Annotated in this window: 41 protein-coding genes, 1 tRNA gene and 1 rRNA gene (1 of these 43 running past the window's edge); 33 read left to right on the top strand and 10 right to left on the bottom strand. The window is 61.4% G+C overall.

Annotated features, from left to right (window positions below; genetic code table 11):
- The 5 genes from F8O05_RS14160 to wecC all read left to right on the top strand — a co-directional run.
- On the top strand, positions 1-263 hold the final stretch of the coding sequence (locus F8O05_RS14160; protein ID WP_158053402.1) for a DUF3180 domain-containing protein. The gene continues 301 nt to the left of window position 1, outside the view; 263 of the gene's 564 nt are visible here — the last part of the coding sequence; the start codon falls outside the window, past its left edge; its stop codon occupies positions 261-263.
- Positions 264-410: 147 nt separating this feature from the next.
- The gene (locus tag F8O05_RS14155) at positions 411-899 is read left to right on the top strand and encodes a MurR/RpiR family transcriptional regulator (RefSeq protein ID WP_158053401.1); all 489 of its coding nucleotides are present in this window, start codon (positions 411-413) and stop codon (positions 897-899) included.
- Positions 900-914: 15 nt separating this feature from the next.
- On the top strand, positions 915-1,250 hold the full coding sequence (locus F8O05_RS14150; RefSeq protein WP_225735933.1) for an SIS domain-containing protein: 336 nt from the start codon (positions 915-917) through the stop codon (positions 1,248-1,250).
- A 265-nt stretch (positions 1,251-1,515) separates the two neighbouring features.
- Positions 1,516-2,757 carry a glycosyltransferase family 4 protein gene (locus tag F8O05_RS14145; RefSeq protein WP_158053399.1) on the top strand — a complete coding sequence of 414 codons (1,242 nt, stop codon included), beginning with the start codon at positions 1,516-1,518 and terminating at the stop codon, positions 2,755-2,757.
- A 94-nt stretch (positions 2,758-2,851) separates the two neighbouring features.
- Complete coding sequence (gene wecC, locus F8O05_RS14140) at positions 2,852-4,117, top strand: UDP-N-acetyl-D-mannosamine dehydrogenase (RefSeq protein WP_158053398.1); 1,266 nt, start codon at positions 2,852-2,854, stop codon at positions 4,115-4,117.
- A gap of 6 nt (positions 4,118-4,123) precedes the next feature.
- On the opposite strand, the gene F8O05_RS14135 is transcribed toward wecC, so the two are convergent.
- Together F8O05_RS14135 and F8O05_RS14130 are read right to left on the bottom strand one after the other, a co-directional pair.
- Entirely contained in the window at positions 4,124-5,656 is a 1,533-nt protein-coding gene (locus tag F8O05_RS14135) for a glycosyltransferase family 4 protein (protein ID WP_158053397.1), read from the bottom strand.
- Positions 5,657-6,019: 363 nt separating this feature from the next.
- Positions 6,020-7,687: a heparinase II/III domain-containing protein gene (locus F8O05_RS14130; protein ID WP_158053396.1), complete on the bottom strand. Its 1,668-nt coding sequence runs from the start codon at positions 7,685-7,687 to the stop codon at positions 6,020-6,022.
- Between the two features lie 208 nt (positions 7,688-7,895).
- Between F8O05_RS14130 and F8O05_RS14125 the strand changes: the two genes are divergently transcribed.
- The 11 genes from F8O05_RS14125 to wecB all read left to right on the top strand — a co-directional run bounded on the left by F8O05_RS14125 (position 7,896) and on the right by wecB (position 23,874).
- Positions 7,896-9,674, top strand: coding sequence for a glycosyltransferase family 4 protein (locus F8O05_RS14125; protein ID WP_158053395.1), 1,779 nt, complete (start codon positions 7,896-7,898; stop codon positions 9,672-9,674).
- A 60-nt stretch (positions 9,675-9,734) separates the two neighbouring features.
- On the top strand, positions 9,735-10,496 hold the full coding sequence (locus tag F8O05_RS14120) for a hypothetical protein (RefSeq protein ID WP_158053394.1): 762 nt from the start codon (positions 9,735-9,737) through the stop codon (positions 10,494-10,496).
- On the top strand, positions 10,493-12,709 hold the full coding sequence (locus F8O05_RS14115) for a glycosyltransferase (protein ID WP_158053393.1): 2,217 nt from the start codon (positions 10,493-10,495) through the stop codon (positions 12,707-12,709). The genes F8O05_RS14120 and F8O05_RS14115 overlap by 4 nt, the downstream gene beginning before the upstream one ends.
- Before the next feature lie 121 nt (positions 12,710-12,830).
- Positions 12,831-14,138, top strand: coding sequence for a nucleotide sugar dehydrogenase (locus F8O05_RS14110; RefSeq protein ID WP_158053392.1), 1,308 nt, complete (start codon positions 12,831-12,833; stop codon positions 14,136-14,138).
- The gene (locus tag F8O05_RS14105) at positions 14,138-14,740 is read left to right on the top strand and encodes an N-acetyltransferase (RefSeq protein WP_158053391.1); all 603 of its coding nucleotides are present in this window, start codon (positions 14,138-14,140) and stop codon (positions 14,738-14,740) included. Before F8O05_RS14110 ends, F8O05_RS14105 begins: the two co-directional genes overlap by 1 nt.
- 13 nt (positions 14,741-14,753) lie before the next feature.
- The gene (locus F8O05_RS14100) at positions 14,754-15,851 is read left to right on the top strand and encodes a DegT/DnrJ/EryC1/StrS family aminotransferase (RefSeq protein ID WP_158053390.1); all 1,098 of its coding nucleotides are present in this window, start codon (positions 14,754-14,756) and stop codon (positions 15,849-15,851) included.
- Between the two features lie 3 nt (positions 15,852-15,854).
- Positions 15,855-16,838 (top strand): Gfo/Idh/MocA family protein, encoded by a 984-nt coding sequence (locus F8O05_RS14095; protein WP_225735932.1) that lies wholly within the window; start codon positions 15,855-15,857, stop codon positions 16,836-16,838.
- Between the two features lie 34 nt (positions 16,839-16,872).
- Positions 16,873-18,450 carry a glycosyltransferase family 4 protein gene (locus F8O05_RS14090; protein ID WP_158053389.1) on the top strand — a complete coding sequence of 526 codons (1,578 nt, stop codon included), beginning with the start codon at positions 16,873-16,875 and terminating at the stop codon, positions 18,448-18,450.
- A gap of 121 nt (positions 18,451-18,571) precedes the next feature.
- Positions 18,572-20,602: a hypothetical protein gene (locus F8O05_RS14085; protein WP_158053388.1), complete on the top strand. Its 2,031-nt coding sequence runs from the start codon at positions 18,572-18,574 to the stop codon at positions 20,600-20,602.
- A 201-nt stretch (positions 20,603-20,803) separates the two neighbouring features.
- On the top strand, positions 20,804-22,516 hold the full coding sequence (locus F8O05_RS14080) for an asparagine synthetase B family protein (protein WP_158053387.1): 1,713 nt from the start codon (positions 20,804-20,806) through the stop codon (positions 22,514-22,516).
- A gap of 191 nt (positions 22,517-22,707) precedes the next feature.
- On the top strand, positions 22,708-23,874 hold the full coding sequence (gene wecB, locus F8O05_RS14075; RefSeq protein ID WP_158053386.1) for a non-hydrolyzing UDP-N-acetylglucosamine 2-epimerase: 1,167 nt from the start codon (positions 22,708-22,710) through the stop codon (positions 23,872-23,874).
- Positions 23,875-23,942: 68 nt separating this feature from the next.
- Here the strand turns inward: wecB and F8O05_RS14070 are convergent, their stop codons facing one another.
- Both F8O05_RS14070 and F8O05_RS14065 read right to left on the bottom strand, forming a co-directional pair.
- Positions 23,943-24,851: an ABC transporter ATP-binding protein gene (locus tag F8O05_RS14070; RefSeq protein WP_225735931.1), complete on the bottom strand. Its 909-nt coding sequence runs from the start codon at positions 24,849-24,851 to the stop codon at positions 23,943-23,945.
- Positions 24,835-25,827: an ABC transporter permease gene (locus F8O05_RS14065; RefSeq protein WP_158053385.1), complete on the bottom strand. Its 993-nt coding sequence runs from the start codon at positions 25,825-25,827 to the stop codon at positions 24,835-24,837. Before F8O05_RS14065 ends, F8O05_RS14070 begins: the two co-directional genes overlap by 17 nt.
- Before the next feature lie 341 nt (positions 25,828-26,168).
- Here F8O05_RS14065 and F8O05_RS14060 point away from each other — a divergent pair, with 341 nt between their 5' ends.
- From F8O05_RS14060 to F8O05_RS14025, 8 genes are all read left to right on the top strand, one after another.
- Entirely contained in the window at positions 26,169-26,651 is a 483-nt protein-coding gene (locus F8O05_RS14060; RefSeq protein ID WP_158053384.1) for a PH domain-containing protein, read from the top strand.
- Positions 26,651-29,020 (top strand): PH domain-containing protein, encoded by a 2,370-nt coding sequence (locus tag F8O05_RS14055; RefSeq protein ID WP_158053383.1) that lies wholly within the window; start codon positions 26,651-26,653, stop codon positions 29,018-29,020. The genes F8O05_RS14060 and F8O05_RS14055 overlap by 1 nt, the downstream gene beginning before the upstream one ends.
- Positions 29,017-29,730 carry a Rossmann-like and DUF2520 domain-containing protein gene (locus F8O05_RS14050; RefSeq protein WP_158053382.1) on the top strand — a complete coding sequence of 238 codons (714 nt, stop codon included), beginning with the start codon at positions 29,017-29,019 and terminating at the stop codon, positions 29,728-29,730. Before F8O05_RS14055 ends, F8O05_RS14050 begins: the two co-directional genes overlap by 4 nt.
- Positions 29,731-29,832: 102 nt before the next feature.
- A complete protein-coding gene (gene panC, locus F8O05_RS14045) occupies positions 29,833-30,723 on the top strand; it encodes a pantoate--beta-alanine ligase (RefSeq protein WP_225735930.1) in 891 nt (296 codons plus the stop codon).
- 52 nt (positions 30,724-30,775) lie between these two features.
- The gene (lysS, locus tag F8O05_RS14040; RefSeq protein WP_158053381.1) at positions 30,776-32,281 is read left to right on the top strand and encodes a lysine--tRNA ligase; all 1,506 of its coding nucleotides are present in this window, start codon (positions 30,776-30,778) and stop codon (positions 32,279-32,281) included.
- 63 nt (positions 32,282-32,344) lie between these two features.
- On the top strand, positions 32,345-32,545 hold the full coding sequence (locus F8O05_RS14035; protein WP_158053380.1) for a hypothetical protein: 201 nt from the start codon (positions 32,345-32,347) through the stop codon (positions 32,543-32,545).
- 234 nt (positions 32,546-32,779) lie between these two features.
- On the top strand, positions 32,780-33,949 hold the full coding sequence (locus F8O05_RS14030) for a hypothetical protein (protein ID WP_158053379.1): 1,170 nt from the start codon (positions 32,780-32,782) through the stop codon (positions 33,947-33,949).
- A 152-nt stretch (positions 33,950-34,101) separates the two neighbouring features.
- Entirely contained in the window at positions 34,102-36,669 is a 2,568-nt protein-coding gene (locus F8O05_RS14025; RefSeq protein WP_225735929.1) for an ATP-dependent Clp protease ATP-binding subunit, read from the top strand.
- 442 nt (positions 36,670-37,111) lie between these two features.
- On the opposite strand, the gene F8O05_RS14020 is transcribed toward F8O05_RS14025, so the two are convergent.
- Complete coding sequence (locus F8O05_RS14020) at positions 37,112-38,119, bottom strand: hypothetical protein (RefSeq protein WP_158053378.1); 1,008 nt, start codon at positions 38,117-38,119, stop codon at positions 37,112-37,114.
- Positions 38,120-38,455: 336 nt separating this feature from the next.
- Between F8O05_RS14020 and F8O05_RS14015 the strand changes: the two genes are divergently transcribed.
- Together F8O05_RS14015 and F8O05_RS14010 are read left to right on the top strand one after the other, a co-directional pair.
- On the top strand, positions 38,456-39,715 hold the full coding sequence (locus tag F8O05_RS14015) for an MFS transporter (protein ID WP_158053377.1): 1,260 nt from the start codon (positions 38,456-38,458) through the stop codon (positions 39,713-39,715).
- Positions 39,716-39,824: 109 nt separating this feature from the next.
- Positions 39,825-40,553, top strand: coding sequence for an SDR family NAD(P)-dependent oxidoreductase (locus F8O05_RS14010; protein WP_158053376.1), 729 nt, complete (start codon positions 39,825-39,827; stop codon positions 40,551-40,553).
- A gap of 252 nt (positions 40,554-40,805) precedes the next feature.
- Here the strand turns inward: F8O05_RS14010 and F8O05_RS14005 are convergent, their stop codons facing one another.
- The 3 genes from F8O05_RS14005 to F8O05_RS13995 are packed head-to-tail and all read right to left on the bottom strand — an operon-like array spanning position 40,806 to position 44,544.
- Positions 40,806-41,834 carry an alpha/beta hydrolase gene (locus F8O05_RS14005; protein WP_158053375.1) on the bottom strand — a complete coding sequence of 343 codons (1,029 nt, stop codon included), beginning with the start codon at positions 41,832-41,834 and terminating at the stop codon, positions 40,806-40,808.
- A complete protein-coding gene (locus F8O05_RS14000; RefSeq protein WP_158053374.1) occupies positions 41,834-43,318 on the bottom strand; it encodes a flavin-containing monooxygenase in 1,485 nt (494 codons plus the stop codon). Before F8O05_RS14000 ends, F8O05_RS14005 begins: the two co-directional genes overlap by 1 nt.
- A gap of 20 nt (positions 43,319-43,338) precedes the next feature.
- The gene (locus tag F8O05_RS13995) at positions 43,339-44,544 is read right to left on the bottom strand and encodes an alcohol dehydrogenase catalytic domain-containing protein (protein ID WP_158053373.1); all 1,206 of its coding nucleotides are present in this window, start codon (positions 44,542-44,544) and stop codon (positions 43,339-43,341) included.
- Positions 44,545-44,724: 180 nt separating this feature from the next.
- On the opposite strand from F8O05_RS13995, the gene F8O05_RS13990 reads away from it, so the two are divergent.
- Positions 44,725-46,503, top strand: coding sequence for a helix-turn-helix domain-containing protein (locus tag F8O05_RS13990; protein ID WP_158053372.1), 1,779 nt, complete (start codon positions 44,725-44,727; stop codon positions 46,501-46,503).
- Positions 46,504-46,509: 6 nt separating this feature from the next.
- Here the strand turns inward: F8O05_RS13990 and F8O05_RS13985 are convergent, their stop codons facing one another.
- Positions 46,510-47,448 carry a Ppx/GppA phosphatase family protein gene (locus tag F8O05_RS13985; protein WP_158053371.1) on the bottom strand — a complete coding sequence of 313 codons (939 nt, stop codon included), beginning with the start codon at positions 47,446-47,448 and terminating at the stop codon, positions 46,510-46,512.
- Positions 47,449-47,483: 35 nt separating this feature from the next.
- Between F8O05_RS13985 and F8O05_RS13980 the strand changes: the two genes are divergently transcribed.
- The 4 genes from F8O05_RS13980 (at position 47,484) to F8O05_RS13965 (ending at position 55,113) form a co-directional block, all read left to right on the top strand.
- Entirely contained in the window at positions 47,484-47,987 is a 504-nt protein-coding gene (locus tag F8O05_RS13980; RefSeq protein ID WP_158053370.1) for an amino-acid N-acetyltransferase, read from the top strand.
- A 155-nt stretch (positions 47,988-48,142) separates the two neighbouring features.
- A complete protein-coding gene (locus tag F8O05_RS13975) occupies positions 48,143-51,331 on the top strand; it encodes an ExeM/NucH family extracellular endonuclease (RefSeq protein ID WP_158053369.1) in 3,189 nt (1,062 codons plus the stop codon).
- Positions 51,332-51,546: 215 nt separating this feature from the next.
- Complete coding sequence (locus F8O05_RS13970) at positions 51,547-54,204, top strand: bifunctional metallophosphatase/5'-nucleotidase (protein WP_192497206.1); 2,658 nt, start codon at positions 51,547-51,549, stop codon at positions 54,202-54,204.
- A gap of 243 nt (positions 54,205-54,447) precedes the next feature.
- The gene (locus F8O05_RS13965; protein WP_158053367.1) at positions 54,448-55,113 is read left to right on the top strand and encodes a hypothetical protein; all 666 of its coding nucleotides are present in this window, start codon (positions 54,448-54,450) and stop codon (positions 55,111-55,113) included.
- An 85-nt stretch (positions 55,114-55,198) separates the two neighbouring features.
- On the opposite strand, the gene radA is transcribed toward F8O05_RS13965, so the two are convergent.
- A complete protein-coding gene (radA, locus tag F8O05_RS13960) occupies positions 55,199-56,551 on the bottom strand; it encodes a DNA repair protein RadA (protein WP_158053366.1) in 1,353 nt (450 codons plus the stop codon).
- A 119-nt stretch (positions 56,552-56,670) separates the two neighbouring features.
- Here radA and F8O05_RS13955 point away from each other — a divergent pair.
- Positions 56,671-56,760, top strand: a tRNA-Ser gene (locus tag F8O05_RS13955).
- Between the two features lie 839 nt (positions 56,761-57,599).
- A 16S ribosomal RNA gene (locus F8O05_RS13950) occupies positions 57,600-57,671 on the top strand; the annotation flags it as partial.

The following is a 57,671-nucleotide window of genomic DNA, read 5'->3' as shown; positions in this document are numbered from 1 at the left end:
AGTTACGGGTGGATCCGTTCCGCGCGACGTTCGCGGTAGCGCTCGCGAAGGCCGCGAGCCTTGCGGGCAGCGTCTTCTTGGGCGGTTCTGCGGCGGTGATTGTGTGGCTTACGTCGCGGACTGTCATGGGCTCGGGCGTCACCGAAGCTGTGATTGCGGCGGTCGCCTCGGCCCTACTCGTGATCGCCGGCCTCATCGCCGAGTCATGGTGCTCGCTCCCGCCGAGCCGCGGCGAAAGTGACACCGCCTCCGCCGCCAGTTAACTGTCACTTACCGAGGATTTTGCCGGTCACCGAGTAGCCCGTAGGGCGTATCGAGGTGCGAGTAATCCAGTAAATTCAATGCTCGCGCTAGACATACAAATACACATTCAAAATATCGACACTTTGTATGACTGGGGGAAATTTTGAATATTTAAACCCCGCATTCGGGCGCTCCTGCAATCCCTGGCCCCTTCCTTGGTGCCGAGTGAGCAGCGTGTCGCGCAGGTGTGTATCGACCGTGCCGACAAGATCCCCGAGATGTCTGCCGCCGAGCTCGCGACCGCCGCGGACGTGTCACCGGCCACCGTCATCCGCGCTTGCCAGCGGATGAGCTTTGCCGGGTTCCAAGAACTCCGCGAGCTGCTGCGTCGCGACCAGAGTGCCCCGGCCGGGCCCGCGCTCGACGTGGCCCAGCATCCCGTCGAGCAGTTGTTTCTGCGGGCCGTCTCGGGCATCCAAAATGCCCTAGGCGCGCTCGATTTCGAGGCGATGGATGCGGCGGCCGAGAAGATCCGCGATTGCAACCGGTTACTGATCGTCGGGAACGGCTCGTCGCTCCCGGCGGCGCAGTCTGCCGCGATTTACTTCCGTGCCTCGGGGAAGCTGTGCGAAAGCCCGTCCGACATCATGTCGTAGCACATCACCGCACGCGTGCTGCGGCCGGGGGATGTGTGCCTCGCGGTGAGCGACAGCGGTACGAACCAGTTCACGATGCGGTCGGTACGCAACGCGCTGCAAGCGGGCGCGACGGTCATCGGCCTCACGAGCTACGGCCGCTCGGAACTCGTAAACACCGCCGACTACGCGCTGATCGCTGGTGCGGAATTCCACACCTGGAAGGAATACGGCATCACCGCCGACATCGTGCAGATGCTGCTGCTGTCGGCGCTGAACACCGCGGCGCTCGCGGTAGACCCCGCGACCGAGTTGGTGCGTGAGGATGCGCTCGAGGAGGTGCGGGCGGCGATCTTTCCGCAGGGGGAGTGAATGGGTGGACTGCTTGCCGATGTTCGCCCATAGGCTTCCGACCGCAACGATGGCCACTACGGTCAGCATGATCAAAACACCGAAGACGATCATGGGGCCGCGACTTCTTCGTCCTGCGACGACCATCATGCTGCGATCATCCCATTCGATTGCGCAGCAGACGTTGCCGAGGCTGCAGCGGAGGGGAAGAAGTTGAAAGCACTTATAAGCCACCTCGTCGTATGCTTGACCGAGTTTTGCGCCGTTTCTCCACGAAAGGCACCGGTTGCGCGTCCTCTTACTCACTCACTACTTCATGCCGGAGACCGGTGCCCCACAACGGCGTTGGGACTCGTTGATCCGTGAGTTCGTCGCAGCAGGCCACGAGGTTGCTGTGATGTGCCCGCCACCGCATCACCCCACTGGGCAGGTGTCCGACCGGTATAAGCAGTATTACCGTCGCGGTAGCGCCGAACGTGCCGAGAACGGAGCGTTGGTCTTTCGCGTCGGTTACTTGCCGCACCGCGGTGACCTCATCACTCGAACGGTCGATCACCTTGCGTCGTCCCTCACCTCAATTTCGCGCGCGTCAAAGCTGATCCGCCGAAAGAAGTTCGTCCCAGATGTAATCATCGCGACGGCTCCGGCAATCCCGACACTGATCGCGGGCAAGGCTTTATCGAAGCGATTCAAGATTCCGCTCATCGTTGAAATGCGGGATGCTTGGCCTGATTTGGTAACGCATGTGTCCGGCCTCAGCGGGAGCAGCCCGATCGGGTTCGCCAAAAAACTGATCCACCGGTATGTTACGAGCCTGCAGCGGGCAGCGACGAAGGTAGTTACGACCACCGAACGCTTTGGCAGCATCCTCGAGAACCGTGGCATGGGCGAAGTCGCGGTAGTACGAAATGGCGCGAACCTCAGTCGTTTCACGAAGCTTCCACCAATTGATAGCGACCACCAAGAACTCCGCGCCGTATATCTCGGCACGATGGGCCGCAGCCAAGGCCTTGACGTAGTCATCCGCGCAACGAAACAACTGAAGGATGAAGGTGTGCCGGTGCAGGTTCGGATGATCGGCTCGGGTCATGACCGGCCCGCATTAATCGCGCTTAACGAAGAATTGGGTTCGCCCGTAGAGATTCTTCCGGCGGTGTCACCGGATCAGGTCGCTTCTCACTACGCGTGGGCAGATACCACGCTCGTTACGTTGCGTGATTGGAAGCCCTTTGAATGGACGATCCCCTCGAAACTCTACGAGGTGCTTTCGTCTGGACGGCATGTGACCGGTATTCTTGCGGGCGAAGGGGCTGAGATCCTTTCGAACGCACATGGCGGAGCAGTAGTATCGCCCGGTGATGTCGAAGGGCTCGTGGCCTTTTGGCGTGACTTGGCCGCAAACCGCGACCAACTCAACGTTGGCACGTCCGGTCGGGCCTGGGTACAGGCAAACGTCACGTATGACCGGCTTGCTTCGCAATACTTTGAAATTCTCGAAGAAGTCGCGAATACCTCGGCAACGAGGTGACAGACTCGCATCCAATCCGACGGTGTTCGTACACGGTTCAGGATTGAATGCTCTGGGGCTTAGCCCCGGTGGAATCGATGGAAGGTAAAAAAACATGACGACATCCGCACAGCCCAAGGCGGTATTCGAGACGGTCTCCGTCATCGGTCTTGGCTACATCGGATTGCCGACCGCCGCATTCATTGCTGCGCACGGTTCGAAGGTCATTGGTGTCGACCTCAACGAATCTTTCGTCGAGCGCATCAACGCTGGCAAGGTTCCGTTCTACGAACCTGACTTTGGCGAACTACTGTCGGGGGTCGTCGCGAACGGTCAGCTTATTGCGCAGACCGCGACGCCACACGCGGATGCCTACATCGTTGCGGTGCCGACACCGTTTAAAGACAACTACGAGGTCGACACCAAGTACATCCAGGCCGCGGGCTCGAAGATCGCCGAGCAGCTCAAAGGCGGCGAACTCATCGTCCTCGAGTCGACTTCCCCTCCTGGGACGACCGAGAAGCTTGCGGAACTCATCCTCGCCGAGCGGCCTGACCTTACTCTCGACGAGGGCAAGGGAAACACGGTACATTTCGCACATTGCCCTGAGCGGGTACTCCCAGGCCGGATCATGGCCGAAATGTCGGAGAACGACCGAGTTATCGGTGGTGTCACACCTCGCGCTGCGGAACTCGCCCGTGACCTCTACGCAACCTTCTGCAACGGTGAACTCCTGCTGACGGATGCGAAGACCGCCGAAATGGCGAAGCTCACGGAGAACTCCTTCCGCGACGTCAACATCGCATTCGCGAACGAACTCTCGATCATTGCCGAACGCCTCGGCATTGACGTTTGGGAGCTCATTGAGCTGGCGAACCACCACCCACGTGTGAACATCCTGCAGCCGGGCCCCGGCGTGGGTGGTCACTGCATCGCGGTCGACCCGTGGTTCATTGTGAGCGCGGCACCCGACGAGGCGCGACTCATCCGCACTGCCCGCGAGGTCAACGACGGCAAGCCCGTCCACGTCCTCGACAAAGTGGAGGCACTCGCGCAGCGCTTTAAGGCTCCGGTCGTCGCGGCACTCGGTATCGCCTTCAAAGCGAACATTGACGACCTCCGCGAATCACCATCGCTCAACATCGTTGACCAGCTCGCCGATCACGTGAAGGACGTCGACGTGCGCGTCGTCGAACCCAACGTGGAAGCCCTTCCGGAGCAGCTGACTCGTCACGCCAACATCACGAAGCAGGACCTGGAGGGCGCGATTCGCGAGGCCGACATCGTGTTGCTGCTCGTCGACCACGACCAGTTCAAGAACATTGACCGTGATCTGCTGAATGAGAAGGTCATTGTCGACACCAAGGGTGTGTGGCGCTAGCCAGAATCACTCTGTTCTGCCGAGGATCGTGTTCGTGAGGCTCCGAACAACGCGATCCTCGGCATAATTTTCCGCGATGAATTCGCGAGCCGCGACGGCGCGCTGTCGCCAGACGTGGGCATCCGCTGTCGCTTTGAGTATTGCCGCGGCCATGTGCTCAACATTCGGGTGGAGCCATGAGGCGGGGTAGAGGAGGTCTGCGCCGGCCCAGTTGAGCAGCATCGGGAGAGCCCCGTTGACAGCGCCATCGGGAGCAGTGAAGTGGAACGACTCGAACTCACTCGTTGACAGCACGACACCGACCCCGGCATACCACTCGGCCATGTCTGGACCGAACGGTGAGAACTCGACGGCTCCGCGAAGTCGTGGGTCTGTCTCGATTCGCTCGAGCTGTGTGGCGAAGTACTTTGATTCCTCACCACGTTCGGCCATCCATGGGTATTCCTCTGGCCGCTTGCCACGGAGCGATAGCGTATACCGATCGTCGATGCTTCTGAGTGCGACAAGGAGGTCGAGCGCCTCGCGAAGTCCCTTGCGGGCCGGGACCATTCCGACGAGCCCGAGGCGGAAGCGTGCGACGTCGTGTCGCTGGGGCAGCGCATCCGGCACATGCACCATATTGGGGATCACCACCGTGCGGTCCTCGGGCGCATTCGTGTCGCGCAAGAGCTGACGGCGCACGTGGTCGGCGATGGCGATCGTGGCATCCACCTTTTCCCACCGGACCGTCGAAGGGAAGGCCGTCGAGAGCTCCTGCAGGTGCAGGCGCGTCACGAGCCGCGTCAAACTGTCCACGTTGCGCGAGTACCAAGCGACATTGCCAAGCGCCCACTCGCACCAGACGACATCGCCCCAGCGAAGCAACTCCCGGCTACGGGCCTCATCATGGCGCGCGTGCCCCGACCATTCGTCGAACCGGACCTCGTGGCCTTGCGCGCGCAGTTCGGCAACCGCTGGGTGCGCGAATTTCATGTCGTGGCCCGCGACGACGATTTTTTGAGGGCGGTTCGGTTCGGCGAGCGGTTTGCCGATTGTGGCGCGCGGCTCAGTCCACACGGTGGGCTGGTAGGTGTCGACCTCGACGATTGCCGAAAGCGCTTCGTAGCGCGCAGCCTGGCTGGCAACGCGCAGAGATATGAGGCGTTGAGCCGGAGCGCCTGACGGCAGGATGCTGTGCCGTGGGGCCTTCACCGGTGAGGCCGCGTCGAGCGGATCGCGGGGGAGCGGGACATCGGGGCGCCATTCGGCGATCGGCACACCGGATGCGCGCGCCCGGAAGATCGTCGAGGTAACGTCGCTGATCTTGCGGATGGGATCAGCGGTCGTGGAAGCAGGGATGACCATCGCTGCCGCAAGACTAAACAGCGCGTTCAAGCGAGTAGGGCTCGGCATCGCAAACACCGAAACGCCCGAGCGAATCTGCGCTGCCGCGAGCATTCCTTTCGCCGCCATTGCTGCCTCGTCAGAACCAATGATGATCGTGTGCAGCGGCTGTGTCAGGGCCTTACGGCTCTCAAGTAACTGAGGCAGCGTGTTCACCGAAAACGACTCAGCAGTGGTTTCGGTGTCGACGCGTACGAGGAGACAGTTCAGTGTGCGTGCCCCGGCATCGTTCGAGCGGGTCGAACTCCCAAAGAACCACTCCGTAAGCCCGGGGGCTGGGGGGAGTGGGAGGAAGGAACGAAGCGGGTCACTTGGGGGCGCAGCTTCGAACTCGCGCGGCCAATATCGCTCAGGAACACGCGAGTTCAGGTCGCCGCGCTGCATCGCACGATAGATAGCGCGCTGAGTACCGGCTTGTGCTTTTCGCGTGTATCGCTGAACTCTGGTCTTTACCCCGCGAATGAGCCGCGGGAGATAGGGGATCTGCAACTCGCCTCCGAAACTGATTGAGTGTCAGCGCTATTTCGCTGAGCGGGGCACCAACCCAGTATTACCGTCCAGATCGAGGAATGAGGCCTGCCGCACACCGACTAGGTGCCTCGACGCGGCCGCGAGACCCGTGCGTCGTGACGTGAATCGCACGTTCGGCTCTTCTGTCCCGAACTCAAACACCGTGAGGAACTCACCGGTGAGACCGGTTTGCTTGTGCTGGATCAGTCCGTTTCGCGTGAGCTCAATGAGTGTCTCTGTAGCGCCGAGCGGAGCATCCGTCTCGTTGGCGTTGATCACGCCACTGCTCTGTCCTCGGAATGGCACGCGCAGGTGCTGCGTCGCAACGAATGGCGTTGGGCCTATGCCAGTGACGGCATCGCGACGCTGGGTGAGCCGGAACTCGGGGTTGATGATCCAACGCTGTTCGAAGGGCGTACGTGAACGGCTGCGCAGGCGATCCCATACCACCACGATGTCCGGGTCAAATTCGATGTAGATCGAGCGCGTGACGTAGGTGTGCTCGAAAGGGTTCGCATTGATCGTGAATGACTGCCACTGCGGTTCGATGCGTGAGAACGTCAACTCGCTTGGCTTCGTTGTGGACTTCTTGCGGCCGCGGCTCGCAATGATCGTGCTGTGCGCGGCCTGGGAGCGTAGAAAGGCGCGGTTCTCATCGTCGGTGTAGCCGTGGAAGCCGCCGTCCTTGATGATCTCTATGCCTCGCGAAACGAATCGCAGCGAAAGGTTGTCGGCGTGGCCGTGGATGAGCCTGCCCGGCCCAAACCGGATTGAGTAGGCCGACTCTTCGGCAAACTCGCGCGACTCACCCCATCCGGAACGACCGAAAATGTACCCAGCCGAGAAGGTCCTCACCGTCTCGTCGGGGCGTGGTCCGTTCGCCCCCTGTGTAGCTGCGTATTCTGCGATCGTCCCTGGAATCGAACCGGCCGGTTCGATCGGGGTGTCACCGATTTCGAACCACGTGCCGTCCGGTCGGGTTGCGTGGGCGAGGAAGTCGGGCATTTTCTGCATCCGCTCGCGCAATCTTGCAATCGTGTTCTCTGCCCCGGGATGGCCGTCGAGATAGGAAATGCACTTATCGAGCTGCTGGTAGTTGAAATAGTCGTAGTGCACGGCCTGTTCGATCGTGACGCCCTCGTCGTCCACGATGCTGAGCATCGCGCCTTCGAGTCGTGTGAGCCCGATCTGTTGGGCAGATGCATCCTTCAGCCGCTCGGCGACGTTGATGAGTGACTTGGCCTGGTCGACGCCGTGGTTCCAATTGCCTTGGAAGTTGTCTTCGAGTGCGAGGAAGGCCTTGTGCTCTTCGAGTAACTCATCGAGCCACGTGCTGTTCGACACGCGTTCGGCAATATCAATAAGCGAGTCGGTACGGTAGGCAACGGCATGAGCGTCCCAGGCCCGCGAGATTGCGGGCGAGGTCTGCGGGTTATGCGCAAACCAGTCACTGATGATTGCTAGACAGACTTCCTCATCGTCTTCGCTGAGCTGGTCAGCATTCGCAAACACCCGCAGGAACCCGAGACAGGATAGCCACCACTTGAATGATTCTGAACCCTTGTTGAGTTCCTCGTAGTCGAGCCCGTCCCGCCACGCGATAGGCGCAACCTGATACTTCTCGGGAACCGTGATGTGCCCCCGGCGAAGGTTCTTGCGCGTTTCGGATCGGCTCAAGACGAATGCTCCTTGCGAGAATCGAAAGCTGTCTCACCGGACACTACTACGGTGGCTACCTGGAGATTCCAAGGGTCACGGGTGAGGTGAATCGGAATCGCGGGGCGAGTACGCGATAATCAACTGTTGAGCTTGAAACTCGGCGTGCATCTGATGCGCCAAAACTTGAGACGTGCGGCGGCGTGACGACACCGTCGAGAAGGTAGCAATGAAACTCAATCGACCGTGGTGGCAGAATATTTCGCTCACGGGGCAGACCGTCACCGAGCACATCGTTGACGACCCCGTGCAGCTTGCACTGCAGGTGTCGCGCCGGCTTCCGGCGGGGTCGCGCGGAGCGCTCGGGAACACCGTCGCGAAGTTGGCTGGGGAGCGCTTTCCCTCAGTCGCGGCGATTGGATTTGAAGCCGCCGGCGAGCGAGCGAACGCCGAGCGGTCGATTGACAGCGCAGTGGCGGATGCGTCGCTCGCCGACGCAGACTTTTCGACCAAGCGCTCCGCCAACAAACTCGCCCACCTCGCAGACGTCGCGCTCTCACTCGGCGACGCCGACCGTGCGGAAGCACTGATCGAAAGCGTTCCTGCTGAAGCCCGTCGCGCATCCTGGTTCGCAGTGGCCGCTCGAATAGCGCTCTACCGCGGCGACCACGACGGGGCTGTGGAGTTCGCGAGCCGTCACCCCCGAAACGCACACTTGGCGCAACGAATGCTTGGCGAGCAAGCGGTGTTCGCAGGTTACGTGCCGGAACTTCCTGCCAAGGTCGGGTACTCGCCGGTGAAGGGCCGGGTCATGCACGTGCTCACGAACTCGCTGCCCCACACTTCGAGCGGATACGCCCAGCGCAGCCACTCGATCTTGAAGTCGCTCGTTGAGCACGGGTATGAGGTGGAAGCGGTGACTCGTCCGGGGTATCCCGTGCAAGTGGGTGTTGCATGGGCCGCGGGTGAAGACGAGATCGACGGCATCCGCTACGTGCGGCTGCTTCCCGCTCGCCTCGGGCAGGGCCTTCGTGAGCGTGCCGATCAGCAGGCCGCGCTCCTCGCTGAGGAAGTCCGAAAGTTCCGTCCTGCCATCTTGCACACGACGACGCACTTCACGAATGCGCTCGCGGTTGGCGCGGTCGCGCGAGCCTTCGGCATTCCCTGGGTGTATGAGGTGCGCGGGCAGCTGGCCGATACCTGGGCCTCTACGCGCGGCCTCAAGGCCCTTGAGTCGCAGCGCTACCTGGAGTTTTCGGCACGCGAGCTCGACGCAGCCTTGGCAGCGGATGCCGTGGTCACCCTTGGCGAAAACATGAAGCGTCAGCTCGTAGCCGGTGGCGTCGACGAAGCGAAGATCTCGGTGTGCCCGAACGCTGTCGGGTCGCCGTTTATCGACGAGCCGCCGACGAAGAAGGATGCGCGGGCCAAGCTCGGCCTCGACGACGAACTGCAGCTCGTCGGCACCGTCTCGAGCATCGTCGACTACGAGGGACTCGATCTGCTTATCCGTGCGGTCGCGCTCTTGGCTCCGGAATACCCTCAGCTACGGGCCAGGATCGCGGGCGACGGTGTCGCGCTGCCGGGGCTCAAGGTCTTGGCCGAACAGCTCGGCATCGCCGACCGCTGTGACTTCCCGGGGCGCGTGGCGCGTTCCGAAGCGATCTTCAATCACGCGGCTCTCGACGTCTTCGTCGTGCCGCGCAAGGACCTCACGGTGACTCGCTCGGTTACGCCGATGAAGACTGTCGAAGCCTCCGCAGTTGGTCGACCAGTTGTCGCATCACGCCTGCCCGCGCTCGAAGAACTCGTCGTCGACGGCGAGACCGGCGCGCTATTTGCCGCTGAAGACGAGCACGCGCTCGCCCAGACGCTGCGAGGATTGCTTGACGATCCCGAGCGCGCTGCCGAAATGGGCGAGAACGGGCGCGAGTGGGCCCTTTCGACGCGCACGTGGGCGGCGAACGCAGCCACATATGAGAATGTCTATGAACGTCTGGTCGGTTAGGCCGAAGACCATCTGAGCCGAACACCACGACCACACTTTCGATCAACCGCGAGGGCACCCATGCCGAATTTTGTGACCAAGGCGATCAAGCGCGCTGGCAAGCTCGTGCCGAAACCGATGCGTAAGAAGATTAAGACTTCGGGCAAGCGCGTCGTGCAGCAGCTGCCCGCACCCGTGCAACAGGCCATCGGTCGCCCGAAGAAGCGAGTCGCGCAAGCGAAGTATCCGCTCGACCACCTCGGGCTCGCCGAGGGCATCCCGAATCGTCTCGGGAAGGGTGCGGCCAAAAACGTCACAGGTCGTGCTGCCGCCGGGACGGTGATTGATGAGCACGCCGCGGAGCGACTCCACCGCGCGATGTTCGGGCGCACCGTGCCAGAACGCACGGCTGCAGGAGGTCGGCCCATTGCCGGTGTGTTCGCGCCGGACCTCAGAGCAGCGCTCGTAGAAGCCGGTCACAGCGTGCATCCTTTCGTGCCGGGAATCTCTTCGGCCCTCGCGAAGCAGGCTGAAGTCGTCGTCCTCGACATTGCCGGATTCACCGGGGTGTGGGACGGCGCGCTCGACCCGAGTGGGATCGGATTGATCCGCGAAGTGTATGCCGCGCTTGAAACCGCGCGCGCTCGCGGTGTCACCTGCTGGCTCGTTATGCGTGGTGAACAGTTGCACCACCACGGTGCAATTTTGCTCGAGGGATCAGACCTCGTGAATGTGCTCGTTCCAGGCCTGCCCAGCGCAGAACAGCTGCACTTCACTGAAAACCCGGGTGAGGCACCCGCCGGAATCGTGGAGATTATTCGCAACCTGGAGGTGGCGGCATGAGCAGGACCGTGAAAGTACTCGTCTACGGCGACGTCAACCTCAATGTCATCGACGGCTCGGCTATTTGGTTGCCTTCGATGGCGGAGGCCTGGGCTAAAGCGGGTGCTGATGTGCACGTGCAGCTCAAGGCAGTCGAGCAGCGCTCGCTGCTGTCTGGGCCGCTTCGAAGCCTACCTAGCGTTCAAGTCTTTGACGCGCATCCACGAAACCGCGAAACCCTCACTGTGCAGGAAGCCGCCGACGCCATCGAGGCGCTCGACAACGAGCACCACTATGACGTGATTTTGGTTCGCGGCATTCAGGCTGCCACTGCGATCGGGAAGAGACCCGCGCTCGCGGCGAAGCTGTGGGCCTACGTGACCGAATACGCCTACGGTCCGGACCACTTTGACGAGCAGCGGCGAGAGCGCATCGGTGCGATTGCGAACTCGACGCGGTACATGCTCGCACAGACTGAAGAGGCTCGCGCGGTGCTTGAGAACCTCGTGCCGGATGCTGCGGGCAAGACGCTCTTGCTTCGCCCAATGGTGCCCGACGAGATTACGCCCACCGGACAGCACGAGCTTGCCGGGCGTGGGACGCCCGAGAACCCGCTGCGGTTGATTTACACGGGCAAGTTCGCGAAGGCCTGGCGCACCGATCTCATGCCGCAGCTTGTCGCCGAACTCGCGCAGCTTGGCATTTACGCCACGCTCACAATGGTGGGCGACAAGGTACACAACGAGCCGAGCGACCCCGACTGGGCCGACAACATGCGGAGTGTCATGGCGGCCTCAACTCCTGGCGTGACGTGGGCGGGCGCAAAGGACCGCGCGTCGAGTCTCGCGCTCGTCGCCGAGTCGGATCTCCTCCTGAGCTGGCGCTCCTCCGACCTGGACCTGAGCCTCGAGGTTTCGACCAAGGTGCTCGAATCGAGCGCACTCGGCGTGCCGTCGGTCATCAACCGCACGCCGATTCACGAGGCCATTTTTGGCGACGATTATCCCCTCTTCGTGGATGCGCGGACCGACACCCCGGCGGACATCGCGGCGACGATTCGCGTGGCTCTGCAGCGCAACGAAGACCTCTCAGGCCGCCTCGCGGCGTTGATCCAGCCATATCGCATTTCGAGCCGCGCGGATGAACTGCGCGGCTACCTGCGCCGCATCGGCATTGATTCGCACGACGGTGAATTTGTGGACGCCGTGGCGGTTGCGGCCGGGGTTACGAACACGAAGGCACCCGACCAGCCGCTCAAGGTGCTACTCGCCGGACACGACCTCAAGTTTGCTGGCGAACTCGTCGAGCTGCTGCAGCGGATGCCCGGCGTCGAACTGCGGATCGATCAGTGGAAGGCGTTGCATTCGCACGACGAGATCGCCTCGAAGAAGGCGCTCGACTGGGCCGACGTCATCATCTGTGAATGGGCCGGTTCGAACGCTGTCTGGTACTCGAAGCACAAGAAGCCGGGGCAGCGCCTTGTCGTCCGGCTCCACATGTTCGAGTTCCGCGGGCGCTGGCTGCGGAACATCAACACACAGAACGTCGATCAGTTCATCGCGGTTTCGGAATACACGCGCGAACTCATCCAGGAACACCTCGACGTCGACGCCACGAAGGTCTCGGTCATCCCGAATGCTCTGAGCCTCGACGACCTGCAGCGCGAGCCGCTGCCGGGTCGCGAGTATCGCCTTGGCCTTGTCGGTTTCGTGCCGCTCCTCAAACGTCCCGACCGCGCGATAGACCTACTGAGTCGCTTGCGTGAGGTGGATGACCGCTTCACCCTGCACATCCGCGGCCGAATGCCCTGGGAGTTCCCACACCTGTGGCAGAAGCCCGAACAGCGCGAAAGCTATCTCGATCTCTTCTCGCGACTTGGCTCGAGTGACCTCCACGAGGCTGTAGCTTTCGAACCCTTCGGCGCCGACATGGGCAGCTGGTATCGCAAGATCGGGTGGATGCTCTCGCCGTCTACGACCGAAAGCTTCCATCTGGCGCCCGCAGAGGGCATGGCTTCGGGCGCGGTGCCCATCGTGTGGGATCGACCCGGCGCGCGCCACACGTTCGGGAATGAATTTCTCGTGGCCGGTACTGCGGAAGCCGCGTCGCGCATTCTGGGTCTTATTGAAGAACCGGTGCAGCTGGCAGTGCTTCGTAACCAGGCAATTGCCGCCGTCGAACGGTTTGACGAGCACGCGGTTGAGGATGCGTGGCTGGCAGCGATTAGCGGCTAGAACCCTGGTTAGTTGACGGGCCAAGAAGAGCCTGCGTGTTAGCCTGAACCCTTGAGGATGTGCGGTCCGGCCTCACAGTCCCCAGCTCTTTTGTACTCACTCAGAGAAGGATGCGACTGTTTTGAAAATTGTCGTCATTGCGTTGGGCAAAATCGGTCTGCCCCTGGCTGTTCAGTTCGCGTCGAAGGGCCACCAGGTCACTGGTGTTGATGTCAACCAACAGACGGTTGACCTGATCAATCAGGCTAAGGAACCGTTCCCGGGCGAGTACCTGTTGCAGGAAAAGCTTGCAGAGACGGTCGGTGCAGGGAATCTGAAGGCCACGACGAGCTATGCCGAGGCAGTGCCGGGTGCGGACGCGATCGTGCTTGTCGTACCGTTGTTTGTGGACCAGGATGCGAAGCCTGATTTTGGGTGGATGGATGCCGCGACGAAGGAACTCGCGCAGCACCTGACCCCCGGCACGCTCGTGTCCTACGAGACCACGCTTCCGGTGGGCACCACGCGGAACCGTTGGAAGCCGATGATCGAAGAGATCTCGGGACTGGTGGAGGGTAAGGACTTCCACCTGGTGTTCTCGCCAGAGCGGGTGCTCACGGGCCGCGTGTTTGAGGACCTGCGGAAGTACCCGAAGCTCATCGGCGGGCTCTCACCCGAGGGTGCAGAGCGGGCTCGCGAGTTTTACGAGGCCGTGCTTGACTTTGATGAGCGCCCGGACCTGCAGCGTGCGAACGGGGTCTGGGACCTCGGCAGCGCCGAGGCTTCGGAGTTGGCGAAGCTTGCGGAGACGACGTATCGCGATGTGAACATTGGGCTCGCGAACGAGTTCGCCCGCTATGCCGGGGAAAACGGCATCGATGTGTACCAGGTGATCGAGGCATCGAACTCGCAGCCGTATAGCCACATTCACCGTCCGGGGATCGCAGTGGGCGGTCACTGCATCCCGGTGTACCCGCGTCTGTATTTGTGGAACGACCCGAAGGCGGAGATCGTTCGCACGGCGCGTGCATTGAACGCGGATATGCCGGCGTTCACCGTGGGGCTGCTCGCGGGCGCGCATGATGCTGACCTTTCGGGTCAGAAGGTCGTGGTGCTCGGTGCTGCGTACCGTGGTGGCGTGAAGGAGACGGCGTTCTCTGGCGTGTTTGACACGGTGAACTCGCTCGTTGAGCGTGGTGCCGAGGTGCTCGTGCACGACCCGATGTACACCGATGAGGAGCTTGCGAAGTTTGGCTGGACGGCCTACCACTTGGGTGAGTCGGTGGATGCCGCGGTGCTGCAGACCGACCACGCCGAGTACCGGTCGCTGACGCCTGCGGACCTGCCAGGCATCCGTACGCTCGTGGATGGTCGCAACGTGACCGACCCCGCGGTCTGGGCTGGCGTTACCCGTCGCGTGATCGGCGTCCCGGGCGAGGCTACTCGCTAATGGGCGAGCGTTCGAACGTGCGCATCGTCGACAGCGCCGATGTCGCAGATGCCGCACAGATCGGTGCGGGCTCGTCGGTATGGCACCTCGCGCAGGTGCGCGAAGACGCCGTGCTGGGGGAGAACTGCGTGATCGGTCGTGGCGCCTATATCGGTACCGGCGTGAGCCTTGGCGATAACTGCAAGGTGCAGAACTACGCGCTCGTGTACGAGCCCGCAGTGCTCGAAGACGGTGTCTTCATCGGCCCGGCCGTGGTACTCACCAACGACACTTACCCGCGCGCGATCAACCCGGACGGCACCCAGAAGTCGGCTTCGGACTGGGACGCGGTGGGCGTGACAATCAAGCGTGGTGCCGCCATCGGCGCGCGTTCGGTGTGCGTTGCACCCGTGACGATCGGTGCGTGGGCGCTGATCGCGGCGGGTTCGGTCGTGACGAAAGATGTGCCGGACCACGCGCTGATGGTGGGTGTTCCGGCGAAGCAGATCGGGTGGGTCGGGAAGACCGGCCACCGTCTGGTCGAGGTGGACGGGGTGTGGGAGTGCCCCGACACGCAGGAACGTTTTGTAGAGACTGACGGCAGTCTTGCCGCCATTGCATAAGGAAGGTCGTTAGGTGCCTGAATTTATTCCACCGGCCAAACCCATCATCGGTGCCGAGGAGCGCGCTGCGGTTGATCGGGTCATGCAGACCGGCATGATCGCGCAGGGCCCCGAGGTCGCGAAGTTTGAAGAAGAGTTCGCGGCCGCCCTCGTGGACGGTCGTGAGTCGGTCGCGGTGAACTCGGGCACCTCCGGCCTGCACCTGGGGTTGCTGGCTGCGGGGATTGGCCCGGGCGATGAGGTGATTGTGCCGGCGTTCACGTTCGCCGCGACCGGGAACTCGGTCGCGTTGACCGGTGCGACCCCGGTGTTCGTTGACATCGAACTCGACACGTACTGTGTTGACCCGGCCGCGGTGGAGGCGGCGATCACCCCGCGCACGAAGGCGATCATGCCGGTGCACCTGTACGGGCATGCCGCGAACATGACCGCGATCCAGGCGATCGCGGACAAGCACGGGCTGATGGTGTTCGAAGATGCTGCACAAGCCCACGCTGCCACGTGGCAGGGACAGCCGGTGGGGACGTTTGGGACGTTCGCGATGTTCAGTCTGTATCCGACGAAAAACATGACCAGTGGCGAGGGCGGCATGGTGTCCGTCGCCGATTCGGAGGTCGCGCGCCGGTTGCGGTTGCTGCGGAACCAGGGCATGGAAGTGCAGTACCAGAACGAACTGGTCGGGTTTAACAACCGCATGACCGACATTCACGCGGCGATTGGCCGGGTGCAGTTGACCAAGGTCGCAGGGTGGACGAAGCAGCGGCAGGAGAATGCTGCGGTGTTGACTGCTGGGTTGCAGGGTGTGACGACCCCGGTGGTAGTCGAGGGGTGTGCGCATGTGTATCACCAGTACACGGTGCGGCTACCGGAGGCGCTCGCGCCGAAGCGCGCGGAGCTTTTGGCGCGGTTGAAGGACGAGTTCGGGGTCGGGACGGGTGTCTACTATCCGGTGCCGACGAACGAGTTGCCGTCGTTTAATGTGGCGGTGGATTTGCCGAACACGAAGCTTGCGGCGGCGAGTGTGTTCTCGCTGCCGGTGCACCCGTCGCTGACTGCTTCGGATCTTGACCGGATCATTGCTGCGGTGAACACCGTGGTCGAGGAGGCATAGGCCGTGACGATTCGTACTGGTTTGATTGGCCTGGGCATGATGGGTCGCCACCATGCCCGGGTGATGCGGTCCATCGAGGGTATGGAGCTGGTGGCGGTTGCTGACCCGATGGGGGACAAGCACGGCGTCGCGGGCGACCTGCCGCTGTTCGAGACCGTGGATCAGCTGATCGAGCATGGTGTGGACGCCGTGATGTGCGCGGTGCCGACCGGGATGCATGAAGAAGTCGGACTAAAGCTTGCCGAGGCTGGCGTGCACGCGATGGTAGAGAAACCGATCGCCGAAAACGTCCAGGCGGGTGAGCGGCTCGCTGGCGCGTTCGCCGAGGTGGGCTTGATTGGTGCGGTTGGGCATATTGAGCGGTTTAATCCGGCGTTGCAGGAGCTTCGTCGTCGGCTAGATGACGGTCAGCTGGGTCAGGTGTATCAGGTGTCGACGCGGCGTGAGGGTCCGTTTCCGGCGCGGATCGCGGATGTTGGTGTGGTGAAGGATCTGGCCACGCATGATATTGATTTGACCGCTTGGTTGACGCGTTCGTCGTATGCCCGGATTAGTGCGGAGACCGTGAAGGTTGCCGGCCGTGCGTATGAGGATATGGTGCTCGCGGTTGGTCGGTTGGAGAATGGTGTGATTGTGAATCACACCGTGAATTGGTTGTCAGCGGTGAAGGAACGTTCCACGGTGGTGACCGGTGAAAATGGAGTGTTTGTTGCCGACACATTGACGGCAGATTTGCGGTTCTTCGAGAACGGGACGGTTCGGAGTACGTGGCAGCCGGTGGAGAACTTCCGTGGCGTCACGGAAGGTGACGCCTTCCGGTACGCGTTTGAGAAGCAAGAACCGTTGAAGACCGAGCACGAAGCGTGGCGCGACGCGATCCTGGGCAAGCCGAGTGAGTACGTCTCCATGGCGGAAGGCCTGAACACATTACGTGTCGCAGAAGCCATGATCGAATCCGCCTCGGTTGGCCACGAAATCGAGCTCTGACCGCTGAACCCGGGTCAGGATCACCGAGAAGAGAATGTCAATCAAGAACCGGATCAACGCTGGACTCCGCGTCGCAGGGACGAAGACTGCTAAAGCGGCTGCAGCCCTAGGACGACGTCTTCCAGACGGAATGAAGAGCTTCGCCAAAGACAAGGTCAAGGCACTTCCTCAGAACAAGCTGACGAACACTCTTCGTTCCGTCGCAGCGGCACCGCCGCAGAACGCACCACTCATTGGCGAAGCGATCAGTAACGGCCACATGGTCCCGTTGCAGGCAGCCGGTTCTACATACTCGGAAGCGCAAATCTCGACGTTTTTGCAGTATGAGTTGTCGTACCTGAAGCAACTCTACTTCCAAATGTCGGAACAACACGGCTTCGACGCAGAAAGAGATGTTGAAGAAAGCAGCGAGGAATCCCTGATACTCGCGCAGCAGTATCTTGATTCCTTCTCGCCTTCGGCCGGTTCCACGGTTCGGCATCTTGTTGTCGTCGAGGTGTATCCGCGAGAGGGTGCTGAATACGGTAACGGCTTCGTGCACCGCCGTGTGAAGCTATATCAGGAAGGCGGGGCTGAGGTTCACGTCGCGGTGGTCTCCCGAAATGCAACGTCGGAAATATTCGAGTACGACGGCGTGACCGTTATAGCTGGGCAAGGGCAGGAACTCGCCGCTCTGCTCCAGCGTCATGAATACGAGAGTGTGAGCACTCACTTTATGAGTGAGTACTTGTGGCAGAAGATGGCGCCCTATCTTGATGGGCAACGCCTGTACTGCTATATCCACGGGTTTGAAGCCCGTCGGTGGGTGCGGTCACTGCACAACTACCGCAGCAGTGATGCGCTTGAGCGAGAGCTCGCTACGTCGCTGCGACGACAACAATTCTGGCGCCGCGTTCTCGCTCACCCAAACGGACCCGTGAAGTATGTCTTCGTTTCTCAATGGTGGCGAAATGCTGCGCAAGAAGACCTCGAACTAACAATCCCGACGAGCAAAACTGAAGTCATCCACAACCTGGTTGATACGAGTCTGTTCCGGTACATGCCGAAGTCTGCCGACCAGCGCTTTAAGATCCTGTGGGTGCGCACGGCGAATAATTTCAACTACGGCAGCGACATTGCCGTCCGTGTGCTTAAGGCTCTTCGCGAGACTCCATATTGGTCGAAGCTTGACGTCAAGATTGTGGGCGACGGACGATACTTCGGGGAATTCGAATCGACGTTTGCCGAAGATGCGAACGTGCACATCAACCGTGGTTTCATCAACCAAACGGAGATAGCCCGTCTGCATCGCGAGTACGGCATCTTCCTTGTACCTACACGACTGGACACGCAAGGCGTATCTCGCGATGAAGCGATGGCGAGCGGCCTCGTCCCAATCACGAACGCTGTCGCGGCCGTCCCAGAATTTGTCAACGACGAGGTAGCGGTCCTCGCTGGCCCCGAAGACGTCGAAGGAATGGTCGCTGGAATGATTGCGCTGTTCAAGAGCGCGGAACGGTTCCAAAAGATGTCCCGTCTGGCGTCCGAAAGGGTTGCTAGCCAGAGTGGGCCCCGGCAGACAGTAGCGAAAGAAATGGTCATGATGGGTCTGCCGCTGGCAGATACTAACTGAGACTCGAGGAGAGATCTTGAAAGTACTGTTCCTTTCCTCATCGATGGGCCCTGCTGAAGTCCTATGGTGCGAACGACTGCAACGACATGGCCACGAAGTGGACGTCTTAAGCCTGAGCCATTTGGCTTGGCTCACGACCTCGGCACGACGGAAATTTGCGAAACCAGCGAACTGGATCACCTCGGTGACGTTGCAGAAGTTTGGCAATCAGATTGCTTCCTACTTCAATCAGGTCATTGACGTTGGAGGACACGATGTCGTAATGGCGTCTGGTCTTTCCGCCAACGGCATCGCTAAACGGCATATTTCGCTTCCATTTATTCCACTGCTTTGGCGCGAGGACCTGGATTTCAGTCGTTCCCGCGCAATTTTCTCGCGTCGGTTTGGCGACCTCACGAGTGGCGCCGAAGTGCTTTTCCTCGAAGACGATTACGAGTTCGACAAGGCTCTGTCCAAGGGCTCTCAGAGTGCTCACCTGCTGCATCCACAGTTCTCATTTGAGGGATTGCCGAAACTTCTCACTGAAGGTGCGGCCACAGCGCGGATTGCTGTCGTCTATCCCGAAGGTAGCAACGGTGAACGTATCGAGGCTTACGAGCAGATGTTCAATGCAGTGGCCGCGAAACACGGTGCGTCAGTCAATACCATCGCGGCCGATGCGTTGTTCCGTGCACGTGACTTGACACGGAATCGTTCATTCCACGAAACCGCAGTACAGCGACTCGAACACGCGACGCACATGGTGCTGGTTGGCTCTTCAAAGCACGCATCGTCACTGGGCGCCTATTTGGTTGACACAACGCAGGGCGACCGGCTCATTGCTGAAGATACAATTGGACTTTCTCGATGGGGCCGTCAGATCGGGTTCAAACAACTCGGTCGAGGTTCACGCCTAGCCAAGCTATTGGATGACGTATTGACGGGATCCTTGAAGCAGGAACGGTCCGCCCGAATCGTCGAGACAGGGGAACCCATTGCGGTTCTTCGGAACCTCGTAGAACAGCAATACCCAAGTAGCTTTGAGCAGCTCAACGTTACTGAGAATGAAGGTCCGTTCAACGTGTTCTTCTCGACGACAGGTCTAGAAGATCGAACGGACGGGGCTCGACCTCAGCGAATCCGAAACATGGCGGAGGCCCTTGACTCGGATACGCCAACGGTTCGAATTGCCTCGAACGTCAATGGCTTCCGACGTCGGCGTGATTTCGTACTTGACCTGATCTCTGCTGGACGGAAAGCAGAGATCTTCTACGGTGAAAACTCAACCTCGCCGATTCCTTCTGCAGATATCCGTGAGGAACTCGGTGACTTCTTGCGGAAATGGCGTGAGGCAGGCGGACGGAGCGCGTGGTTTGTGCGTGACCTGCATTGGCTCGACCCGAAGGCCGGTATCGCTCAAGCGGCCGACGGCACTGACGGGATCATCGCAAACGGACTGCACGAACTTAACCACGTCGGAGGAGCTGCAGACCTCCTGCTTGCGCCCGATCCAGCGTCAGTCGAAGGCTTCAAGCGATTGCTCGCCGGGCATGATGCACCGTCCACGCCTTGGGTTGCGCTACCGCCGGGCGTGGCGCCGGAGAACGTGCTGGAGTCGGGGACGCTCCGTGACAAGCGAAACGGTCCAACGCTGCTGTATGCCGGTGGAGTCGGCGCCGTGTACGCGATGACTAATTTGCTCACCGCCATGCAGACGCTCGTCGAAAACGAATTCTTCGTAGATTTCGTTGTGCGGCCCGGTGAGACCGAGCAGTTACTCGAAGAATTGGCGTCGTTTGGGCTAGCAGAACACCCTCGAGTCTCTGTATCTACGAACTCACTCGACGTGTACCTACCGTCTTCGGAACTGACAATCGGCGCAGTGCTGCTCGACAGTGAATACGCGCGGTTCTCGTTCCCCTACAAGACGATCAGCATGATCGAAAAGGGGTTCCCGGTCATCACTTACTCAGACATGGCCATTGCGGCGTTCGTTGAACACAACATGGTCGGTGCAGCTACACAGCGTGACACGGATTCGCTCGTAGAGACACTTGAGCGGATGAGTAATACCGATTACCAAGCCGCCATCAGCGCCGCGCGTGAGTCGGAGTCGTGGTCGGCGCGTGTCCAGCAGGTCAAGCAGTTCCTCGACAATATCGTCGAACGCTAATCGCGGGGTAGCGTGGCCACATTGCGTCCACGCCACCCATAAATCCAACAAGAAAGTCGAGAACGCAAAATGGCAGTGTTGCTTGCAATCGTTCCGAAAGAAAAAACAGCTCGCTCGGCGCGGAAACTAACCGTAGCTTCGAAGGCCGTTGAGCGAACATACCCCCAATTTCTTGGAGAACGATATTCCAAGAAACCGCAGGTGTTCGTTGATATCACTACAAATGGTGGGTCACTCCTGCTGTGGCACCCAGCGGGTATCCGAGACGGACTCGTTGTGAAGAAGGGTCGCTGGACAGCTGCCACAGCGCCGAAAACTGCTTCGCGACTTCTCGACGGTGTCTATTCGGCTGGTGGAACGATTCGTTATGGTGACGACACCTACGGCTCGTTCGCTGCGATAAAGGGCGACAAGAGCACCGACCGAATCACGGCGTGGAACACGGCCCCAACCCTAGAAGCAATTCACTACGGCCAGGACGCTGATTTCATCTACGTGTCGAACCGGCCAATCACGATTGCCATCGCAATGGCTGCGGTGAGCCGACGCCAGATTCGGACCTCGCGAGACTATCTCCTCGAGTACATCAATTTTGGATTCTCTGTTTCAGGATGTACTCCCTTCGACGGGGTGCGTGTCTTGCCACCACGGACTGCGCTGTCGATTGGTAGCGGGCGACTGCAGCTCATCGCTGCGCCTGTGGGACACGAAACGACTCTGGAATCCAACGAAGACCCCCGGCGGACTGGCACCGCCGAACTCGTGACTGCACTGAGGGAGTCGACCGCACGATTGCTCGACTCGCAGCCAAAAGACGAGATTCAGCTCCGCCTTAGCGGTGGCGTCGATAGTCGACTGCTCCTCGGCCTACTGAAGGAGCATCCGGTCGAGAATATCACCGCGGTGTGTCAGGGAGGTGCCGATAGCGAAGAGGTGATGGTGGCCGCCCAACTTGCTGCGCTCGCTGGCATCGAACTGATCGTAAAAACTCCCGAACTCATCGATCCCAGTGGCTTCGTCGACTCAATGAGACAGAGCATTGGTGAGGCACAGGGCTTGATACCGTCCGAAGCGCTGGTCTCGCCTTACGCAGTTGCAGACCCAATGAACGTAGGGGAATCTCTCGCAGCTGGTCAATGGCCTCTCTTCAAGGGTGTGCTAGAACGTACTGCCAATAATGCACTTGAAGCGGCTTGGCATCTGCTACTTGACCGAAGCGCATCGGTGCTATCGCCTCGACACAACCGTGACTCGGAGCGCGCGATTCAAGACTGGGCAGCAAGTGTCCCCGCCTTTACGAACCTGGAACTCCTTTATATGTATGGCCGGGATATTCGCTCGAGTCGATATCTTCAGCCGCACGCTACTCAGCTCGACCGCGAGGCTGAAGTCCTTTATCCATACGTTGACTCACAGGTGACCGCTGTCGCGGACGCTTTGCCGATCATGAACCGGATGCGGCAGATCACGGCCTTCCTCGCGATCCAGGAGATTTGGCCGGAGGCACTCCAAGTTCCGCTTGCTAACGACGGTCGGTTCCGGTTCGAAGCGACTGGTCCATTGGAGGGCATCTCTGGCGACCACTACCTTGAGCGCACCGCGAAACCCGAACCGTACACAGGACCCGTCGACGACACGGCATTTGACGCAGCAAAGGATCGTGACTTTTTCGCATCGCCGATCTCGAGCGCATCCAGGTATGTGACAACGAGCCCACGGTGGAGGGAACTGCGCCGCTACCTTGCACCCGAGTTCCGTGGGATCGTTGAACAAGCCGCAAAATACCAAGAGAAGTCGGCACGCGGTCTGGCGCCGTCCGACAAGAGCCCTCGATGGCTTCAACTCATGACTTGGCGACTCGTGCTTGCCGACCTGTGGCTCGAAGGCGATTGGGTTCCCAAGATCCGCCGTTAGAACTGCGCATCCGACGCCGCACCGACCTTGGTGGCCTTACCTTGGTACCGTTGATTCCGTGCGATGTGCGTGCCGGACGCCATACGTCGTGCATGCGCATCCCTAAGTGATAAACCATGCGCGTCGGCACTCAATGGTCTTCATCGGGACCAGACGCGTTCCGTAACGCGTGGATTTTTACAAGGAGTAACTTGAAGAAAGTAATGCCGATCTACGGCACGCGACCCGAGGCCATCAAGATGGCGCCGATCGTTAAGGCGCTGGATGCATCCCCCGATTTTGAATGCGTCGTGACCGTGACGGGTCAGCACCGTGAGATGCTCGACCAAGTAAACGAACTCTTCGGTATCACTCCAGACTTCGACCTCAACATCATTGAACCGCGTCAGACGCTGAACACGGTGATGGCGAAGACTATTGCTGGCCTCGACGCAATTCTCGAGTCAGAAAAGCCCGACGCCGTGATCGTACAGGGAGATACCACGACCTCGACCGCTGGCGGCATCGCGGCGTTCTACCGAGGGATCCCCGTCGTGCACGCCGAAGCGGGTCTACGCAGTTTCGATATTTTCTCGCCGTTCCCCGAAGAGGCGAACCGCAAGATGACGTCGCAAATCAGCTCGCTCCACCTCGCGCCCACCTCGGTGAGCCGCGGCAACCTGCTTCGCGAAGCAATTGCAGAAGACGACGTCTACGTCACTGGTAACACTGTGATCGACGCGCTGTTTGATGTGGTTGAGCTCGCCGTCCCATTCACAGACCCGGCGCTGCAGGAGATCGCGCAGAAGGTCGCTGAGGGAACCCAGCTCGTTGTAATCACCACGCACCGTCGTGAGAACCAAGGTGACGCGATGCACGGTGTTGGGCGTGCGATCAAGCGTCTGGCCGAGACGCACCCGGACGTGCTGTTCCTGTTGCCCGCGCACAGGAACCCGGTCGTGCGTGAAGCAGTGCTGCCCTACCTCGAGGGGTTGGCGAACGTCACTGTCACAGAGCCGATGCCATACGGTGAATTCACTCACGCACTGAGCCTCTCAACCGTCGTCCTCACCGACTCGGGCGGCGTCCAGGAAGAAGCGCCCTCTCTCGGTAAGCCCGTGCTCGTCATGCGCGAAAACACCGAACGTCCGGAAGCAGTCGAAGCGGGCACCGTTCGACTCATCGGGACCGATGAAGAGCGAATCTTCAACGACGTCACCGAACTTCTTACCGACAAAGCTGCATACGACAAAATGGCGAACGCCGTAAACCCGTATGGCGACGGCCGCGCTGCAGAACGAACGGTTGCAGCGATCGCGGAATTACTGGGCGTCGGTAGCCGCCTTGAGGAGTTCGACGACGGGCTTACTCGGCCGTAGTTATTTCTGCAGCGGAAAGCACTGCGGGGCTGATCGAGAAATCGATCAGCCCCGCAGTGCTTTGAGGATTAGTGGTTTGAAGGTAGGAAGTTTCGGGCTTCCAAGGCTTCCCGTTGCTCGCGGCGGACCTTCGCGGCGCCCTCTGGACGGCCCTTAGCGAGGGCCTTCGCGAAGCGCTGGTATTGACGTAGGACTTCGGCGGGGTCACCATCAGCGATGACTTCGCCTTGATCCATCCACACCGCACGCGTGCACATGCTTTGAATTGTGCCAGCGGAGTGGCTCACGAGGAAGCCCGTACCCGAACGGCCCATGAGCCCGCGCATGGCTTGCTGTGAGCGCTCCAGGAACGCCGCGTCACCAGTTGCGAGGGCTTCGTCGATCATGATGATTTCAGGGTCGGCTGCGACGGAGATGGCAAAGCGCAGGCGTGCACCCATACCGGAGGAGTAAGTGCGCATCGGCATCCGAATGGAATCGCCGATGTCGGCGAATTCGACAATGCGGTCGCGACGTTCTTCGGCCTCTTCCGGACTCATCCCCATTGCCAATAGGCCAAGACGGATGTTCTCGAGGCCCGAGAGGTTTGGTAGTAGCGCCGCGCTAACGCCGAGCAGCTGCGGTTTGGCGCTCGCCATAACGGTGCCGGAAGTCGGCGTCTCAAGCCCCGCGAGGACACGTAGGAACGTGCTCTTGCCGGAACCGTTACGCCCAAGGAGACCGATGAATTCCCCTTCGACCGCATAGAGTGAAACTCCACGAAGCGCATGGAACGTCGTTCGGGCTTTGCCGATCTGGAACTTGCCACGCTTCGTGTTCTTATCAGCGTCGAGCGTGACGCGGTAGTCCATGTAGATGTCAGAGGCGAAGACAGTGACTTCCTTGCCCGTGACATCGACGCTGGGGGGTGGCGCGGCGTGTTCTGGGTCGTTTGTCTCGGTGCTTTCGACTTCAGAAGTGTCAGTAGGTTCGTTCACGAGAGTACGACTCCTCTCCCTTCCAGAAGAACAGGAAACCGAAGATTAGGAGGCCAAACGCCCAGGAGCACAGCACCACCCAGTGGTGCGTTGGCGGGACTGCACCGTCGATCAGAATCACTCGGTACATGTCGAGCACGACGTAGATCGGGTTCAAATTGATGATCTGCATCAGCGTCGGGTGATTCAAGAAGCGATCGATAGGGAAGATAACACCCGAGCCATACATCAGGAGCCGAGTAGCAAACGGGACCGCCTTGGAGAGGTCCGGCAACATTACTCCGAGTCGAGAGAACACGAGCAGTAGTCCGAAGTCCATGCACAGTTGCAGTAGCAAGATGACCGGGAAAAGTAACCACGAGGTGCTCGGCAACTCGTGCGGCGGAATGATCATGATGATCGCGATCATCACGAACATTGCGGGCACGCGCTGCAAGAAATCACGCACAAGCACGGCGAGCGGGAGTGCCGCACGTGGGAATTGGAACGCTCGGATCATCGACTTATTGGACGAGATCACCTTCGTGCCCGCGTTGATCGCTTGGGAGCTGCTCTGGAACATAAAGACACCGATGATGACGAACGCAATGTAGTTCGGTAATCCTCGGCTCATGTTGAGCAGTAAGCCAAAGATGAGCCAGTAGAACGCCGCGTCAAGTAGCGGACGCAATATGAGCCAGAACGACCCGAGGCGATCTTCCACATTCGCGGTCGAAACGCGGCTCTTGGAATCCCACCAGATAAAGTGGCGACGTTCGATGAGCTGCTTTAGATAGCGGCCAAGAGAAGGCCGCCCGCTCACTGTCCGCAGGTGGCTCAGGTCGCCGCGAACTTCTGCAACGGTGTGTGCGAACTTCGAGTCTTTGAGGGAATCAAATTCCTTCTGCTCGTGCTTCGAATACGGACGAGCCGCGAGGACCCGTTTGGTGGCTACATCTGAAGTTGGTGCAGACTGGATTGCGGGCTGATCGCTCACGAGAAGTCACCGTCCTTAGACGCGGCCAACAGTAGTGCGGGCTCAGCGAAGGTCTTCAAAATCTAGGCGTAATCCTTCCATGTTCCACCCGGAAGAGGAGAGTGCACCGCCGAAGCCAGTGCACGATCGCGGGCAGTGAGTTCGGTGGGCATGAGACGTGCCGCTCAAACTCAGTAGCGATTCATCTTAGCAACCGCGAGATCACCTCGATATAAGAGTTAAGGGTGGAGACTGAAAGAAGGGTGGTTTGTAGGGCCTACATCTGGCGTTGGATAACTGAGGCGGCAGCGTCCTCCCTCGCCTACACTTGGGCAGCGTTCACCAACGTAACCGGGGGAAAAATGAGCGGTACTGACCATCCGAATATCCAGTGGCGACGTGTCTCGATGAAGTACGCGACGCTTGGGGTCATCAACTTCGCGATCTCGACGCTGTTCTTCATCGCCGTCGCGATCGGGCTCAGTTTCATCCCGGGAGGCGGCTGGTGGTGGCTCTTCGGCGCGATACCGGCGTTGCTCTTCGCTTCACAGATGATCTTCGTGGTCATTCGCACGAAAGCCATCGGCTACGCGCTCCGCCAGGACGACATCGTCTACCGTCGCGGCATCTGGTGGAGCCGTATGGTTGCTGTCCCGTACGGTCGCCTGCAGCTAGTCGACATCAATCGCGGCCCGGTCGAGCGGATGCTCGGCCTCGCGAGCCTGAAGATGGTCACGGCCGCCGCATCCACCGGCCTGGCGATCCCTGGTCTTCCCCAGGCTGAGGCGGACCAACTTCGTGACCACCTCATCCGCGTCGCCGAAACCCGCCGGGCAGGCCTGTAATGACCCAACAGCACCCGCCACAGGGCTGGCCGCCGCAGGGCCAGCAGCAGAATAATCCGCAGCCCGGACAGCTGCCTCCGCAGCAGGGGCAGCCTCCACAGCAACGACAAGCGCCGTATCCAGGGCAGACCCTGCAGCAGCCCCAATATCAGGGGCAGCCGCAACAGGGTCACCCTGGTCAAGCTCAGCAGGGGCAGTTCCGTCAAAGTCAGCCGCCGCAGTATCAGCCGAGCCCGGCACAGCCGCAGTATCAACAGGGCCAACCGTCCCAGTATCAGCAGCAATTCCAACAACAGCCGCCGACCACGAACCTCGCTGACGGCGAGTGGCACCGGCTGCACAAGCTCACGCCCTGGGCCGGAATCATCGGCGGTATCTTCGCCAGCGCCTTCGCACTGTTCTGGGTAGTGGTCGGACTCTTCGGCGCGATCAGCGACGGCGACATCCACCTTGAGGTCGGTCTGGTCTTCGCGCTTGGAGCGCTCCTCTTCTTTGTCATTTTGGCGTTGACCGTGGTGGGAACGATCCTCGGCTACCGCAACCGACAGTTCCGGCTGACTTCCGAAGTCTTCGAGATGCGCAGCGGTGTGATCGGCAAAGCTAACCGACAGGCCCGCCTCGACCGGCTGCAGTCGGTCAACCTCAACCGGCCCGTCTTCGCCCGCATCTTCGGCCTCACCATCCTCGAGACCAGCGGCGCCGGAAAAGACGCCGACATCAAGCTCATGTACCTCGGCAAGGACGAAGCCGAGCTGCTGCGCGCTGAAATCTTGCGCCGCGCATCCGGAGCGAAACGACAGAAGCAACAGCAAAGCCGCGCCGCCTTCGAAGGTGCCCAAGCGCATCCTGGTGCACCTGGAACCGTCGCGGGTAGCGCCCAAGCCGCTTCCGCGGGCCAGGCTGGAACTGGAATGCCTGCCGCAGCCGCCGAAACGGCTCCGCGACGCCGGGCCCGTACCCTGAGCGACTACATCGATGCCGCGGTCGACGATTTCGCGAGTCCGGAACTCCCGGCCGGCTCGGTTCCCGAACCGGCCGTCGTGCGGGTCTCGGCGGGACGCATCGCGGGCGCGGGATTCCTCAGCACCATCCTCGTCGCCCTCGGGATCATCCTGGGGCTCGCGATTGCGCTCATCCCGTTTTCGATCATTCTGGCGGCAGCGACCCCAGCAGATGGCGGCCTCGTGTTCCTCATCGGGATGCTCTCGCTCCTCGGCTTCTTCGTGTTCATGATCTTTGTAGGCGGGCTCACCGCCGGCGGCACCATGATCTCCTCGCTGAACTACACCATCGCCGGAACGCCCGACGGTATCCGTGTTGGCCGTGGCGCGCTCAGCCAGACCAGCGACACCGTGCCGCCCGGACGCATCCACGCCGTGCAGGTGCGCCAGCCGTGGCTGTGGCGACCGTTCAAGTGGTACGAAGTGAAGGTCGACCGGGCCGACCTTTCGGTCGTTGCCTCGAGCGATAGCAACGAACAAGCGGCGAACCTGCGCCGCCAGGTGATTCTGCCGGTCGGTACCTGGGACGAGGTGCAGCGTGTGCTCGCGCTCGTGTTGCCGATGCACATGAGCGCCGACACTTCGCGCATTCTCGCCACGGCCATGTCGCGCGGCAAACAGGACACCTTCGTGCCTGCACCCGCGCGATCCTGGTGGTTGCACCCGGTGCAGTGGAAGAGCCTCGGCTACGCGATCGACCGCGGCGTCGTGTACCTACGCAAGGGCCGGCTTACGCGCCGGGTCGCGCTCGTGCCGGGGGAGCGGATCCAGTCCGTCACCCTACACTCGAGCCCACTCGAACGCGCCGCCGGTGTGGTCTCGCTGTGGCTCAACACGGTCGGTACCGCGGTTACGACGCGACTTCCCGGGTTGGATGCAAAACGCTCCGTCGCGCTCTTCGACGAACTTGAGGGACTGGCCGTTCGTCAAGCCGCAGCCGATACTTCGCACCGCTGGCATGAGGCGCAGGCGCGCACGGCGCTTGCGACCGCGCGCATGGCAGCGGCGGATGCCGCCCAGCGCGGTGAGCGGGTCGACCCGTACTCGCAGCGCATGCTCGACGCCGAAGCGGCGTGGATGCGCGACCAGGCCGCACAGCGTCAGCCCCAAGCTTCGGGTCGGCCACCGCAAGGTGTTTCGCAGCAGCAGGCAGCGCCGTTTAAGCAGAGCCAGCAACCGGGGCAGCCGCAAGCCCAGCAACCGATGGAGCCGCGTCAGCACCAGCCGCAGCATCCAAATCAGCCGCTGCCAACGCAGCGGCCGCGTCCGAATCAGTCAACCCAGCAGGGTCACCAGTCGGGCCCCGACCAACCCCCGAAGAACCCTGACGGGATGCCACCGCTGCCACCGATGGAGCCTCGCCAGTGAGTCAGAAGGATGGGCGGCTCGGCATCGGGATCGTCGGGAACGAGGCCGCTGCGCCGGTAATCGCCCGCGGTCTCGCGGGAGCAGGACACGCGATCATTGGTGCCTCGATTGCGGAGGAATCGGCGTATGAGCGGGCCGAAGCGCTGCTCCCCGGCCTGCAGCGGCTAAGCGAGGCGCAGGTGATTGAACGCAGCGAACTGGTGATCCTCGCTGAGTCTGCCGAGACTCTGGCCGAGCGTGTGGCCGCACTGACTGAAGCAAGCGTCTGGGTGCCTGGCCAACTCGTCATGCACAACGTCGCCGAATTCGGGACGGGAGTGCTTGCACCCGCGTTGGCGAAGGGCGCAATCCCATTGGCCATCCATCCGGCAATCGACGTCACTGGCACCTCCCTTGACCTCACCAGGCTGCGCGAGGGCTGGTGTGCGGTGACCGCTCCGCGCCCGGTGCTGCCGATCGCGCAGGCACTCGTCGTCGAACTCGGCGCCGAACCTGTCGTGATCGCCGAAGAAGATCGGGGCACCTACGCCGAAGCGATCACCACCGCGACCTCGTTCACCCGGTCGATCGTTAAACAAGCCACCGCACTCCTCGCGGGCATTGGCGTCGACGCTCCCGGCTTCGTGCTCTCGAGCCTGGTGCGCTCCGCCGCCGACAACGCACTCATCGACGCGAGTCCGACGCCCGAGCCGCCGTTCGGGGAAGGGTAGGAGTGAGGCTCCCTCGCGAAAGCGGCGGCCGTTGAGGCGTGTGTCACACCGCAAAACTTTGACCCGACACAGCACGGCTCGCAAAATCGCTAGGCTGCACTGGTGACTCAAATCCTGAAGACTGTCGTCGAAACGAAGGACGCGCTCGCGAAGATCCGCGGCGCGCAGAAAGCCACCGGAAGAATCGTGGCCGGGCGCATCCCCGTCGCCGCGAAGAAGTTGGCGCTCGTACCCACAATGGGAGCCCTCCACGACGGGCACCGGGCACTCATCAAGCTCGCGAAAGAGAACGCCGACTACGTCATCGTCTCGCTCTTCGTGAACCCACTGCAGTTCGGGCCGAACGAAGACTTCGACGAGTACCCGCGACCTCTTGAGCAAGACCTCGCGGTCCTCGAAGAAGAAGGTGTCGACTACGTCTTCGCCCCCGAGATCGAGGACATGTACGGCGACCTTGAGGACGTCACGATCGTCTCTGCGGGAGCCGCCGGGCGCATCCTCGAAGGCGAATTCCGCCCGACCCACTTCGACGGCGTACTGACCGTCGTCGCGAAACTCTTCAACATCATCCGCCCCGACTTCGCCTGCTTCGGCGAAAAGGATGCGCAGCAACTCGCGCTCGTGCGGCGAATGGTGCGCGACCTCAACTTCCCCCTCGACATTCTCGCCGCACCTATTGCGCGCGAAACGGATGGCCTCGCCCGCTCGAGCCGAAATGTCTACCTCGAAAGCGAAGACCGTGAAGCGGCCCTCGCACTCTCGGGGGCCCTCGCAGCCGTCGCAGAAGCTGCATCCGAGGGCGTCGAAGCCGCGCTCGCGGCAGGACGTGAAATCTATGAACGCCAACCATTGGCTAGCATGGACTACTTAGAGCTCGTTGACGCCGCCACATTCGCGCCGCTCAGCGAGGGATTCACCGGCAAAGCGCTCGCGCTCACCGCCGCACGAATCGGTCAGACCCGACTCATCGACAACCGGCGCGTTACCTTCTAGCTGCCGGAACATCCATTTCTTTTCTCACCCGACGACCTCGCAAGGAACCGTAATGGCAAATACGCCCGAGCTGCACGAACCGCTGACCGAGTCCGAAATTTCGGAACAGAAGCAGGTGCGACTCGATAAGCGCGAGCGCATGATCGAGGCGGGCATTGCCCCGTACCCGCTCGAAGTGCCCATTACCACCAAGATCGCCGACGTCGTCGCCTCGCACCAGGGGCTCGAGGCCGACGTAAAGACCGGCGACATCGTCGGCGTCGCCGGACGCATCGTGCACCTGCGCAATACCGGCAAGCTCTGCTTCGCGGCCCTGCAGGATGGGGATGCGCGCATCCAGGCCATGGTGTCGCTCGCTGAAGTAGGTGAGGATGCGCTGGCCCAGTGGAAGGAATTCGTCGACCTGGGCGACCAAATCTTTGTGACCGGTGAAGTGATCACCTCGCGTCGCGGGGAGCTGTCGATCATGGTGACCGAGTGGAAGATGGCGGCGAAGGCGCTGCGGCCGCTACCGAACCTGCACTCGGAACTGAGCGAAGAGACCCGCGTTCGCCAGCGCTACCTCGACCTAATTATTCGCCCGGCCGCGCGCGAGATGGTGCGCACCCGTGCCCTCGCCAATGCCTCGATGCGGCAGACCTTTGCCGAAAATGGCTTCCTCGAGGTAGAAACGCCGATGCTGCAGACGCTGCACGGTGGCGCTGCGGCCCGCCCCTTCGTCACGCACTCGAACGCCTTCGACACCGAACTCTTCCTGCGCATTGCGCCGGAGCTGTACCTCAAGCGGGCACTCGTCGGTGGGCTCGACCGGGTCTTTGAGATCAACCGCAACTTCCGCAACGAAGGCGCTGACTCGACTCACTCGCCCGAATTCGCAATGCTCGAGGCCTACCAGGCCTACGGCGACTACAACTCGATCGCCGACCTCACCCAGCAGCTCGTGCAGAACGCTGCTCGCGCGGTCTCGGGTGACGGCTCGTGCGTGGTGACCTGGGCCGATGGCACCAAGTTTGATCTCGGTGGTGACTGGCCGCGGATGTCGATGTACGAGTCGCTCTCGGAAGCATCCGGGATTGAGGTCACCCCCGACACTTCGGTTGCGGAGCTCGAAGCCCTCGCCGACCGCGAAGGCGTCGAAGTGCACCTGCCGAACCACGGCAAGCTCGTCGAAGAGCTCTGGGAGCACTTCGTGAAGGGGCAGCTCGAGAACCCGGTGTTCGTCGTGGACTTCCCGGTGGAGACCTCGCCGCTGACCGCCGCGCACCGCTCGAAGCCGGGCGTGGTCGAGAAGTGGGACCTCTACGTGCGCGGCTTCGAGCTGGCCACCGGCTATTCCGAGCTCATCGACCCGGTTGACCAGCGCGAGCGCTTCGTCGAGCAGGCGCGCGAGGCGGCCCGCGGCGACGTCGAAGCCATGCAGCTTGACGAAGACTTCCTCACCGCCCTTGAGCACGGCATGCCGCCGGCCGGTGGCATGGGTATGGGTATTGACCGCCTCCTGATGGCCCTGACCGGTCTCGGCATTCGCGAGACGGTGCTCTTCCCCCTCGTGAAGTAGGGCCTTCGGCCGAAGCTGGGAGAACCGTTGCGGAAACGGGTGGGCGGGTAGACTTGGAGGATCATGACGCAAGAATGGTGGCTTAATGCCCTCTGGTCGGTCACCCCGACCATCATCATCGGCATTCTCTTCGGACTCATCATTTACGCGGCCATTAACGCAGACCGTAAGATCCGCAAGGAACGTGCCGACGTAGATGCCGAAGAGCGCGCCCGCTTCGAAGCCGAGCGCCGCAACAGGCCGAAGCCTGCCGACGGCGAATAGCCGAGCATCCTGAACCCCGCGCTGCTGTTTTAGTGCGGGGTTCATTGGCGCGGTCTGGCAAGGGACTGCCTGATTCGGATGCGTTGAGTCGCGTGACCCCGGCAAGTTGCACCACTATCCGAATACCCTGAGAGCGCTCGGCAAAACCTCAGTAATCGTCGGGATTGCCCTCCTACCCTTGTGGAGTTGTTAGTCGCACATCTTGTGCCGGAGTCCTGCTGAGGAGGGAATATCTTGCGTCAGTTGGTCGTCGGGGTTGCCCTCGCGCTGAGCCTCGTATCAGTCCTGGGAACCTCTGGCTGCGCATCCGCCGAGCCGCGAACTGAAGCGCAGGTTGACGAGTTCGCAAACTACGTGGGGAAGTTGCAAAACCTCACGGGCGTTGCAGCGGTCGACCTCAATACCAACGAGCAGACGCTCGCGGCGAGCCTCACCGTTGCGGTGGATCCCGATGTCGCGGCGGAGTCACTTACCGAAATCGGCGCGGCTGTTGCCGATTTTTCTGGGAAGGCGCAAGAGCGCGGTTTTGTGCCATATGAGCCGGTGATCCAGTCGGGTGCCTCCAGCTATTCCTATTTCGACGAGCTGCCGGATGAGACGATTGCCGAGCAGCTGAACTATTGGCTGGAACTGCAACAAGCCAGTGTGGTCGCCGTACAACTGCGCACCTTCACCTCGACGATGAACGTGCCTGCGCTCGGCGGTCCAGACGGTGCCGCCGACCTCGGCGCTGAAGAAGCCGAACAACCGCCGCGATACGTATTGATCGATCTGCCGACTGATATTCCGGAAGCCGATCTGCGCATCCTGATCGAAACACTCGCCGCGGTGCCTGACCCGGGTGCGACCGAGGGGCAATGGGACTTCCTGAACCTCGCGCCGCGCACCAAGGGGGAGTACGCCGGCCCCAACTTCCCGTCAATTGCGGATCTTTCTTATGCCGTGACCGCAGGCAGCCACTTTGCCGAAGTCGATGGGCTCGCAAACGTTGAAGTGCTACGCGACAGTGGTCACGATACGCCGCTGCGCATTCGCATCGCCGTCTTCGACGACGTGATGGATGGTGTGGGAAATGACGATGCCGAAGCCACGTTTGAGCAGACTGAGGCTTGGACGCACCTGCTTGATCTCGTGTCCCTGCTGGAGGGCGCCGGAGCGCTCGACTACGGCGTGCAAGTCCTCGCGAACCCCTTGAATGACGGTGGCAATTTCCAACTCAAGTTTTCGGTGCACGGTTGTGAACTTGAAGCCGACTCGCGCTGGCCGGTGCTGTCGAATCATCTCACCGCGGTGTGGGAGAAAAATGCCTCCGCCGAACGCTTCGAAGCTGACCCGAGCTGTGTAAATCCCAACGGCGGAGATCACTCGCATGACGAAGACTCCGCGGGATCTGATGCTGATTAGCGCGGGCTGCAAAGCCTGCGCAGGCGTTATCTAAACGACTCACGCCGAGGGCGAACAGGGGCGAGATTTCAGGGATGCCCCCAGTACGCTCGAAATCAACCTGGCCACCGGTGTAGCACTGGCGCCGGAACCAGCCCGAAGGAGAGATCCGCATGTTTGAACGCTTTACCGACCGCGCCCGACGCGTGATCGTGCTCGCCCAAGAAGAGGCAAAGCTCCTCAACCACAACTACATCGGTACCGAGCACCTGCTGCTCGGCCTCATCCACGAGGGCGATGGTGTTGCGGCCAAGGCGCTTGAGTCGCTCGGCATTTCGCTGGAGGCAGTGCGCGACCAGGTGCAGGACATTATTGGCAAGGGGCAGCAGAAGCCCAACGGCCACATTCCCTTTACTCCGCGTGCCAAGAAGGTACTTGAGCTGTCGCTGCGCGAAGCGCTGCAGCTCGGCCACAACTACATTGGCACCGAACACATCCTGCTCGGTCTGATCCGCGAGGGTGAGGGCGTCGCTGCCCAGGTCCTCGTGAAACTCGGCGCCGACCTGAACTCGGTCCGGCAGCAGGTCATCCAGCTGCTCGCTGGCTTCCAGGGCAAAGAGCCCGTTGCGGCAGGTCCTGAAGGTACCAGCGGTGCAAGCCCCTCGGGTTCGGCAGTGCTCGACCAATTCGGTGAAAACTTCACGCAGCTCGCGCGCGATAGCAAGCTCGACCCGGTCATCGGCCGCGAGAAGGAAATCGAGCGCGTGATGCAGATCCTCTCGCGTCGCACCAAGAACAACCCCGTGCTGATCGGTGAGCCCGGCGTCGGTAAGACCGCCGTGGTTGAGGGGCTCGCGCAGGCCATCGTCAACGGCGAAGTCCCCGAGACGCTGAAGGACAAGCAGCTCTACAGCCTCGACCTCGGCTCGCTGATCGCAGGTTCCCGCTACCGCGGTGACTTCGAGGAACGCCTCAAGAAGGTCACCAAGGAAATCAAGACCCGCGGCGACATCATCGTCTTCATCGACGAGATCCACACCCTCGTCGGTGCTGGCTCGGCAGAAGGCGCAATCGACGCCGCGAACATCCTCAAGCCGATGCTTTCGCGCGGTGAAATGCAGACCATCGGTGCCACCACGCTCGACGAGTACAAGAAGCACTTCGAGAAGGATGCCGCACTCGAGCGCCGCTTCCAGCCCATCCTGGTGGATGAGCCCTCGGCTGCACACTCGATCAACATCCTCAAGGGTCTGCGCGACAAGTACGAGGCATTCCACAAGGTCACCATCACCGACGACGCCATCGTCGCCGCGGTGAACCTTTCGGACCGCTACGTCTCCGACCGCCACCTGCCGGACAAGGCCATCGACCTCATCGATGAAGCGGGCGCGCGCCTGCGCCTGTCGGTGCTTTCCTCGCCGCCCGAGCTGCGCGAGCTTGACGAGAAAATCGCCAAGGTCCGCAGCGACAAGGAAGAGGCGATCGACCTTCAGGACTTCGAAAAGGCCGCATCCCTGCGCGATGACGAGAAGAAGCTGCTCGGCGAGCGCCTTCGTCTCGAGAAGCAGTGGAAGGCTGGCGACGTCAAGGCAACCGGCACCGTGGATGCGGGGCTCATTGCCGAGGTGCTCGCTCAGGCCACCGGTATCCCGGTGTTCAAGCTCACCGAGGAAGAAACCGCACGCCTGGTCTTCATGGAAGACGCTCTGCACGAGCGCGTGATCGGTCAGGAAGAAGCGGTTGCCGCACTCTCGAAGACCATCCGCCGTACCCGTGCGGGCCTCAAGGACCCGAACCGCCCATCCGGCTCGTTCATCTTCGCCGGTCCCACCGGCGTTGGTAAGACCGAGCTCGCGAAGGCGCTGGCGGAGTTCCTCTTCGATGACGAGTCGGCGCTGATCACCCTCGACATGTCCGAGTTCGGTGAGAAGCACACGGTTTCGCGCCTCTTCGGTGCTCCTCCAGGATTCGTCGGCTTCGAAGACGGTGGCCAGCTCACCGAAAAGGTACGCCGCAAGCCGTTCTCGGTCGTGCTCTTTGACGAGATCGAGAAGGCCCACCCGGACATCTTCAACTCGCTGCTGCAGATTCTTGAAGAGGGCCGTCTGACTGACGGTCAGGGCCGCGTGGTGGACTTCAAGAACACCGTCATCATCATGACGACGAACCTCGGTACCAAGGACATCGCCGGTGGCCCCGTCGGCTTCCAGATCGAGGGTGACACCGAGACCTCGTACGAGCGGATGAAGGCCAAGGTCAACGAAGAGCTCAAGAAGCACTTCAAGCCCGAGTTCCTCAACCGTGTTGACGACACCATCGTGTTCCCGCAGCTCTCGCCGAAGGAACTGCTGCAGATCGTCGACCTGTTCACAAAGCGCCTTGCCGAGCGCATGCTCGACCAGGACATGACCGTGAAGCTCTCGCAGCCCGCGAAGGAACAGCTCATCAAGGTCGGGTACGACCCCGCTCTCGGTGCGCGTCCGCTTCGCCGCGCAATGCAGCACGAGGTCGAAGACCAGCTCTCGGAATTCATCCTTCGCGGTGAACTTCGCGGTGGCGACCACGTTGAAGTCGACTACGACGGCAAGGAGTTCCACTTCGACATCCAGCGCAAAGAGCGCCAGCGCGTCGGAGCCGGCTCCGGCTACGTGAACGCTGAAGGTGTTGTCGACGTGAATCCCGAAGCCGGGGTCGTCGGCATCGCCGAAGCCGGTACCACCACGCAGGACCTCGACAACTAGGTCGGTTCGTAAAAGCGCGGGGCGCCTCCTCATTGCAGGAGGCGCCCCGCGCTTTTGCGTTGCGTGGGTCTCGGCCGTGGAGCTCGGTGCTGTGTGCTCCGCGGCACGGGATTGCTGCTGATTCTTCCGCCGCTCCGCGCCGCTCCGCGCCGCTCCGCACCGCACCGGATGTCTATCGACCTCGCGTGCTTGCCCAATACCACCCAAAATGCAGTTGACCACCCATTGAAGGGTGACACATTCTCCGAATACCACCGAATATTTAGTCGACCACTTTCAGGAAAGTGGTCGACTAAATTTCCGGTGGTAACTGGGTGGCGCAGGCGGAATGCTGACTGTATTGTCGGTGGTATTTGGGCCGCTCAGGCGGGATCTGGACTGCATTTTCGGTGGTACCTGAGGGTGCAGGCCGAATCTTGACTACATCGCTCCAGTCGAAGGCCTACACCTCAGCGACCGAGGGCCGATACCGAACCGACTCAAACTGCTTCGAATAGTCCACCGGAGGCAACGGCGGCACCGGTACCTCGACGTAGTGACCACGGGGCGCGGGCATTTTCGCTGCGGTGCGCATCCCGTTCTCGAGCAACCGTCCAAAGCTCGCCGAACGCATTGTGTCGCCCCAACCCCAGCGGATCACGTGAATCCCAAGTTGTTGGAGCCGTTTTTCGCGTTTCCGTTCATCTTCGATGACCTCGCGTGCCGTTTCGCCTGGACGAAGCAGTGTTGTGTACTTGATCGCCCCATCGGCCTCCCCAGCGAGCCCGAGGTCTGGCCACCAGAAATCGAGACGTGCCACATGATTGCCGGCTTCATCGTGCACTGTTACCTGTTCGCGCGGAATCGGAAGGTTGAGGTCGTGGATCAAAAAGCGGCTGCGGGATTCCAGAGGGCTTTCACTCCGATTGCTCGCGATCGGTAACAGTGTTCGGAGCTTCGCGGCGGAAGGCGACCGCGTATCGAGCTGAGACTTGTCGAGACCAAGCCGAAGTGCCGCATCCACGATCGCGATGGCGTCACGTGGGTCAAGGACCCGGGCGAGATCACGGACCGTCCGCGCGAGACTAGTGACTTTCACGCCGTACATCTCGACGATTTCGTCCGGCTCATGGTGCGTTCGATAGCTGTGGACCCAGGGGCTGCGGTGGCCGCCGCTGCTGCGATGAACGATCACGCGGTCGGGGATCAGCGAGAATGACAGCGGCAAGCCGTGCAATATCGCCGCACTTTGGCGTGCGATAACCGAGCCCCGCAGTTCGCTGACGGTAGCCACGATTTTCGCAAGATGGATGCGCGTTGCCGAGACCGCATCCAAGGGTTCACCTTGCCCGGCGAGAAACGCGCCGGGGCGAAGCCGAAGGATTTCTCCGCGGTCTGCCTTGCGATTGAGCTGCCATTTGCTGTTGGTCGTCTCGTAGCGCTCGTTGCCGTGTCGAATCACTGCTGCCATGTGCCTGTCATACCGAAAGTCGCGCACATCGGCTGAGGTTATCCACCGCTGTGGATAGATCGGCTGCCTCGAAGCGCCGGCGTGGTAATGGGGCCGTAGTGCGTTCGGCATCACGATTCGTGACGGGTTTGGCGGGGTAGACGCGTGCTGATTTGGGCAGCAGTGGCAGCGGATGCCGAAGCGACCCGTCAGGAAATACCACCCGCGATGAGGTCTACTACTTTCAGGAAAGTAGTCGACTGCATTTCGGGTGGTATCCGGGGGATAGGTGAGCGGAGCAGGGAGTGGGGCAGCGCTGCAGCGGGCGTCCACGAGCGCGGGCGTAGTCTGGAGGGTATGGCTGCTGGCAAGGGGGAGGCACCGCTTTCGCGGGTGCTGACAATCGCGTTTCTGCCGACGTTTATCTATTCGATCGGGCAGGGGTCGATTGTCCCCGTCATCCCAGCGGTGGCATCATCACTCGGCGCCGACGTCGCCTTCGCGGGCTTCATCGCCGGGTCGCTGCTGATTGGGCAGGCCGTCGGGAACCTGCCCGCCGCATCCGTCGTGCGAAAACTCGGCGAGCAAAAGGCGATGATGATCGCGGCGCTGGCGACGATTATCGGCGCATCCATCTCCTTTTTCGCGACCTCGACCTGGATGCTCCTCGCTGGAATCACGATCCAAGGCCTGATGACCGCGACCTTCGCGCTCGCGCGGCAGTCGTTCCTGTCGACCTACGTGCCGCTCAAATATCGCGCGCGGGCGATGTCCTCACTCGGTGGTGTGTTCCGCTCGGGCATGTTCGTCGGGCCGTTTCTTGCGGCCTGGCTGATCTCCATGACCGGCGATCCGCAGGTGAACTTCCTGGCGTTTATTACCTGCTCGTTCCTGATATTTCTGGTGCTGCTCGTGCTGCCGGATATCGAAAAGTACGCGAAGCCCAATGCGCGCCTGAGCATGGCGAAGGAAGAGAAGCCAGGCAAAGAGCCGATGTGGCGGACCTTCACGCGACGCCGCAATGTCTTGCTGACGCTCGGCGTTGGCGCGGGATCGATGATGATGGTGCGCTCGGCGCGGCAGGTCGTGCTGCCGCTGTGGGGCTACGCGATTGGGATGGATGCCGGGCTCGTCGCGGTCGTCATCGGTATCGGTGGGGCAATTGATTTTGCGCTGTTCTTCACCAGCGGCTGGATCATGGACAAGTTCGGTCGCGGCGCGAGCGCGGTGCCGGCGATGGCGGGCATGGGCCTCGGCTTTCTCGTGCTGGCGTTCCTATTCGGCGTCCCGCATGTCGACCTATGGTTCATCGTGATTACCTGTTGGCTCGCTCTGTCGAACGGCATCGGTTCAGGGATCGTGATGACGCTCGGTGCCGACCTCGCGGACCAACAGGATCCGGCGCCATTCCTCGGGGTATGGCGAACGATCACCGACTCGTCCGGAGCCTTGGTGCCGTTTATCGTGTCGGGGCTTGCCGCGGTGGCCAGTCTGCCGGTGACCGCTGCCGTCTTCGGTGTCATTGGGTTCGGTGGATGCTTCTTATTCGGTCGGTACATCCCGAAGTACGTCCCGAAGCCGCCGATGACCGGGCCGATTGAGCTGGGTGGGGAATAGCGGCGAGCGGTCGCCGGCTGGCCGCGAAGGGGCGCAGGTTCTCGGCAAGAATCCAACATATGTTGCTAAATCTTGAGCGCTAAGTGCCTTTCAAGATTGAGGAGTATCCATGGCTAGGTTTACTGACAAAGTTGCGCTCATCACCGGTGGTGCGAGCGGCATCGGCCGCGCGACCGCAGAGCGCATTGTGAGCGAAGGTGGCAAGGTCGTCATCGCCGACATCAACACCGAGCTTGGCGAGCAGGTTGCCGCCGAACTCGGTGAGAACGTCCACTTCGTGAAGCTCGACGTCACCAGCGAAGAAGAATGGGACGCGACGGTCGCCGAGACCGTGTCAAAGTTCGGCAAGCTCGACATCCTCGTGAACAACGCCGGTATTGGCGACACTGTTCCGATTCAGGACACGTCACTGGCCAGCTGGGACAAAACCATCGCGGTGACGCAGACCAGCGTGTTCCTTGGCCTCAAGGCTGCTTACGAAGAACTTAAGAAGACCAAGGGCAACTCGGTCACGACCAGCTCGATGTACGGCATCGTCGGCAGCGCGGTTTCGGGGCCGGCCTATCAGGCGGCGAAGGGCGCGGTGCGCCTTCTCTCGAAGAATGCTGCGATGGCGTGGGTGAACGATGGCATCCGCGTGAACTCGGTCCACCCGGGATTCATCGACACGCCGATTCTCGGTGAGGTCGACCGCCAGATGCTCGCCGACATCACCCCGATGAAGCGACTCGGTAAGCCCGAGAACATTGCTTCGCTCATCGCTTACCTCGCGAGCGACGAAGCCGAGTTCATCACCGGCTCTGAGTTCGTCGCGGACGGCGGATTCACCGCCCAGTAGTCGCGTCGCTACTGGCTTCGCTCGCTCGCTCGTTCGCGCACGCACGCACAAGCGAATCGCCACCGGGCACGCCGCTCGCCCAAACGAAATACTACCGAGAACGCAGTTGACCACGATCAGGAAAGGGGTCGACTGCACTCTCGGTGGTATTCGGGTGTTGTGGTAGCAAGGATGCGCCTGGCCAGCCGAGATGTGGCGGTTGACCGGGACGGGCGGTCGGGCCCGGATGCCGCGGTCAGCGGGGTGCGGAGATCAGCGGGACGCGGCGACGGTGCGGAGGATGAACTCTGCGGCTCGCTCCAGCATCAGTTCACCAGTGCGGACCTTCCCTGCCGAAGAGAACAGCCCGTGGGCGTGGTCCGGTAGGTGCACGAGTTCGACCTCGGTGCCGCCGAGGGCGAGTAGGCGTGCATACTCGAGTGCTTCATCCGCCAACGGATCGAGGCCAAGCGACAGGATCCACGCTGGCGGTTGCAGAGCCGCAGATGGTTGCACAGCCGCTGACCGCTGCACAGGCGCAGATGGCTGGGGGCTCGCGTCAGGCTCTTCGCCGCGCACCGCCAACAACGGCGAGACACGGTGATCCAAGCGCAGCGCCGCATCCGGCACATAGTTCTCGACGAACCAGCGGATCGTGTCCGCAGTCAACGGGACACCCTCGGTGATGCGCTCGAAGCCCGGCGACTCATTCGCCACATCGAGCATCGGGTAGAGCAGAACCTGGCCGATGACGCGAGTACCGGGCACCTGCATCCGCGGCTCGAAGGCGAGCGCAGTCGCGATGCCGCCACCGGCGCTGTCGCCGACGGTGAGGATGCGCGAAGCATCCCACGAGCGATCGGTCGCGACCTCGCGAACCCAAGCCACCGCATCCCGACAGTCTTCGTGACCGGCTGGGAACGGCACCTCGGGCCCGAGTCGATAGTCGATCGCGACCACAGGCAGGCCCGTTAATGTCGCAAGTCGGCGACAGACCGAGTCGTGTGTCTCGAGCGAGCCGATCACCCAGCCACCCCCGTGCGCGAACACGATCACAGGGTCAGCCGCGGAAGCGCCCGCGGGGCGCGGGTCATAAACCCGCACCCCGAAGGCGCCCACCGCCACGTCCTCGACGGAAGCAACTGCATCCGGCGCGAGACCGTTCGCGGCACACGATGTCTCGTAGTTCACCCGTGACCGTTCGACCGAGCCCGCGTCCTGGAAGGACTTCCCACCGGCATCCCGAAACGCGGCGATGAGCGGGCGCTGATCAGCGGCGACGCGTGAGAGTGGGATCTGCATTAGGCGTCGACCAGCACTTCCGACTTCACCAGGTAGTCCTCGGTGTTGAAGGTCGCGGCCCAGTCACGGAACTCTTCCACCGTGCCCGACCAGTTGTTGATGACCTTGCCCTTCGAGTTCTTGTACCAGCTCGAGCAGTCACTCGAGAAGGACGAACCTTCCATTTCGGACTGCAGCGCCTCGTTGAACGCATCCAGTCGATCGCGGCGGATCTCCACCGAGACTCCCTCGAGGTGCTGGGTCTTGTTCAGCATGTCGATGATGTGGTCCTGCTGGATTTCGAACATCGCGATGTTGGAGTTGTGGTTGAGGTTCGTGTTCGGCCCGTAGATCAGGAACATGTTGGGGAAGCCGTCCACCGAGGTCCCAACGAATGCCTCGGCGTCCTCGGTACCCCAGCGGTCCGCGAGCGTCACGCCGTCACGGCCGATGATCTCGAGGTCGCCCTGGAAATTCTGCGAGTAGAAACCGGTCGCGTAGATCACCACGTCCGCTTCGTGCTCGACGCCGTCAGCAGTCACGACGCCGTTCTCGGTGAAGTGCGAGATACCGGAGGTAACGAGCGAAACATTGTCGCGCAGGAAAGTCGGGTAGTAGTCCGAGGTGCGCAGGATGCGCTTGCAACCGAACTCGTAGGTCGGGGTCAGCTTTTCGCGCAGCTCGGGGTCTTCGATCACTGAGTTCAGGTAGTCGATTGCCTCTTGTGCGCCCTGGGCCTGACCGCCGGTGTTGAGTCGGGTGCGCTCGAAGCCAGCCTCGCGAATCTCGTGGATCGAGCGGCGCGAAGCTTCAAAAATTGAGGGGTCGGCTTCAAAAGCGTCGAGCTGTTCCTCGGTGAAGGTGATCTGCTCGCGCGGGAGGATGTAGTTCGCCGAGCGCTGGAATACCTCGAGGTGTTCGGCTTCTTGCGCAACGAAGGGCACGTACTGGACGGCCGAGGCGGCCGAACCGATCGAGATGACTTTCTTCCCCTTGAGGTCGATGTCGTGGTTCCAGTGCGCCGAGTGGAACTGTTCGCCCTGGAACTTCTCCTGACCCTCCCAGGTCGGGGTCTTTGGGGCGTTGAGCTGACCCCAAGCTGGGACAAACACGTTCGCGGTGTACTGCTCGCCGCCGCGGAGCGTGATCAGCCAGCGCGCATCCTCTTCAATCCAACGAGCGGACACAACCTCGGCGTTGTACTTGATGTACTTGTCGAGACCGAAAGCATCCTTCATCTGCAGCTGGTAGCCGAGCATTTCATCCTGCCCGGCGAACATCTTCGACACTCGCAGGTGCGGGAAGAAGCTGTAGCAGTACACGTGAGCCTGGGTGTCGCAAGCAGCGCCCGGGTAGGTGTTGTCTCGCCAGACACCGCCAATTTCATTGGCCTTTTCGAATACGACGAAGTCGGTTTCACCGGCGCGAACGAGCTGGGCGGCCATGCCGAGGCCCGAGAATCCGGAGCCGAGAATTGCAACGCGGAAGTGGTTTGAAGTGGTCATGAGAAGTCCTTATGTATCGGTTAGGCGGTGACGGTGACGGAATCGGCGAGGATGGCCGGTTCGGTGGTGGCTTCCCCACCTGGCTGGTCGGAGTCGTGTGGGAAGCGGATGATTTGCCGCAGCACGGTGCCGGCGGCGAGCGCATCCATGCCCTCGTTGATGTCGTCGAGGTCGATGGTGTCGCTGATGAGGCGTTCGAGCGGGAGTTTGCCCTCGCGCCAGAGCTGTTCAAATTTGGGGATGTCGCGGCTGGGGACCGCGGAGCCGAGGTAGGAGCCGATCACGGATTGGGCTCGAGCGGTGAGCTTGAGCGGTTCAATCGCGCTTTCAGCGCCGGGGGCTGGCAGGCCGACGGTGACGAGGGTGCCGCCAAAGCCGATCATGTTGAATGCAGTTTCGAAGGCTCGGGGGTGTCCGACTGCCTCGATCACGACGTCGGCGGTGATGCCCTGTTCGACCGCTTCGGCAGGCGTGTAGGTTGCGTTGGCACCCCACGCGCGGGCGAGTTCGAGCTTTGATTCGTTTGAGTCAACGGCGATCACCTCGCGCGGTTCGATGCCGATAGCGGTCAGGAGTGCGGCCATGCCGACCCCGCCGAGTCCGACGACGGCGACCGAGTGCTGCTTGGAGAGCTTGGCGGCGTTGAGTACCGCGCCGCCGCCGGTGAGCACCGCGCAGCCGAGGACTGCGGCGATATCGGCGGGGACATCCGCACCGACTGGGACGATCGAGCGTCGATCGACCACTGCGTAGTCGGCGAATCCCGAGCAACCGAGGTGGTGCTTGACGCGTTCGGCACCGCGCTGCAGGTGCTCGCTGCCATCGAGCAGGGTGCCGGCCTCATTGGTTTTTGAGCCATTCGAGCAGGGCAGCTTGCCATCGGTGAGACACTCGCGGCACTCGCCGCAGCGGGGGAGGAAGGTAAGGACTACGCGCTGACCGAGTTCGATGTCGGTGACGCCGGAACCGATCTCTTCGACGATGCCGGCTGCCTCGTGACCGAGGAGCATGGGGACCGGGCGCGGTCGCGAACCGTTGACCACCGACAGGTCGGAGTGGCAGATGCTCGCTGCTTCAATCCGAACGAGCACTTCGTGTTCCGCCGGACCTTCGAGCGTGAGCGTGTCGATCGTGATCGGGCGCGTGCTGGCGAAGGGTGCGTCGGCGCCAATTTCGTTGAGGACAGCGCCGCGGATGGTGCGTGTTTCGCGTGAGGTGGTGGTCATGAGATCTCCGTCGATTGGGCTGGCGGGGCGGATGCTGTATCGGCAAACCGGCTGCTTTGTTGACAAGTCCGGATGCTGTATCGATTTAGCGTTGTGCTGTTGAGACGAGTATGCCGAGGGTCAAAACTCATACCCATGGAGAAAACTCCATAATTTTCAGTCCTGCATAGAATTACTTACATGATGGATGAGCGAACTTCGGCCGAGGAGCACGAGCAGCTGCTCGAATGGGCACGGAGACAGCAACAGCTGCTCACCTCGATTAGCGACTTCGCCGCATCCATCACCCGAATTCGCGACCATTCAGAGGCACTCCACGAACTCGTCTCGAAAGCCAGGCTGCTCATCCAGACCGACATGGTCTACCTCAGCCTGAATGGCACCGACGGCTCGGGCTACACGAATATCGTCGCTACCGACGGGGTGTGGAGCGAGGAGTACCGTCGTCTGCGGATGCCGCTCGGCGCCGGGGTGCTCGGGAAGGTTGCAAAATTCGGTGGGGTTGCGCAGACCGCCGACTATCAAAACGACAGCGAACTCGTCCACGATGCCGAGGTGGATCGCATCGTTGCGGGAGAGGGTGTGCGAGCGATTCTCGGTGCGCCGATGCGCAGCGAAGAGGGCGTGATCGGTGCACTCCTTGCGGCCAACCGGTTTCCGGGTAAATTCTCGACGGAGCAGGTGTTCATCGCCCAGACGCTGGCGAACCTTGCCGGTGTGGCGATCGAAAATCAGGCTCGAGTCGACGAGCTTGAAGCCACCATCGACGAACTTCGAGGGCAGACCACCGACGCGGATCGCGAACTGGCCGAAGAACGACGGCTCGCGCGCGTGGACGAAGTCCTGCTTTCGGTAATGGGCCGGGGCGCCGGATTCACCGAACTCGGTGAAGGCATGTCGCGGGTGATGGGCCGGGAAGTGCAGATCGTGGACCTCACCGTGCGCCACGACTTGCGCAATGCCGTCGCGAAAATCGGAGACGCGGAACGGCCGCTCGTGATGCTCTCGGCCCGGGCTGGCGAACCGATGACCTCAATGCGCGAGGATGGCGCACCCTTCGCGGTGATGGCAGCCACACAAGACGAAGCCGCGGTGGGCGCAGTGATGGTCGAAGGTGAACTGCTGGAAAAAGACGCAGCCGTCTTGGAACGTTGCGCGCGCGTGCTCGGGGTGTTCTTGAGTGGCCAGCATCGCGAACGAACCGCAATCGTGCGGCGCCGTCGCGAACTCATCGCACAGCTACTGGCTGCCGGCGCACGCGGGCTCAATATTGCCGTGGTCACGCAGCTACGCGAACTTGGCATCGCGGAATCGGAGCCCTTCCGCATCCTCGTCATCGACGGCTCGGAATCAACGCTCGGCGACTTCCAACACCGGCTGGATCTCGATTTTGGACTCTCGCTGCTCTACGGCGAATTCGATGGTCAGATCGTGAGCCTCATGCCCGAAGAAGCGTTTGAGCGCATCCGGGCAATGTTCGATGCGCGCGGCGCTCGCGGTTGGGGCGGGATGCTGGTGGGCCACTCGCCGAGGCTACACATGCTCGAGATCGTGCCTGAGGAATACGCGCTCGTGCTGCGTGTGTTGAACGCGGCGCGTCAGTCGGGGCACACGAGAACCCTGGTTTCCTTGGATTCCTACGGCGTGATCGGAGCGTTCCTCAGCAAGGTCACGATCGAACCGACGAAACAGGCCATTGTGGCTGCGCTGGGCCCGGTGCTCGACTACGACGCCGAGCACGGCACCGACCTGGCCGACACCGCCTCTGCCTACCTGGATGCGGCGCATTCGGTTGCGAAGACAGCCGAGCGGATGCACGTGCACGCGAATACGGTCCGCCAGCGGCTCGATCGCTTGGCGCAGTTACTCGGTGCTGATTGGGCTGAGGGTCAGCGGGGGCTCGACCACCACATCCTGCTCGCCGCCCACCGCCTGGTCGGCCCGTACCGCCCGCGCTAACTTCAGCTAGCGCGGGTCGCGGGGCAGCCGGTCGAGGTAGTCGAGTAGTACGCCCTCGCGCATCGCCCAGGGCGAGACGTCGAGCTCTTCGATGCCGAATGCATCCATCACCTCGGCCAGGACGATGCCGCCGGCAACGATTTGATACGAGCGATCCTTGGTGACCCCGGGGAGCGCCGAGCGGGAGGCGGCAGGCATTGCCGCCAGGCGCGGCACCCAGTCATCAAGCTGGTGTTTGCGCAGGCGCACGCGGTCGGTCGGGCCGACACCGTCGGTAACGGAACCCGCCAGCCGCGCCCAAGAGCGCACGGTCTTTGAAGAACCGACAAACTGGTCAGCGTTCGGCAGCCCACCGAACTCGCGTACCGCATCCGGCAGTACCCGGCGGATGTGCTGTCGCAACTTCTTGATTTCGGAAGACGTCGGCGGGTTACTTTCGAAAAAGCGCCGCGTCATCCGCCCGGCACCGAGCGGCACTGACATGGCGAGCTCCGGCAGCTCATTCGTCCCGGTGGCAAGCTCCAGCGAACCGCCGCCGATGTCGACGAGCGTGATGCGCCCGGCCGACCAGCCGAACCAGCGGCGAACCGCGAGGAAGGTCACTGAAGCTTCGTCTTCACCGCTCATAACGTGCAGGTCAATACCGGTTTCATTGCGGATCCGGTCGAGCAGCGCCTGCCCGTTCTTCGCCTCTCGCAGAGCCGAGGTCGCCATCGGCATCAGCTCGTCGAGGTTCAGATCCTCGATGAGTGCGGCCGCGGTGTGCAGCTTCGACATGATTCGCTCGACGCCATCCTCGCTAATCGAACCGTCGGGCTCCAGGTATTTCATGAGTCGCATGGTTGATTTTTTGGATGCTTCCGGAACCGGCATCGCCCCCGGTCGTGCATTGACGACAAGCAGGTGGATGGTGTTGGACCCGACATCGAGGACTCCGAGGCGCATAGTGCGCAAGTCTACGCGCGCGATACCCTTGTCCGATGGTTGAGTACACGATTCGCCCGGCGCGTACGCCTGATGTGGTCGGCATTCAGGAGCTGATTCAGCCGATGGTGGATGAAAACATCCTCCTTGGTAAGGGTCTCGTCGTGCTGTATGAAGCAGTGCAGGAATTCGTCGTCGCCGAAACTCCCGACGGCGATTTGGTGGGATGCGGGGCGCTGCACGTGCTCTGGCGTGACCTCGGCGAGGTGCGAACGATCGCATCCTCACCGAAAGTGCGCGGCCAGGGTGTTGGGCACGCGATGCTCGATCGGTTGATGGTGGATGCGCGGGGGCTCGGGTTAGAGCGCCTGTTTTGTCTGACTTTTGAAACGGAATTTTTTGGTCGGCACGGTTTCAAAGCGGTCGAGGAGCAGATCGTGGATTCCGACACCTACCGTGAAATGCTGCACTCGCCGGATGCCGGTACGGCCGAGTTCCTTGATTTGCCGTGGGTGAAGCCGAATACGCTCGGCAATACTCGGATGATCCTGCAGCTTTAATTACTGCTGCACGCAGATCAAAGTAACGCCCGGGTGAATTCCGGATGGCGGATTGGGCTCGTTATCAGCCCGTTACGTTTACCTCACTGATACCTCAGCTTCGTATGGTTCGAACGAAATTCGAGTCCATACCGGGTATTTAAGGAATTCACTCCGTGCGTACTGAACTAAAGAAGCTGGGCTTTGGTGTCCTGGCGGCAACGCTTGCGATTGGAGGCGTCAGTGCTTTCTCCGCTGCGCAGCCAGCCGAGGCCGCCTCAAGCACCATCGTGATCAGCGAAGCTTACGGTGGTGGCGGCAATAGCGGCGCCCCCTATAACCAAGACTTCATCGAGCTGTACAACCTGTCCGACGCCCCCGTGAACCTGCAGGGGCTACAGCTCGAATACTTCTCGGCAAACGGCAACTCGGGTGGCTCGACCACGCTGCCGAATGTGGTGCTCGAACCCGAAACCTACTACCTCGTCGGGGCGGCGTTCGGGAGCAATAAGGCGCTGCCGGCGATCGAAGCTGACCATACCTTTGGCGCCAACATGAGCGGCACCAACGGTGCAGTCGAGCTGCGCGATAGCACCGGAGCCGTGATCGACCTGGTCGGGTTCGGCACCGCGAACAAGTTCGAAGGCGCCGCGACCCCGTCGTTGAGCAACTCCACCTCGGCACAGCGCACGGACCCTGCCGTGGACACGGATAACAACGCGGCAGATTTCAGTGTCGCAGCCCCCACCCCACAGAACTCCGGTGACACCGGCACCGGCGACCCGGACCCGGTCGATCCGGTTGAGCCCGTCGACCCGAGCGAGATCACCCCGATCGCGCAGATCCAGGGGACCGGTGCATCCAGCCCGCTCAGCGGCCAGACCGTGACCACGCAGGGTGTTGTCACCGCGGTCTACACCGGCCAGGGGAGCAAGAATGGCTTCTTTATTCAGGAACCGGGCGAGGTTGACCTCGCGACCCACAACGCATCCACCGGCGTCTTCGTCTACGGCGGTAGCAGTTTCGCCGGCGGCGTCGAGATCGGTGACTCGGTGCAGGTGACCGGTGGCGTAAGCGAATATTCCGAGGTGACTCAGATCACCACGACCGCCACGAGCATCCTCACCGGTGAGGATGCACTGGGTGAAGCAGTCGCTGTGGCACTTCCCGAGTGGCCCACCACCGACGCCGAGCGCGAGGTATTTGAGGGCATGCTCCTTGCTCCGCAGGGTGACTATGTGGTCACCGATAACTACTCGCTCAACCAGTTTGGTGAGATCGGCCTCGGCTTCGAGGGGCTGCTGCTCACCCCGAGCGAGGTCGCAGCCCCCGGTACTGCCGAGGCGGATGCCGTGGCGGCTGACAACGAGGCGCGCGGCGTGCTCCTCGACGACGGCCAGACCTGGAACTACATGACGAATAACTCGGCGAAGAACTCGCCGCTGCCGTACCTCACGCTGGACACCCCGGTGACCATCGGCGCGAGCGTGGACTTCACCGTCGGTGATGGGGTCATCCTCGATTACGGCTTCGACGAGTGGCGCTTCCAGCCGACCGCACCGGTCAAGGGAACCGAAAATTCGCCGGTCGCCTTCGAGGATGTCCGCGAAGCTGCGCCGAACCTCGCCGACCGCGGTGATGTCACCGTGGCAACCTTCAACGTGCTGAACTACTTCACGACTCTCGGCGCGGACTACGGTTGCTCGGCTTACAACGACCGTCAAGGCAACCCGATTGCCACCTCGAACTGTGGCAATGGCCCGCGAGGCGCCTTCAACGAGGAAAACCTCGAGCGCCAGGAAGACAAGATCGTCGCGGCAATTCAGACGTTGGATGCATCCGTCATCTCGCTTGAAGAGATCGAAGACTCTTCGGACTTCGGCGGTCACCGTGACGACGCGCTGAGCACCCTCGTGGATGCGCTGAATGCGGATGCGGGCACCGACAAGTGGGCGTACGTCGAGACTCCGGAAGGCTACGACGTGCCGACCAGCGGTAACGACGTCATCCGCACCGCGTTTATCTACCAGCCCGCCGAAGTGAGCTTCGTTGAGGGCACCTACGAGATCCTCGACAGCCCGGCGTTCACCGCCGGTGGGAACTACGCGAATGCGCGTGCGCCGCTGGCGAGCTCCTTCATCCCGGTGGGTGAGGGGATCGACGGCGAAGAGAACCAGTTCATCGTGATCGGCAACCACTTCAAATCGAAGGGTGGCGAGGGTTCGGGCGGCAACGCCAACACCGACGACAACGTTGGTGGCTGGAACCTCGCGCGCACCCTGCAGGCTGAGGCACTCGTTGATTTCGCGGCCGACCTGCAGGAAGACCAGGGAACCGACCTCGTGTTCCTCACCGGCGACATCAACTCCTACTCGGCAGAGACCCCGATCACCACGATCGTCGACGCCGGCTATGAGCACCTCACCGTGGGCGGGCCAGAGTACTCGTACTCCTTCGGTGGCACTGTCGGCTCGCTCGACCACGTGTTCGCCTCGCAGGCCGCGAACGAACTCATCGTCGACCAGGACATCTGGACCATTAACGCCAACGAGGCGATCGCCCTGGAGTACAGCCGCTACAACTACAACGTTGCGGACCTCTACGACGCGAGCCCGTACCGTTCTTCCGACCACAACCCGGCGATCATCGCGCTGCAGTTCTCGGAAGAAGACGACACCGAAACTCCGGGCCCGACTGACGACGAAACACCGGTCGAGGCTTCGGTCACGTTGGATCTCGAAACCCTGACGCAGTCCGAGTCGGTAAACGGCGTTACCTACCAGGGCGAGGGCTTCCCGGGCGACACCGTCCGCATCGAGGTCGTGCAGGAAGACGGCACCGTGTCGCTCATCAACGAGGCTGCCGCGGTTTCGGAAGGCGCCTTCAACGGTGCAATTGTCTACCGTGACGGGGACGAAAACGCGATTCCGATGCCGGTTGGTACGCACACCATCCGCTTCACTCAAGTAGTCGACGGCGAAGAGCTCATTGTCGAGGCACCCTTCGAGGTTGTCGCGGACGAGGATGAGAACCCGACCCCGACCACTCCGGATGAAGGCGACGAGGACGCCGGCCAGGACGGCGACGACCAGGGCGACCAGGACGGCGCTGCGGAGGGCGACGACAACCAAGGCAGCCAGGACGCCGGTGCCAACGAGGACGGCAGCACCAAGGGGAGCGACAACGGTGGCTCGGGCAACGGCGGCAGTAACGCCGGTGACAAGGGCGACTTCGCCGGTGACAACCACGAGGGTGGCCTTGCCAAGACGGGTGCTGAGGACACGCTGCTCATCGCACTCGCGGTAGGAATCGTCTTGCTGCTGGCTGGTGCGGGCATCATGCTCCAGCGCCGACTCCGTGCCTAGTAGCGACCCGGATGCACGACCGATCCGCGCATCCAATCAGTAACTAACTCAATACAGAACATGCCGGGGCAGCCTACGCGGGCTGCCCCGGCATCCTTAACCCCCTGGTCTGACTTAAAAAGTTAATTCCAGCAAACGGTTGATATTTACCTATCTGTTACCTGAGGCTGTGAGTGTGATGAATGTTTCGTCTCAAACCCCTTAAGGAGGCCCACGTGGCTCAGGTTTCAAAGTTTGTGAAGGGAGCGGTGGCGACCAGCGCTGGTTGCGCGCTCGCTTTCACTTCGCTTGTGCTTCCCGCGCAAGCGGAAGCGCTCAATACCGGTGAACCGATCCAACCGACCGCCGACACCACCCAAATCAACCTGCTTGGGTTCAATGACTTCCACGGCCGCATCACCAAGGTCGATTCTTTCGCCTCGAACGTGCTCGACGTTCAGGCACCCTTCGGTGCCGAGAACACCGTGATCATTGGTAACGGCGACCAGGTTGGTGCCTCGGAGTTCGAGTCCTCGGTGGCGCTCGATGCCCCGACGCTTGAGGCGCTGCAGGAACTCGGCGTTGACGCATTCACCGCCGGTAACCACGAATTCGATGCCGGCTATGACACCGGTGCCGCGAACGACACGCTCTCGATCCAGTCAGAGCTCGGTCACCTGCTCGGTGCGAACGTCACCAAGGCTGACGGGTCGCTCGCTCTCGATGCCTACCAAATCTACGAGGTGCAGGGCTTCAAGGTTGCCGTGGTTGGTGCCGTCACGGCGTCGACTCCTTCGGGCGTGAGCCCCGACGGTATTCAGGGGCTGACCTTCGGTAACCCGGTGGATGCGGTCAACGAGTACGCGGCGCAGCTCAAGGACGGAGACGAGTCCAACGGCGAAGCCGACATCGTGGTGGCCTCTTACCACGAGGGTGGCCCGGTCAGCGGCAACCCGATCGACAACAACCTGTCGAACTCGACCTTCGCGGAGATCGCCAACGACACTTCGGATGATGTCGACGCAATCTTCAATGCGCACACGCACAAGTCGTACAACTACGAGTACAACGACCGTCAGATCGTCCAGGCGGGTGAGTACGGTGGCGCAGTCGGCCAGATTGTGCTGACAGTGGATGCGGATGGCCAGGTTGTTTCTTCAGACTCCTCGGTGATCTCCTCCACGGTTCCGGCCCCGACCGAGAACGACGCTAACGCAACCGCACCGCGTGTTGACCGCGAGGACCTCGACGCCGATTCGCAGGCGATCTACGACACGGTTGCCGAGACCAAGCAGGCCGCGCTCGACGAGGCTGAGATTCTCGGCGCGGTTGCCGTGGGTGTCGTCAACGACAACATCTCTCGCGCAAAGGTTTGGCCGATCACGGAGACCTCGAGCCAGGATGCCCGTGACCAGGAATCGACACTCGGTAGCGTCGTTGCCGACTCGATGATGGTTTGGGCCGACGCCAACACTCAGCTCGGTGCTGACCTGTCGATCATGAACCCGGGTGGTCTGCGTGCCGACATTAGCGGTGACGGTGAGCTTACCTACAAGGACTCCCAATCGGTGCTGCCGTTCGTGAACAACCTCTCGATCGTGTCGATCAGCGGTGCGGAGCTCAAGAACGTGCTCGAAGAGCAGTGGCAGCTGGACGACAAGGGCGCGGTACCCAGCCGTCCATACCTGCAGCTCGGTATCTCCTCGAACGTGAACTACACCTTCACCGGTTCGATCACCGACGACCCCGCGACCACGCAGGGTAGCCACATCACCTCGGTCTACATCGACGGCGAACCCCTCGTCGACGACCAGATCTACACCGTGGTAATGCCCTCCTTCCTCGCTGCCGGTGGCGACAACTTCTACTCGCTGAACAACGCGGTTGAGAAGTTCGACACCGGTTCGGTCGACCTCGAAGCATTCATCACCTATGTGGAATCGCTCGAAGGCACCGAACTCAAGGCCGAACAGACCCGTAACGGGTTCAACGTAGTTGGCTACTTCAACGAAGACGGCTCGGCCCCGCAGCTTGCGCAGGGCGCCAGCCACACCTTCACCGTGAACGATGTTGACCTGCACTCGGTTGACCACATCGCGAACACGGAACTGGTCGCATCCATCGACGGTGAGGAAATCGGCACCGCTTCGATTACCGGCGTGACCGCGAACGGCGAGACCACCTCCGCTGAAATCACCATCACGATTCCGGCCGCGCTCGCGGTCGGTGCGTACACGCTCGAACTCACCGCGAACCCTTCGGGCTCGACCGTGCAGGTTCCTCTTGAAGTTGTCGAAGGCGAACAGGCTGAGCCGACCCTCGCTACTGAGCAGGAGCACTACACCGCTGAAGAGACCACCGAGGGTGTGCTTTATGGCGGAGAGAACTGGGCCCAGAACGCAGCGGTCGAGATCGCAGTAACTCTGCCAGATGGCACCGTGACCAACATCGATGGTGTCGAGACTGATGAGGCCGGTACGTTTGTGGACCGTCTCGTGTGGCAGACCACCGACGAGGAGGGCAACGTAGTCGAGGACTTCCTGCCGTTCCCGGAAGGTACCTACACCATCACTGCAACCCAGAGTGTTGACGGTGAAACGCTGACCGCAACGATCAGCTTCACCGTTGGTGACGCCACGGGTGGCGAGGACGCAACCGGCGATGATGACGCCAACGGTGACTCGACCGGTGGGACCACCCCGCCGACCGACGACGCAACTGGCGACGACAACGGTTCGACCAAGGGTGACGACAACGGCTCAGCGAAGGGTGACGACAACCTTGCGCAGACCGGTGCCGACAGCAACCTAATCTTCGGAATCCTCGCGGCCGCTGCTGCTGCACTCGCACTGGGCGGTACATTCCTGGCGATTCGTCGCCAGCGCAACGCCTAGGTTTCGGTAACCGGAGCGGTTGACCGTTCCTAAATCGCGGCTCGCATTCCACTCGGGATGCGAGCCGCGATTTCTTGTCTCGGCAGATTGGCAAAGTTGTTGCGGTGAATCGGGAGGCAGTCGGAATTGTTCTCCGCCGCTTGCGGATGTCCGACACGGTTGGATCGCCACAAGAAACTGAGTCCGCAGGCTTTTGCGGTGTGCCTCCGGTCGCGTTGGTGCGTGCATCCCTACGCTGGGGGTATGAGTACGAGCCCGAGTAGCAAGCCCAGTCCGGCCGTTTATCGCCGCCGTCGACTTGTCGCGCTAGTCGGAGTTGTCGTGGTGATCGCGCTCATCTGGTGGTTGGTGAGCGCGCTCTTTGGTGGTGGTGGGAACCCCGCAGCGACCACCTCACCCACCTCAACCGAAGTCGACACGGCTGAGGCGGCTCCCGCCGAGACCACTGATCCGGAACCCACCCCAACCGAAACCCCAATGTCGACCCCGGAACCGGAGCCGACGCCCACCGTGTGCACGGAAGCTGAGGTCGCGGTCACTGCTGTGGTGGATTCCGAATCCTATGACGCGGATCAGCTGCCGCAGTTCTCGGTGACGCTCGAGAACACATCGGATACGTCTTGCATCATCGATGTGGGTACGGCCTCGCAGGTGTACACGGTGATGTCCGGCAGCGACACGATTTGGGTATCGACCCACTGTCAGGAGAACTCCGACTCCCAGGTCGTTGAACTCGTGGCAGGCAAGGAAGTCTCGGCGCCCGCGATTGAATGGTCGCGTGAGCGATCGAATACGGACACCTGCGATGACGAAAATCGTCCGGATGCGGTGACCGGTGGGGCCTACTACAACCTCACGGTCAAGATCGGCGGCATCACCTCCGACCCCGTCTACTTCGCGCTGTACTAAGCCATCGACTTACTGTGCCGTCGCGTCCCCTTCGTTCTGCCTCCTGATGCTTGCCACAGTTCCCGCTGTCTCGTCATCGGTCTCTTTACTTGCCGCGTAGGTCTTTCGGCAGTAACGCAAGACCTTGTGCCTCGCGCACAGTGCCGGCGCTTGGCCCGATAGGTTCGGTGAATCCCAATCGTGCTGCTTCGGCCACTCGATGACGTTCGGAAGTAACTCCGCGAATTTCGCCCACGAGGCTTACTTCGCCGAAGACGACTGCTTTGGCCTTAATTGGCCGCTCTCGATGGGCACTCGTAATCGCCATAGCAATTGCGAGATCGGCTGCCGGTTCGGTCACCCGAACTCCGCCGCTCGTCGAGACGAATACGTCCAACTTTGCGAGCGGCACCGAAGTGCGTCGCTCGAGTACGGCGAGAATCATGGCGACGCGGTTCCCATCCACGCCGTTCACGACTCGCCGGGGATTTGGGGCAGTTGTCGGAACCACGAGCGCCTGAATCTCAACCGGTAGCGCGCGTCGACCTTCGAGTGACATCGTCACGCAAGAGCCAATCGCAGGGTTGTCCCGTTCACTGATAAACAGGGCGGAGGGATCCGGTACTTCATTCATGCCGTCACCTTCCATTTCGAAGCAGCCCACTTCATCCGTCGGGCCGAAGCGGTTCTTGAGCGTACGGACGAGACGAAGCGCGGTCTGCCGATCGCCTTCGATGTGCGCGACCACGTCGACGAGGTGCTCGAGCAAGCGCGGACCGGCCACATTGCCATCTTTGGTGACGTGCCCAACCAGGATGGTCGGCAGGTCACGTTCTTTCGCGACCCGCACCATCGTGGATGCGACCGTCCGGACCTGACTCGGCTGCCCAGCGAGTGCATCCACCTCACTTGAGGAGACGGTTTGTACCGAGTCGAGAATAAGCAGGGCTGGTTCGACCTCGTCGATATGCCCGAGCACGGTGCCGAGGTCAGTCTCGTTCGCGAGATAGAGCGTGGGTTGCAGCGCCCCGGTACGGGATGCGCGCATCCGCACCTGATTGACCGATTCTTCGGCGCTGATGTAGAGCACCTTGGCACCGGTGGCAGCGACGCGGGATGCAACCTCGATGAGCAGCGTTGATTTACCTACCCCAGGCTCGCCGGAGAGGAGGATTGCAGCGCCTGGCACGATCCCGCCACCGAGCACACGATCGAACTCGCCAATCCCGACGGGGAGGTGCTGTGCATCCGTCCCCGTAGCTTCGGTGATCGGGCGTGCCTTTGTCGATGGTTTCGACGCGGTGGCTTGGAAGTGCACGCCCTTGGTAGTGGCGCCGCGTTCTTCGATGGTGCCCCAGGTTTGACACTCGGGGCAGCGACCCACCCATTTCACTGCTTCGTACCCGCACTCGGTGCAGGTGTACGCAGATTTGACTCGGGCTTTACTCTTTGGAGGCATGTCGTAAGGGTATGTGTAGCCACCGACATCGTGAGTTTCGCCTGGCAGAGACGCCGTTCTTGAACTTTCTTCGGAAATCAATTTGCAATTACAAAGCGTGTGCCCGTATATTTGTCCGCGGTGACGTGTCCGAGCGGCCGAAGGTGCAACACTCGAAATGTTGTGTGGGGGCAACTCCACCGTGGGTTCAAATCCCACCGTCACCGCCAATTGAAAGCCTCGACTTCAGTTCTTGAAGTCGAGGCTTTCGTCGATTTCAGTACGGCTCCGTGGCGGGGTGCCGCATCTGCAGTCATGCAGACAAAGACGCGGCAGGAGATTGCTGCGTCTAACGTCCCTTGATCGGACGGTAATAAAACAGTCGAGGGGCTGGTCGTGACTTCCGGTCAATGTGGACGGTCAGGAGCGGACGATTCTGTACTGGGTGCTCATGTGGAGCGCCCATTGCTTGGTGTCGGCTTCGTGATGGGTATCGGAATAGTGGAATTCTGGCTGTGACACGCCCGGGTTGTCTGGTCGTGTGGCGCGTGTTGGTGCGGATGACAGGGGTTTGGGGTGCCCGGGTTTGCGGTGAAGGATTCGAGTGTCCTATGCTTATGGAGTTGCCGGAAACGACAACAACACAACAAGGCGGGAACGCCTGCCAGTGTCTGAACCAGACTCAAGAATATTGAGTGGTTCGCCGCTTCGAAAGATCGGTTAGATCTCACGGGAGTTGGAGTTGACACGCAGGGAAGCCTGTTGTAAGATTGTGAAGTTGCCTCCACGAGGAAGCCACACAAACTAGCTCGACAGTAGTCGTCTGGCGTGGTAAATGGTGGGGTGCATCCGATCCTTGAGAACTCAACAGTGTGCACTTTTATTGTCTAATGCCATTTTGGACCCTTTGTGGTTCCTTATTTTGGATAAAAGAGAGCCAGTACATGCCCCTTTTTTTGTGGGTGTGTGTGGTTTGTTTTGTCAGTTGATTGAACTCTGATCTTTCGGGGTCAGGTATTTCGAATTTTGCTGGTGTGGATGCGTTTTGTGTTCATGTCAGTGTTGTTCATTTACGGAGAGTTTGATCCTGGCTCAGGACGAACGCTGGCGGCGTGCTTAACACATGCAAGTCGAACGATGA

This window comes from Gulosibacter chungangensis (genome assembly GCF_008831155.1).
Classification (GTDB): Bacteria; Actinomycetota; Actinomycetes; order Actinomycetales; family Microbacteriaceae; genus Gulosibacter; species Gulosibacter chungangensis.
The sequence above is the reverse complement of the archived record's forward strand: the minus strand, read 5'-3'. Positions and strand labels throughout refer to the sequence as shown.

Excerpts from the sequence above, each read along its gene's own strand:
- lysS (WP_158053381.1), top strand. The coding sequence starts at position 30,776 with ATGGCAAATACGCCCGAGCTGCACGAACCGCTGACCGAGTCCGAAATT.
- F8O05_RS14000 (WP_158053374.1), bottom strand. The coding sequence starts at position 43,318 with ATGACCACTTCAAACCACTTCCGCGTTGCAATTCTCGGCTCCGGATTC.
- F8O05_RS14010 (WP_158053376.1), top strand. The coding sequence starts at position 39,825 with ATGGCTAGGTTTACTGACAAAGTTGCGCTCATCACCGGTGGTGCGAGC.
- F8O05_RS14020 (WP_158053378.1), bottom strand. The coding sequence starts at position 38,119 with ATGGCAGCAGTGATTCGACACGGCAACGAGCGCTACGAGACGACCAAC.
- F8O05_RS14120 (WP_158053394.1), top strand. The coding sequence starts at position 9,735 with ATGCCGAATTTTGTGACCAAGGCGATCAAGCGCGCTGGCAAGCTCGTG.
- F8O05_RS14115 (WP_158053393.1), top strand. The coding sequence starts at position 10,493 with ATGAGCAGGACCGTGAAAGTACTCGTCTACGGCGACGTCAACCTCAAT.
- F8O05_RS14025 (WP_225735929.1), top strand. The coding sequence starts at position 34,102 with ATGTTTGAACGCTTTACCGACCGCGCCCGACGCGTGATCGTGCTCGCC.
- F8O05_RS14005 (WP_158053375.1), bottom strand. The coding sequence starts at position 41,834 with ATGCAGATCCCACTCTCACGCGTCGCCGCTGATCAGCGCCCGCTCATC.
- F8O05_RS13965 (WP_158053367.1), top strand. The coding sequence starts at position 54,448 with ATGAGTACGAGCCCGAGTAGCAAGCCCAGTCCGGCCGTTTATCGCCGC.
- F8O05_RS14015 (WP_158053377.1), top strand. The coding sequence starts at position 38,456 with ATGGCTGCTGGCAAGGGGGAGGCACCGCTTTCGCGGGTGCTGACAATC.
- wecC (WP_158053398.1), top strand. The coding sequence starts at position 2,852 with ATGACGACATCCGCACAGCCCAAGGCGGTATTCGAGACGGTCTCCGTC.
- F8O05_RS14055 (WP_158053383.1), top strand. The coding sequence starts at position 26,651 with ATGACCCAACAGCACCCGCCACAGGGCTGGCCGCCGCAGGGCCAGCAG.
- F8O05_RS14060 (WP_158053384.1), top strand. The coding sequence starts at position 26,169 with ATGAGCGGTACTGACCATCCGAATATCCAGTGGCGACGTGTCTCGATG.
- F8O05_RS14035 (WP_158053380.1), top strand. The coding sequence starts at position 32,345 with ATGACGCAAGAATGGTGGCTTAATGCCCTCTGGTCGGTCACCCCGACC.
- F8O05_RS14105 (WP_158053391.1), top strand. The coding sequence starts at position 14,138 with ATGGGCGAGCGTTCGAACGTGCGCATCGTCGACAGCGCCGATGTCGCA.
- F8O05_RS13995 (WP_158053373.1), bottom strand. The coding sequence starts at position 44,544 with ATGACCACCACCTCACGCGAAACACGCACCATCCGCGGCGCTGTCCTC.
- F8O05_RS13985 (WP_158053371.1), bottom strand. The coding sequence starts at position 47,448 with ATGCGCCTCGGAGTCCTCGATGTCGGGTCCAACACCATCCACCTGCTT.
- F8O05_RS14125 (WP_158053395.1), top strand. The coding sequence starts at position 7,896 with ATGAAACTCAATCGACCGTGGTGGCAGAATATTTCGCTCACGGGGCAG.
- F8O05_RS13990 (WP_158053372.1), top strand. The coding sequence starts at position 44,725 with ATGATGGATGAGCGAACTTCGGCCGAGGAGCACGAGCAGCTGCTCGAA.
- radA (WP_158053366.1), bottom strand. The coding sequence starts at position 56,551 with ATGCCTCCAAAGAGTAAAGCCCGAGTCAAATCTGCGTACACCTGCACC.
- F8O05_RS13980 (WP_158053370.1), top strand. The coding sequence starts at position 47,484 with ATGGTTGAGTACACGATTCGCCCGGCGCGTACGCCTGATGTGGTCGGC.
- F8O05_RS14090 (WP_158053389.1), top strand. The coding sequence starts at position 16,873 with ATGTCAATCAAGAACCGGATCAACGCTGGACTCCGCGTCGCAGGGACG.